Annotated in this window: 49 protein-coding genes (2 of these 49 running past the window's edge); 25 read left to right on the plus strand and 24 right to left on the minus strand. The window is 69.1% G+C overall.

The window, feature by feature from the left end; translation table 11 throughout:
• Nucleotides 1–687: the 3' portion of an LmeA family phospholipid-binding protein gene (locus tag ACYQ5L_RS22600; RefSeq protein WP_459959945.1), read on the plus strand. It extends 9 nt beyond the left edge of the window; 687 of the gene's 696 nt are visible here — the last part of the coding sequence; the start codon falls outside the window, past its left edge; it ends in the stop codon at nt 685–687.
• 24 nt (nt 688–711) lie between these two features.
• On the opposite strand, the gene ACYQ5L_RS22605 is transcribed toward ACYQ5L_RS22600, so the two are convergent.
• The 5 genes from ACYQ5L_RS22605 to hutU form a co-directional block, all read right to left on the minus strand.
• The gene (locus tag ACYQ5L_RS22605) at nt 712–1,584 is read right to left on the minus strand and encodes an alpha/beta fold hydrolase (RefSeq protein WP_459959946.1); all 873 of its coding nucleotides are present in this window, start codon (nt 1,582–1,584) and stop codon (nt 712–714) included.
• A gap of 87 nt (nt 1,585–1,671) precedes the next feature.
• The gene (gene hutG / locus ACYQ5L_RS22610; protein WP_459959947.1) at nt 1,672–2,676 is read right to left on the minus strand and encodes a formimidoylglutamase; all 1,005 of its coding nucleotides are present in this window, start codon (nt 2,674–2,676) and stop codon (nt 1,672–1,674) included.
• Nucleotides 2,673–3,857: an imidazolonepropionase gene (gene hutI, locus ACYQ5L_RS22615; protein ID WP_459959948.1), complete on the minus strand. Its 1,185-nt coding sequence runs from the start codon at nt 3,855–3,857 to the stop codon at nt 2,673–2,675. Before hutI ends, hutG begins: the two co-directional genes overlap by 4 nt.
• A 12-nt stretch (nt 3,858–3,869) precedes the next feature.
• A complete protein-coding gene (locus ACYQ5L_RS22620; RefSeq protein ID WP_459959949.1) occupies nt 3,870–5,300 on the minus strand; it encodes a purine-cytosine permease family protein in 1,431 nt (476 codons plus the stop codon).
• Between the two features lie 35 nt (nt 5,301–5,335).
• Nucleotides 5,336–7,012, minus strand: coding sequence for a urocanate hydratase (hutU, locus tag ACYQ5L_RS22625; RefSeq protein ID WP_459959950.1), 1,677 nt, complete (start codon nt 7,010–7,012; stop codon nt 5,336–5,338).
• 142 nt (nt 7,013–7,154) lie between these two features.
• Here hutU and hutC point away from each other — a divergent pair, with 142 nt between their 5' ends.
• Nucleotides 7,155–7,910, plus strand: a complete 756-nt coding sequence (gene hutC, locus ACYQ5L_RS22630; protein ID WP_459959952.1) for a histidine utilization repressor — start codon at nt 7,155–7,157, stop codon at nt 7,908–7,910.
• Between the two features lie 56 nt (nt 7,911–7,966).
• Entirely contained in the window at nt 7,967–8,431 is a 465-nt protein-coding gene (locus ACYQ5L_RS22635) for a hypothetical protein (RefSeq protein ID WP_459959953.1), read from the plus strand.
• A gap of 3 nt (nt 8,432–8,434) precedes the next feature.
• Here the strand turns inward: ACYQ5L_RS22635 and ACYQ5L_RS22640 are convergent, their stop codons facing one another.
• From ACYQ5L_RS22640 to recC, 5 genes are all read right to left on the minus strand, one after another.
• The gene (locus ACYQ5L_RS22640; protein WP_459959955.1) at nt 8,435–9,934 is read right to left on the minus strand and encodes a flavin-containing monooxygenase; all 1,500 of its coding nucleotides are present in this window, start codon (nt 9,932–9,934) and stop codon (nt 8,435–8,437) included.
• Between the two features lie 102 nt (nt 9,935–10,036).
• Entirely contained in the window at nt 10,037–10,885 is an 849-nt protein-coding gene (locus ACYQ5L_RS22645) for an alpha/beta fold hydrolase (protein ID WP_459959956.1), read from the minus strand.
• A gap of 208 nt (nt 10,886–11,093) precedes the next feature.
• Nucleotides 11,094–12,974 (minus strand): exodeoxyribonuclease V subunit alpha, encoded by a 1,881-nt coding sequence (gene recD / locus ACYQ5L_RS22650; protein WP_459959958.1) that lies wholly within the window; start codon nt 12,972–12,974, stop codon nt 11,094–11,096.
• Between the two features lie 238 nt (nt 12,975–13,212).
• Nucleotides 13,213–17,334, minus strand: coding sequence for a UvrD-helicase domain-containing protein (locus ACYQ5L_RS22655; protein WP_459959960.1), 4,122 nt, complete (start codon nt 17,332–17,334; stop codon nt 13,213–13,215).
• A 28-nt stretch (nt 17,335–17,362) separates the two neighbouring features.
• Nucleotides 17,363–20,671, minus strand: a complete 3,309-nt coding sequence (gene recC / locus ACYQ5L_RS22660) for an exodeoxyribonuclease V subunit gamma (RefSeq protein WP_459959961.1) — start codon at nt 20,669–20,671, stop codon at nt 17,363–17,365.
• A gap of 199 nt (nt 20,672–20,870) precedes the next feature.
• On the opposite strand from recC, the gene ACYQ5L_RS22665 reads away from it, so the two are divergent.
• The 5 genes from ACYQ5L_RS22665 to ACYQ5L_RS22685 all read left to right on the plus strand — a co-directional run bounded on the left by ACYQ5L_RS22665 (nt 20,871) and on the right by ACYQ5L_RS22685 (nt 25,769).
• Nucleotides 20,871–21,056: a hypothetical protein gene (locus ACYQ5L_RS22665; protein WP_379194299.1), complete on the plus strand. Its 186-nt coding sequence runs from the start codon at nt 20,871–20,873 to the stop codon at nt 21,054–21,056.
• A gap of 281 nt (nt 21,057–21,337) precedes the next feature.
• A complete protein-coding gene (locus tag ACYQ5L_RS22670; RefSeq protein ID WP_459959964.1) occupies nt 21,338–22,069 on the plus strand; it encodes a serine hydrolase in 732 nt (243 codons plus the stop codon).
• Between the two features lie 246 nt (nt 22,070–22,315).
• A complete protein-coding gene (locus tag ACYQ5L_RS22675; RefSeq protein WP_459959965.1) occupies nt 22,316–23,764 on the plus strand; it encodes an NAD(P)/FAD-dependent oxidoreductase in 1,449 nt (482 codons plus the stop codon).
• Nucleotides 23,765–23,984: 220 nt separating this feature from the next.
• Nucleotides 23,985–24,812, plus strand: a complete 828-nt coding sequence (locus ACYQ5L_RS22680) for a hypothetical protein (RefSeq protein ID WP_459959967.1) — start codon at nt 23,985–23,987, stop codon at nt 24,810–24,812.
• Nucleotides 24,813–24,995: 183 nt separating this feature from the next.
• On the plus strand, nt 24,996–25,769 hold the full coding sequence (locus ACYQ5L_RS22685; protein WP_459959969.1) for a hypothetical protein: 774 nt from the start codon (nt 24,996–24,998) through the stop codon (nt 25,767–25,769).
• A 243-nt stretch (nt 25,770–26,012) separates the two neighbouring features.
• On the opposite strand, the gene ACYQ5L_RS22690 is transcribed toward ACYQ5L_RS22685, so the two are convergent.
• The 3 genes from ACYQ5L_RS22690 to ACYQ5L_RS22700 form a co-directional block, all read right to left on the minus strand.
• Entirely contained in the window at nt 26,013–26,663 is a 651-nt protein-coding gene (locus ACYQ5L_RS22690) for an urease accessory protein UreD (RefSeq protein WP_459959971.1), read from the minus strand.
• A gap of 38 nt (nt 26,664–26,701) precedes the next feature.
• Nucleotides 26,702–27,415: an urease accessory protein UreG gene (gene ureG / locus ACYQ5L_RS22695; RefSeq protein ID WP_459959972.1), complete on the minus strand. Its 714-nt coding sequence runs from the start codon at nt 27,413–27,415 to the stop codon at nt 26,702–26,704.
• 63 nt (nt 27,416–27,478) lie between these two features.
• Nucleotides 27,479–28,726 (minus strand): pentapeptide repeat-containing protein, encoded by a 1,248-nt coding sequence (locus tag ACYQ5L_RS22700; protein ID WP_459959974.1) that lies wholly within the window; start codon nt 28,724–28,726, stop codon nt 27,479–27,481.
• A gap of 741 nt (nt 28,727–29,467) precedes the next feature.
• Here ACYQ5L_RS22700 and ACYQ5L_RS22705 point away from each other — a divergent pair.
• Together ACYQ5L_RS22705 and ACYQ5L_RS22710 are read left to right on the plus strand one after the other, a co-directional pair.
• Nucleotides 29,468–31,963 carry a hypothetical protein gene (locus ACYQ5L_RS22705; RefSeq protein ID WP_459959976.1) on the plus strand — a complete coding sequence of 832 codons (2,496 nt, stop codon included), beginning with the start codon at nt 29,468–29,470 and terminating at the stop codon, nt 31,961–31,963.
• Nucleotides 31,960–32,910 carry a hypothetical protein gene (locus tag ACYQ5L_RS22710; RefSeq protein ID WP_459959978.1) on the plus strand — a complete coding sequence of 317 codons (951 nt, stop codon included), beginning with the start codon at nt 31,960–31,962 and terminating at the stop codon, nt 32,908–32,910. The genes ACYQ5L_RS22705 and ACYQ5L_RS22710 overlap by 4 nt, the downstream gene beginning before the upstream one ends.
• Before the next feature lie 119 nt (nt 32,911–33,029).
• Here the strand turns inward: ACYQ5L_RS22710 and ACYQ5L_RS22715 are convergent, their stop codons facing one another.
• Together ACYQ5L_RS22715 and ACYQ5L_RS22720 are read right to left on the minus strand one after the other, a co-directional pair.
• Nucleotides 33,030–33,662, minus strand: a complete 633-nt coding sequence (locus ACYQ5L_RS22715; RefSeq protein ID WP_459959979.1) for an urease accessory protein UreF — start codon at nt 33,660–33,662, stop codon at nt 33,030–33,032.
• 225 nt (nt 33,663–33,887) lie between these two features.
• Nucleotides 33,888–34,082 (minus strand): hypothetical protein, encoded by a 195-nt coding sequence (locus ACYQ5L_RS22720; RefSeq protein ID WP_459959980.1) that lies wholly within the window; start codon nt 34,080–34,082, stop codon nt 33,888–33,890.
• A 65-nt stretch (nt 34,083–34,147) separates the two neighbouring features.
• Between ACYQ5L_RS22720 and ACYQ5L_RS22725 the strand changes: the two genes are divergently transcribed.
• Complete coding sequence (locus tag ACYQ5L_RS22725) at nt 34,148–35,128, plus strand: zinc-binding dehydrogenase (protein WP_459959982.1); 981 nt, start codon at nt 34,148–34,150, stop codon at nt 35,126–35,128.
• Between the two features lie 18 nt (nt 35,129–35,146).
• On the opposite strand, the gene ACYQ5L_RS22730 is transcribed toward ACYQ5L_RS22725, so the two are convergent.
• Both ACYQ5L_RS22730 and ACYQ5L_RS22735 read right to left on the minus strand, forming a co-directional pair.
• On the minus strand, nt 35,147–36,046 hold the full coding sequence (locus tag ACYQ5L_RS22730) for an SDR family NAD(P)-dependent oxidoreductase (protein WP_459959984.1): 900 nt from the start codon (nt 36,044–36,046) through the stop codon (nt 35,147–35,149).
• A gap of 27 nt (nt 36,047–36,073) precedes the next feature.
• Complete coding sequence (locus ACYQ5L_RS22735; protein WP_459959986.1) at nt 36,074–37,564, minus strand: MFS transporter; 1,491 nt, start codon at nt 37,562–37,564, stop codon at nt 36,074–36,076.
• A gap of 110 nt (nt 37,565–37,674) precedes the next feature.
• Here ACYQ5L_RS22735 and ACYQ5L_RS22740 point away from each other — a divergent pair, with 110 nt between their 5' ends.
• Complete coding sequence (locus tag ACYQ5L_RS22740; protein ID WP_459959988.1) at nt 37,675–38,343, plus strand: TetR/AcrR family transcriptional regulator; 669 nt, start codon at nt 37,675–37,677, stop codon at nt 38,341–38,343.
• Between the two features lie 122 nt (nt 38,344–38,465).
• Nucleotides 38,466–39,245: a VOC family protein gene (locus ACYQ5L_RS22745; RefSeq protein WP_459959989.1), complete on the plus strand. Its 780-nt coding sequence runs from the start codon at nt 38,466–38,468 to the stop codon at nt 39,243–39,245.
• 3 nt (nt 39,246–39,248) lie between these two features.
• Here the strand turns inward: ACYQ5L_RS22745 and ACYQ5L_RS22750 are convergent, their stop codons facing one another.
• From ACYQ5L_RS22750 to ACYQ5L_RS22780, 7 genes are all read right to left on the minus strand, one after another.
• A complete protein-coding gene (locus ACYQ5L_RS22750) occupies nt 39,249–39,662 on the minus strand; it encodes a YchJ family protein (RefSeq protein WP_459959991.1) in 414 nt (137 codons plus the stop codon).
• A gap of 29 nt (nt 39,663–39,691) precedes the next feature.
• Nucleotides 39,692–40,360, minus strand: a complete 669-nt coding sequence (locus tag ACYQ5L_RS22755; RefSeq protein ID WP_379194317.1) for an O-methyltransferase — start codon at nt 40,358–40,360, stop codon at nt 39,692–39,694.
• A 17-nt stretch (nt 40,361–40,377) separates the two neighbouring features.
• On the minus strand, nt 40,378–42,099 hold the full coding sequence (locus tag ACYQ5L_RS22760) for an urease subunit alpha (protein WP_459959992.1): 1,722 nt from the start codon (nt 42,097–42,099) through the stop codon (nt 40,378–40,380).
• Nucleotides 42,099–42,410 (minus strand): urease subunit beta, encoded by a 312-nt coding sequence (locus ACYQ5L_RS22765; protein WP_379194319.1) that lies wholly within the window; start codon nt 42,408–42,410, stop codon nt 42,099–42,101. The genes ACYQ5L_RS22760 and ACYQ5L_RS22765 overlap by 1 nt, the downstream gene beginning before the upstream one ends.
• A 5-nt stretch (nt 42,411–42,415) precedes the next feature.
• Nucleotides 42,416–42,718 carry an urease subunit gamma gene (locus tag ACYQ5L_RS22770; RefSeq protein WP_459959994.1) on the minus strand — a complete coding sequence of 101 codons (303 nt, stop codon included), beginning with the start codon at nt 42,716–42,718 and terminating at the stop codon, nt 42,416–42,418.
• Between the two features lie 120 nt (nt 42,719–42,838).
• Nucleotides 42,839–43,228 (minus strand): PaaI family thioesterase, encoded by a 390-nt coding sequence (locus ACYQ5L_RS22775; RefSeq protein ID WP_459963507.1) that lies wholly within the window; start codon nt 43,226–43,228, stop codon nt 42,839–42,841.
• A 201-nt stretch (nt 43,229–43,429) separates the two neighbouring features.
• Nucleotides 43,430–44,137, minus strand: coding sequence for a hypothetical protein (locus tag ACYQ5L_RS22780; RefSeq protein ID WP_459959996.1), 708 nt, complete (start codon nt 44,135–44,137; stop codon nt 43,430–43,432).
• A 102-nt stretch (nt 44,138–44,239) separates the two neighbouring features.
• On the opposite strand from ACYQ5L_RS22780, the gene ACYQ5L_RS22785 reads away from it, so the two are divergent.
• The 12 genes from ACYQ5L_RS22785 to ACYQ5L_RS22840 form a co-directional block, all read left to right on the plus strand.
• On the plus strand, nt 44,240–45,277 hold the full coding sequence (locus tag ACYQ5L_RS22785) for a FecCD family ABC transporter permease (RefSeq protein WP_459959997.1): 1,038 nt from the start codon (nt 44,240–44,242) through the stop codon (nt 45,275–45,277).
• Nucleotides 45,274–46,374 carry a FecCD family ABC transporter permease gene (locus tag ACYQ5L_RS22790; RefSeq protein ID WP_459959998.1) on the plus strand — a complete coding sequence of 367 codons (1,101 nt, stop codon included), beginning with the start codon at nt 45,274–45,276 and terminating at the stop codon, nt 46,372–46,374. The genes ACYQ5L_RS22785 and ACYQ5L_RS22790 overlap by 4 nt, the downstream gene beginning before the upstream one ends.
• Nucleotides 46,371–47,219, plus strand: coding sequence for an ABC transporter ATP-binding protein (locus ACYQ5L_RS22795; protein WP_459960000.1), 849 nt, complete (start codon nt 46,371–46,373; stop codon nt 47,217–47,219). The genes ACYQ5L_RS22790 and ACYQ5L_RS22795 overlap by 4 nt, the downstream gene beginning before the upstream one ends.
• 74 nt (nt 47,220–47,293) lie before the next feature.
• Nucleotides 47,294–47,701 (plus strand): BlaI/MecI/CopY family transcriptional regulator, encoded by a 408-nt coding sequence (locus ACYQ5L_RS22800; RefSeq protein ID WP_459960002.1) that lies wholly within the window; start codon nt 47,294–47,296, stop codon nt 47,699–47,701.
• 43 nt (nt 47,702–47,744) lie between these two features.
• Complete coding sequence (locus tag ACYQ5L_RS22805) at nt 47,745–48,689, plus strand: M56 family metallopeptidase (RefSeq protein ID WP_379194325.1); 945 nt, start codon at nt 47,745–47,747, stop codon at nt 48,687–48,689.
• Nucleotides 48,682–50,106, plus strand: coding sequence for a DEAD/DEAH box helicase (locus ACYQ5L_RS22810; protein ID WP_459960004.1), 1,425 nt, complete (start codon nt 48,682–48,684; stop codon nt 50,104–50,106). The genes ACYQ5L_RS22805 and ACYQ5L_RS22810 overlap by 8 nt, the downstream gene beginning before the upstream one ends.
• Nucleotides 50,107–50,625: 519 nt before the next feature.
• A complete protein-coding gene (locus ACYQ5L_RS22815) occupies nt 50,626–52,062 on the plus strand; it encodes a GuaB1 family IMP dehydrogenase-related protein (RefSeq protein WP_459960006.1) in 1,437 nt (478 codons plus the stop codon).
• Between the two features lie 328 nt (nt 52,063–52,390).
• Nucleotides 52,391–53,773, plus strand: coding sequence for a hemolysin family protein (locus ACYQ5L_RS22820; RefSeq protein WP_459960008.1), 1,383 nt, complete (start codon nt 52,391–52,393; stop codon nt 53,771–53,773).
• Nucleotides 53,766–54,830 carry a hemolysin family protein gene (locus tag ACYQ5L_RS22825; protein ID WP_459960010.1) on the plus strand — a complete coding sequence of 355 codons (1,065 nt, stop codon included), beginning with the start codon at nt 53,766–53,768 and terminating at the stop codon, nt 54,828–54,830. Before ACYQ5L_RS22820 ends, ACYQ5L_RS22825 begins: the two co-directional genes overlap by 8 nt.
• Nucleotides 54,827–55,720, plus strand: coding sequence for a 3-methyladenine DNA glycosylase (locus ACYQ5L_RS22830; RefSeq protein ID WP_459960012.1), 894 nt, complete (start codon nt 54,827–54,829; stop codon nt 55,718–55,720). Before ACYQ5L_RS22825 ends, ACYQ5L_RS22830 begins: the two co-directional genes overlap by 4 nt.
• A 6-nt stretch (nt 55,721–55,726) precedes the next feature.
• The gene (locus ACYQ5L_RS22835; RefSeq protein WP_379194332.1) at nt 55,727–55,975 is read left to right on the plus strand and encodes a hypothetical protein; all 249 of its coding nucleotides are present in this window, start codon (nt 55,727–55,729) and stop codon (nt 55,973–55,975) included.
• Nucleotides 55,976–56,203: 228 nt separating this feature from the next.
• Nucleotides 56,204–57,671 carry the 5' portion of an LVIVD repeat-containing protein gene (locus ACYQ5L_RS22840; RefSeq protein WP_459960013.1) on the plus strand. 110 nt of this gene lie beyond the right edge of the window, so the window shows 1,468 of its 1,578 coding nt (coding positions 1–1,468); the start codon lies at nt 56,204–56,206; the stop codon falls past the right edge of the window.

Here is a 57,671-nt window from a genome sequence, read left to right on the forward strand (position 1 = left end):
GTGCTGGGGTTGATCGTGGTGCTGGCGGTTGCGCTGGTTGTTGGGGATCGGGTTGCGGTGGGGATGGCGGAGGGTGAGATCGGGCGGCGGATCGCGGCGGAGTACAGCCTGCCGCGGGAGCCTCGGGTTGATATTCGGGGGTTTCCGTTTTTGACGCAGGCTGTGGACGGGCGGTATGCGGACGTCGGGATTCGGGTTGGGGAGTGGAGCGACGAGAGGATTTCGGTTCGTGACCTCGAAGTGACGTTGAACGATGTGGATGCGCCGCTGGGGGATCTGCTGGAGAAGCGCACTTCGAGCCTTGTTGCGCGGATGGCTACGGCTACGGCAGTGGTTCCTTATGAGACCGTGCAAAGGTTTGCGCCGGAGGGGGTGGAGTCGATTTCCCACGGGGCGGATGGGCTGCGGGTGACGGGGACGTTCTCGGTGCGGGGGATTCCGGTGCCTGCGACGGTGGTGGTCACTGTCGCGCCCACTGGTGAGGGGATCGAGGTCACTCCGGTTTCGGTGCAGCCTTCGTCGGGTGGGCCGACTATTTCGCTGGCGTTGGTGCGGGAATCGCTCACGTTCGTGGTGCCGTTGCAGCGGTTGCCGCTCGGTGCGCAGGTGACGGATATTCGGCCGGCTACCGACGGGCTGCAGGTGACGGCTGTCGCTCACGACGTGCGGTTCTCCGATTTGCCGTGAGCGGCTGCCGGTTTCGGGGGTGAATCAGGTCGCCATTGTGTGTTGGAGGACTGCGGTGGCGTATTCGTGGTGGATGGCGGCGGGGAGGGAGTGGCCCATGCCGGGGATTTCGACGAGCTTCGCGCCGGGGATGAGGGCGGCGAGGTGGCGGCCGTGCGGTGGTGGGTTGATCGGGTCGCGCAGGGCTTGGATGACCAGGGTGGGGGTGGTGATGCCGGGTAGCTCCGGGCCGCGGGTGTCCAGGCCGGTGCGGACTTCGGCGTGGGGGTGCTGGGCTCTGGTGTCGGGGCGGCCCGCGTGCTGTTGTGCGGTCAGTTCCGCCGCACGGAGTTCGGCTTCGTCGAAGAAGTCGCCGGTTATCAGTTGATCGATGTTGGTGGTGGATGCGCTGATTCCGAATGCCAGCTCGACGAACTCCCGATTGGGGGTCGGGAGGCCGTCGGGGGTTGGTTCGCCGGTCAATGCGCGGTCCCAATTGTTGAAGAAGTCGACGCCGAGCGCGAAGCAGTTGCTCAGGGTGAGGGTGCGCAGGCGGGACCGGTGGTCCAGGGCGAGGAGTTGGGCGATGCCGCCGCCCATGCCGAAGCCTGCGACGTGTGCGGTGTCGATCTGCCAGCTGTCCAGCACTGCGACGGTGTCGGCGGCGAGGTCGTCGAATGTGTAGGGGTGGCCGGCGAATTCACGCCAGGTCGACCTGCCGGTGTCGCGGTAGTCGTAGCGGATCACCCGGTGCCCGGCGGCCACGAAACGGTTGACCAGCGGGTCCGGCCAACCGGTCGAGGAGAGGGTGTCGCCGGAGAGGAGCAGCAGGGGCGGATCGGAGGGATCGCCGCGGCTTTCGGTCCACAGCTCGACATCGCCGATTGCGGTCGTCTGTGCGTTCACCTCGATGGTCATTCGATTGCTTCCCCCGATTCGATCACGGAAATGGGCGGCATGAAATCGAAGCTATCCAGAAGGTGAAGCGCTGTGCCAGGGCCAGATTCACCGACCGCCGCTGCTGGATCGCCCTGCCGGCGGTACGTGGCGGGTGACGATGCGGTGGATGAGGCGGGCCGCGGTGCGGGCCGTGCGGGAATCGATATCGAGGGACGGATTGAGTTCGGCGACATCGACCGCCGCCAGCTTGCCGCTCACTGCCGCCTGGTCGCAGATGCGTTGGATGACCTCCAGGGGAACGCCGTACGCGGCGGGCGCGCTGACGCCGGGGGCCACCGCGGCGGGAAGCACGTCCAGGTCGATGGTGAGGTAGAGCAGGTCGATGGCATCGAGCAGATCGGCGACGAAGGCGTCGATGGCATCGAGATCCGTTGGACTGCACTGCTCATCGAGGAGGTAGTGCACGCCCAGGCGGTGGGCGGTGTCGAACAGGGCGGTGGTGTTGCTCGGCTGGCTGATGCCGACGATGTCGTAGCGGCAGGAGGATCCGGCATCACGCTCGATTTCGAGGATCTGCCGGAAGGGCGTTCCTGAGCTCGGGACCGGTTCGTCGCGCAGGTCGAAATGTGCGTCCAGGTTGAGGATTCCGAGGCGCGGGCGGGTGCGGCGCAACCGGGTGGCGGCAACACCGGAGTAGGTGCCGAAGGCGACCTCGTGGCCGCCGCCGAGCACGACGGGCAGTCGGCCGGAGTCGATGGCGGCGGCGACGGCGCGGCCCAGACGAGCTTGGCCGGATTCGAGGTCGGTATCGGTGACGGCAATGGTTCCGGCGTCCTCGACGGCGAGCGCGGACGGCAGCGCCATGGCGGCCAGCGCAGCACGCAGGGCATCGGGACCGGCCGCCGCGCCGGGGCGGCCCTTGTTGCGGCGGACGCCCTCGTCGCTGGCGAAACCGATCAGCACGCAGCCGCTTCCGGCCACACCGGGATCGTATGCCCGGATCGCTTGATGCCAGCGCACATGCTCCGGGGTGTGACCGTCGGTGCGACCGGTCCACGACGCGGGCGGGATATCGACAATGATCTCGGTCGCCGCGGTATCGGTGGTCATGCACCCACCCCGGGGGTGACCAGCACGCCGTCCTTCCAGACCTCACGCACCAGCGCGACCCCCGGGCGGTAGGCCAGGTGCAGGTAGGAAGGCGCGTCGAGCGCGATGGCGTCGGCGCGCGCACCGATGCCGAGGTGACCGATATCGTTGCGGCGCAGCGCTCGCGCACCGCCCGCCGTCGCCCCCCAGACGGCCTCGGCCGGGGTCATGTGCAGCTCGCGGACCGCGAGCGCGATGCAGAACGGCAGGCTGGTGGTGTAGCTGGTGCCGGGATTGCAATCCGCGCCCAAGGCCACCGTCACCCCGGCGTCCAGGAGGGCGCGGGCGTTCGGGTAGGCATTGCGGGTGCAGAAGTCGGCTCCGGGCAGCAGGGTCGCAACCGTCGAACTGCCTGCCAGGGCATCGATATCGGCGCCCGTCACGTAGGTCACGTGATCGACCGAAGCCGCCCCCAGCTCGACCGCCAGCCGCACGCCCGGCCCCTCACCGAGCTGATTGCCGTGCACCCGCGGCACGAGCCCGTGCGCCACACCGGTTTTCAGCACCTCCCGCGACTGCTCCTCGTCGAAGGCCCCGCGTTCACAGAACACGTCGATCCATTTCGCATGCGGCGCACAGGCTTCGATCATCTCGTCGCACACCATGGCCACGTAATCGTCGGCCCGCCCGGCGTATTCGGGCGGCGGCACATGCGCGGCCAGCAGCGTCACATCATCGGTGAACCGCCCCGCGACCTGCGCACTGCGCAATTCGTCACGCGTCGTCTGACCGTACCCGGTCTTGATCTCCACCGTCGTACTGCCCGACCGCAGCGCCTCGTTCAGCAACCGCCGCACAGTGGCTTCGAGCTGCCCCTCATCGGCGGCGCGCGTGGCCTCGATGGTGGTCCGAATACCACCGGCGGTATACGGCGCCCCGGTCATGCGAGCCGCGAATTCCTCGGCCCGATCGCCGGCGAACACCAGATGGGAATGGCTTTCCACGAACCCGGGCAGCAATGCCCGCCCACCCAGATCCACCCCGTGATCCGCGACGGGCGCCTGGGCGCTGTCTCCCACCCAGGTCACCTTCCCGTCAGCGAAGGCAATGGCCGCATCCTTGCGGATACCCAGCACCCCCTCCCCCAGCCCGGGATCATTGGTGACGAGTGTTCCGATATTCGTGACGACGAACGAGCCCACTCTCGATTCCTTTCAGTCCCGGGCCATTTCGGCATCGGCCGGATAGATCATCCGCTCGGGCGGATTCGCGCTGCGCTTGGCGAGCGGGTAGTAGATGGCCGCGGTCACCACAATGCCGACGATCCACGAGATGTCCGCGCCGCCGAGCAGGTCGGTGATCGGCCCGGTGTAGAGCTTGGTCGCCAGGAACGGGATCTGCACGACCACGCCGACGATGTAGCAGCCCAGCGCCGTCGCATTCCAGGCCCCGTAGCGCCCGGAAGGATTGTAGAGCGCCGGAATGTCGATCCGTTCACGCGAAATCAGGTAGTAGTCGATCAAATTGATCGCGCTCCACGGCGTGAACACCATGAGCAACGCCAGCACGAAGTTCTTGAAGTTGTTGAGGAAGTCGGCGCTGGCGGCGAGCGCGATGAGCGTCGACGCGGTGGTGAAGCCCAGAATGTAGAGGGTGCGCGCGGTGGTGGAGATGCGCGATCTGGCGTCGAACGCCGTGACCGTGGTCAGCATGGACATGAATCCGCCGTAGGCATTGAGCACATTGACGGTCAGCTTCCCGAGCACGATCACCAGATAGATGAGAACCGCGATGGCCGCCGGGCCGGCGAGATCGCCGATGAAGCCGACCTGATTCTTCATGAACGCCTTGCCCGCCACCGCCGCGATGAGCGCCCCGAAGGTCATCGACCACTGCGAGCCGATCACCGTGCCCGCGAAGGTGGACCAGAAGGTGGCCCGATCACTGGTCGACCGCGGCAGATACCGCGAGTAATCGGCCACATACGGCCCGAATGTCAACTGCCAGCTCGCGCCCAACGCGACGGCGAACAGGAAGGTGGCCGTCTCGAACCCCTGCACTCCGATGTGCGCGGCCACGTCGTACTCGCCGAACAGCCGTATCGCCAGATACGTGAAGCCGATGATCCCCACCACGGTGGCGATCCGCCCGACAAGGTGGATCAGCTTGTACCCGGTGACCGCGATGAACGCGGTCAGCAATCCGAAGATCACCATCCCCAGCTGCGCGCTGTCGATGTGCAGCACCTTGGCGATCGCCTGCCCCGCCAGCACCGTTCCGGTGGCCGCGAATCCGAGATACATGAGGATCGCCAGCAGCAGCGGCACCACCGCACCCCGCACCCCGAACTGGGCGCGACTGGAGATCATCTGCGGCAGACCCAGTTTCGGCCCCTGCGCGGAGTGCAGCGCCATGACCGCCCCGCCCGCCAGATTGCCGATGAGCAAGCCGATGATGGCCCACAGCGCATCCGCCCCGAAGATCACCGCCAGCGCGCCGTCGACGATGGCGGTGATCTGCATATTCGCCCCGAACCACAGCGTGAACTGACTGCGCGGGCTGCCGTGGCGTTCGGCGTCGGGAATGACATCGATGGTGTGGCGTTCGGGGGTGAGAACTACCTCGGCGGGACCGTCGTGCGTCATGGTCTCGGCCTTCTTTCTACTGGCGACAGGGTGGATCAGTGCTGCTCGGACATGGGGATTCGGACGCCGCGGGTGCGGGCGGTCTCCCGGGCGTGCTCGTAGCCGGCGTCGGCGTGCCGGATGACGCCCATGCCCGGATCATTGGTGAGCACGGCCTCGATCTTGCGGGCCGCCAGCTCGGTGCCATCGGCGATGCACACCTGACCGGCGTGAATGGACCGGCCCATGCCGACCCCGCCGCCGTGGTGAATGGACACCCAGGAGGCGCCGGATGCGGTGTTCACCAGTGCATTCAGCAACGGCCAGTCGGCAATGGCGTCGGAACCGTCCCGCATGGCCTCGGTTTCGCGATACGGCGAGGCCACCGAACCGGAGTCGAGGTGATCGCGGCCGATGGCGACGGGCGCGGAAAGCTCACCGCTGGCGACCATGTCATTGAACTTCAGCCCGGCGCGATGCCGTTCGCCGTAGCCGAGCCAGCAGATGCGCGCGGGCAGCCCCTCGAAGGCGACCTTCTCCCCCGCCATGGTGATCCACCGCTTCAAATGCTCGTTCTCCGGGAACAATTCGAGAATGGCGCGATCGGTGGCGGCGATATCGGCCGGATCACCGGACAGCGCGGCCCAGCGGAACGGCCCCAGCCCTTCCTCGAACAGCGGGCGAATGTAGGCGGGCACGAAGCCGGGGAAGTCGAAGGCGCGGTCGAAACCGCCCTTGCGCGCCTCGTCGCGAATGCTGTTGCCGTAGTCGAAGACTTCCGCGCCGCGATCGAGAAAACCCACCATGGCGGCGACGTGCGCGGCCATGGACCGCTGCGCCTGCTGGGTGAACCACACCGGATCCTGCTCCGCCAGGCTCTTCATCTCCGCGAACTCGACGCCGATCGGCAGGTAGGCGAGCGGGTCGTGCGCGGAGGTCTGATCGGTGACGATATCGATCGGCGCCGCACGCTCGAGCAGCAGCGGAAACACTTCCGCCGCATTGCCTTCCACGCCGATGGACAGCGGCCGCCGCTCGTCCCGCGCCGCGACCGCCAATTCGAGGGCATGCTCGATGCTGTCGGCCTTCACATCCAGATACTTGTGCGCGATCCGCCGATCGATCCGCGTCACATCGCAATCGACACAGAGGGCGACGCCCTCGTTCATGGTGACCGCCAGCGGCTGCGCACCGCCCATGCCGCCGAGACCCGCGGTGAGCGTGATGGTTCCGGCGAGCGTCCCGCCGAATCGCTTGCGCGCCACCGCCCCGAACGTCTCATAGGTGCCCTGCAGAATCCCCTGCGTGCCGATATAGATCCACGACCCGGCCGTCATCTGCCCGTACATGGTCAGCCCGAGCTCCTCGAGCCGCCGGAACTCCTCCCAATTCGCCCAGTCCCCCACCAGATTCGAATTGGCGATGAGCACCCGCGGCGCCCACTCGCTGGTCCGGAAGACGCCGACCGGCTTGCCCGACTGCACCAGCATGGTCTCGTCGTCGCGCAGCGTCTTCAGCGTCGCGACCATGGCGTCGAAGGCCGCCCAGCTGCGCGCCGCCCGCCCGGTGCCGCCGTACACGACCAGGCTGTCCGGATGCTCGGCCACCTCGGGATCGAGGTTGTTCATGAGCATGCGCAGCGCGCCCTCCTGCTGCCAGCCCAGGGTGGTGAGCTCGGCGCCGCGGGGTGCGCGCACGGTACGTGCCGGATGGCCGGGGGACGTGATCTCCATTGCAAGTCCTGACTCGATGTGTGCTGGATCGCATTCCCCCTCAGTTGTATAGTCCTGTCTATACAACTGTCAATAGCCGGTCATCCGGGCCGGTAGGCTGCGGGATCGAGCGTTTCGGACGGACGAGGAGCAGGGGACGAGGATGGCAGCGGTGGACGGCGACACGGAGCTCGCCGCACTTTTCGCACAGGCGGGCGGGAGCTCCGCGCCGGCCTACGAGCGGATCAAGAACCTCGTCGCGGCGCAGATCCGGTCCGGCCGCTGGGAGGAAGGCGATCAACTGCCCTCCGAGCACCAGTTCGTGGCCGCGCTGGGGTTGTCGCGCATGACGATCAATCGCGCGCTGCGGGAGCTGACCGCCGAGGGCGTCATCGTTCGCAAGATGGGCGTCGGCAGTTTCGTCGCCGCCACCAAGAAATCCTCACCGCTGTTCGAGGTGCGCAATATCGCCGATGAGATCCAGCAGCGCGGGCACCGCCACCGCACCGAGGTGGTGCTGGTGCGCGCCGAGACCATCGACTCCACGCACACGTTCCTGCGGGATTCCATCGGCAGCAGGGGTTTTCATTCGATCCTGGTGCATTTCGAGGACGACACCCCCATTCAGGTCGAGGACCGCTATGTGAATCCGGCCGAGGCGCCGGGCTATCTCGACCAGGACTTCACCGCCACCACCCCCAATGACTACCTGAGCCGGGTCGCGCCGCTGGTGCGCGGCGAGCATGTGGTGGAGGCCGTGCTCGGCTCTCCGGAGGAGTGCCGGCTGCTGCGGATCGACCCGGCCGAACCGTGCCTGCTCATCCGCCGCCGCACCTGGTCCGAGCACGGGCTGGTGAGCGTGGCGCGGCTGGTGCATCCCGGGTCGCGCAACCGGCTCGAAGGCGTCTTCGGTCGTTAACCGAACTACAGTTCGCGCGGCGCTTCGCGTTTCCGAAAACGGGAATACCGTGGAGTATGCGTACTTTTGTGCATCTGGCGCTGTTCGCGAGCGCCATTGCCATGGCAGTAGGGGCGTTCGGGCCGCTGGTCGGGGCGGTCGAGGGCAGGAATATCGCATTCGAGGATCTGCGCGACGGCTTCCCGGCCGGGCAGACGCTGGAGCAGGTCGACGGGCAGTCCGGGTCCTTCGTGACCTCGGTGACCGTGGCCTTGCTGATCATCGCGGCCGTGGTGCTGCTGGCGGCGCTGTTCGGGTCGCGGGTGCTGGGCTGGCTGGGCGTGCTGGCCGGCGTGGTCGTGCTCGGCGTGCTGGCCTGGCGGCTGGACGAGAGCTTCGGGCTCTTCGACAACTACCGGGATCTGCTCGGCGATACCTGGGGTCTGTATGCGTTCGGCGGCGGGCTCATTGTCGCGCTGCTGGCGTTGCTGGTGCCCCGGGAGCGGGCCGCCGCCCGCACTCCGCTCCCGGCCCGGTCGTAGCGCTCAGCTCGCGGCCTTCTTGGCGGCCGGTACCCGGGCCGCCCCCTTGGCGCGCTCGAAGACCATCGACGCGTCGGTGACCTTGCCGTAGCGCAGTTTCGGCAGATCGCGCAGGTAATTCATATGCAGCTTCCAGGGTGCGCGATCACCCTGCTTGGGGAGGATGTCGAGCGCGCGCAGCACATAGCCGGGTTCGAAGTTCAGGAACGGCGCGGGACCCACCGAGGGATCGCGGACCGGCGTGGCCTTCGCATAGCCCTTGGCGTCCATGTGGCGCAGCAGCCGGACCACGTACTCGCACACCAGATCCGCCTTCAGGGTCCAGGAGGCGTTGGTGTAGCCGATGATGAAGGCGAAGTTGGGGACATCGGAGAGCATCATCGCCTTGTAGGCCATGGCTTTCGGCAGTTCGATCGCGCGGCCGTCGACGGTGAGGTCGAGACCGCCGAACACGCGCAGGTTCAAACCCGTTGCGGTGATGATGATGTCGGCCTCGAGATCGCGGCCGGAGGACAGACGCAGGCCGGTTTCGGTGAAGGTGTCGATGGTGTCGGTGACCATCTCCAGTTTGCCGTGGCGGATGGCGCGGAAGAAATCACCATTGGGGGCCAGGCACATCCGCTGATCCCACGGCTTGTAGCGCGGGTTGAAATGGGTGTCGATGTCGTAGCCGGCGGGCAGCCAGCGCTGCTGCAAGCCGTGGATCCAGGCTCGCATGCGCTTCGGATAGCGTTGTGAGAGTTGATACATGGCGGTGGCGAGCAGCACGTTCTTGGCGCGCGCCAGACCGTAGGCGGTGCGGGCGGGCAGCAGGCGGCGGACGCGGTCGGCGAAGCCGTCGCGTTCGGGCATGGAGATGATGTAGGAGGGGGATCGCTGCAGCAGGACCACGTGCGCGCCCTGCTCGGTCAGCGCGGGGCCGAGGGTGACCGCGGTGGCGCCGGAGCCGATCATGATCACGCGCTTGCCCGCGACGTCCAGGCCCTGCGCCGGCCAGTGCTGGGGATGCACGATCGGGCCCGGAAAGCGGTCCATACCTGCGAAATCCGGGGTATAGCCTTCGTCGTAGCGGTAGTAGCCCGAGCAGCTGAACAAGAAATTCGCGGTAATGGTCACCGTATCGCCGGCATGGTCGGCGGTCACCGTCCATCGATTGTCCGCGGAGGACCAGTCGGCGCGCAGCACCTTGTGCCGGTAGCGGATGTGCTTGTCGATCCCGTTCTCCACGGCGGTATCGCGCACATAGTCCAGAATCGAGTCCCCGTCGGCAATGGCCTTGTCCCCCAGCCACGGCCGGAACCGGTAGCCGAGGGTGAACATATCCGAATCGGAGCGAATTCCGGGATAGCGGAACAGGTCCCAGGTGCCGCCCAGCGAATCGCGCATCTCCAGCATCGCGTAGGTCCGCCACGGAAAGGCCCGTTGCAGGTGATAGGCGGCGTCCACACCCGATAATCCGGCCCCGACGATGAGCACATCGACGTGCTCGGGCGTGCTGCTCATCGAAACCCCTCGATTCGCATGTTTCCGGCGCTCGCGGCCGGGGTGCCCTGCGCACCCGACCCCAGGGTATCCAGCGCGGCGCCCCGATAGGGGTGAAGAGCGCTACGAACGCGAGAAGAATTCGCCGATGAGACCGGCCACCCGTTCGGGGGCATTCTTGTCGATGCCGAAATGGTCGAGACCCGGAACGGTGGTGCGCTCACAATGCGGGATGACGGCCGCTAAAGCGGTGTGATCGGCGTCGGTTTCCGGGCGGCGGTCCTTGTCGCCGTCCATGAGCAGGACCTCCGCGGTGATCTCCTGATAGTGCGGATAGGTATCGTTCAGGCGCGCGATCTCGCGGTGTTCGCGCAGGTTGGCGCCGAGTTGGGCGATGACCATTTCCTTTTCGGGGGCCTTCATGAACAGCGGCAGCGCGCGGCGGAACATCCAGCGCGGGATCTTGCGCATGCCCTCCGGGCCCATATCGCGGACGAATTCGACGAAGGCGTCGAAGGGTTTGTTCTGATTCAGGTATTTCTCGTACGGATCCATCCAGCCGGTGGGCATGGTCCCGGCGACGGAGACGCCCGGCTCGTAGAGGGCGAGCTTGCGGCAGGACGGATTGGCGCGGGCGAATTCCAGGGCGACCAGACCGCCGTAGCTGTGACCGACCAGGAAGGCCGCGCCGGTTTTGTCCTGTAGCGCCTTCACATCGGCGATGTCGTCGGCAATGGTGTAGTCCGCGCCCTGCGGGCCGCTGTCACCGCGTCCGCGCCGTTCCATGGTGTGCACCGTGAACGCCGTGCCCAGCGCGTGGGCGAACCGCGCGAACCCGGAGGCCAGCGACAGCGCACCGGGCACAATGATCACCGCCGGGCCATGGCCGGTGGTCAGGTACGCGATTCGCGTACCGTCCGCTGAAATGACGCTGTCGGCCACCTGCTCGGCCCGCGGCTCCGATTCCGCCATGACATCCCCTCCGACCATCGGCCGCCGACCTGCTGAAGGGGCCGCGGCTGCAACGGTTTCCGAGCTTTCAGCCTACGCCCGGCCGGTCCGCCGCGGTCGCGGTCGCGGGAATGTCGCGGCGCGCCCGCACCGCATGTCGCCTCACTCCGGGGTCGACTGCCCGCGTGTCCGCGTGGGTGCAACCGCGACCGGGCGCCCTCGCGGGAGGCTAGGCGCGCAGGCCGCTGGCTCGGAGCACGCGGCGGGAGATCGCGGCGCGGATGGAATCCTCCGTGCCCAGGACGCGCACATGCTTTCGGGCGCGCGTGATGGCCGTGTACAGCAATTCGCGGGTGAGCAGCGTGGATTCCGGGCCGGGCAGCACGACCGACACGGTGTCGTACTGGCTGCCCTGGCTGCGGTGAATCGTCATGGCGTAGACCGTGGTCACGCCCGGGAACTGGGTCGGATGCACCAGATACGGTTCGGTGCCGCGCTGCAGGGCGGCGCGCAGGGTGCCGTCGGGGGCGCGCACGATCACGCCGGTATCGCCGTTGTAGATCCTGGCCTCGTGATCATTGGCCGTGACCAGCAGCGGCTGGCCCGGATACCAGTGCCCGGGACCGGGATCGGCGCTGATGCCCGCGGCCGCGGCCCAGCCCGCGGCCATGCGATCCCAGCGCTCGACGCCATAGGGGCCCTGGCGGTGCGCGCACAGCAGGCGATGCGATTCGAGGGCGGTCAGCGCGGCGGTGGCGTCCCCGGCGAGGGCGGCGTCGGTGGCCGCCCGCGACGCCCGCAGCACATCCTCGCGCACCGCGGTGAGGTCCTCCGGCGTGTGCAGCGACAGTTCCGTGCCGCCCGCCGCCAGCAGCTCGAGCGCGGCGTCCGCGTCCCCGGCGCGAACGGCGACGGCGAGATCGGCGATCCGGCCGCCGAACCGCCGCCCGCGCGTGAGGCGCACGATGCCGCCCCGCAGCCGGTCCCGCTCCCGCGCGGACAGTCCGTCGGGATGTGTTGCGGCCCCGCGCAGTTCGCTGCCCAGGATGGTGGCCAGCGCCGGATTGGCTTTGCCCAGTACCGGTCCGGCGACGAGGTCGGCGAGCACCGCGCCCGCATCCACCGAGGCCAGCTGATCCGGGTCGCCGACCAGCACCAGCCGCGCATCGGGTCGCACCGCGGGCAGCAGGCGGCTCATCATGGTCAGCGACACCATGGAGGTTTCGTCGACCACGATCACGTCGTAGGGCAGCCGGTTGAATTCGTTGTGCCGGAAGCGGCTCGCGCCGCCGCGCTGCCAGCCGAGCAAGCGGTGCAACGTGGCGGCGGTGAGTTCGGGCAGGCCGATGCCACCCGCTTGCTCACGCACCGACTCTTGCAGGCGCGCAGCGGCTTTACCGGTGGGAGCGGCGAGCGCGATGCGCAGCGCGGGTGCACCGGGGATCGCCTCCTGATGCGCCACGAGCAATGCCAGGACGCGGGCGATGGTGTGCGTCTTGCCCGTACCCGGCCCACCGGCGATGACGGTCGTCCACTCGGTGGCGGCCAGCGCGGCGGCCAAGCGCTGCCGGTCCAGCGGCTCGCCCGGTGCGGGCTGGTCCGGGAACAGCCGATCCAGTTCGCGCCGAACCAATTCCGCGTCGACCATGGGGTGGGTGCCCGAACGCTCGGTGAGCACGCGCCGAATGGTCTCCTCTTGCCGGTAATACCGGTCCAGGTAAAGCAGCGGCCCCGCCCCGCCGGGCGGATCGATCAACCGCAACGGCCGCAACGGCCCCGCCGGGCTCCCGCACACCAGCGGGCTCACGCGCAGGGCCGCGATCACCGCCTCCACATCCGGCCACGGCAGCGTCGCCGGATCGATCGTGGACTCCTCGGTGCCCTCGGCGTCCACGCCGATCTCGTGCATGCGCCGCACCTCCAGGCACACCGACCCGGACCGCACCGCACGCACCGCCAGCGCCGTGGCGAACAGCACCAGCCCGGACTCCTCCCGCCCGAGCCGCCCCAACCGCAGCGCCACATGCAGATCCGCGGCCGACAACACCCCCGCCTCATTGAAGGTTCGCAACGGCCCGGTTCCCCGCTGCGCCAACTGAATCGCCGTCATCGCCCCGCTCCTCGCGCGGTCCCGGCACCGGGTACGCGGCACCGCACCGCAAACGACCGGGGCGCGTGGTCAGAGGGTCCCCCCGTCATTCCGGGACCTCTGGTTGCTCGCCCGGAGCTCTCGAGCGACCGCCGAATTCCGGCGGCGGCGCGAAGCGCCCTCGACAAGCGGGTGCCAGCCATCGCCCGGGCGGCGCGGCCATGGCCCCCGACGGCGCGAATGTGGCCGATCCTGGGCGTCATCGGATCACCTCGATCTCACCGGCGAGCAGGGCGGACAGTTCCTCGACGAGGGCGGCGGGCGGGTTCCAGTCGAAGACGCCGCAGCCGTCCGGGGTGTCGGGACCGATCATGCCGCGGACGAACAGGTAGCGGATGCCGCCGAGGTGGCGGGCCGGGTCGTAGCCGGGCAGGCGCCAGCGCAGGTAGCGGTGCAGGGCAACGGAATACAGGATGGCCTGCAGGGGGTAGTGGGAGCGCATCATCTCGGCGGCCATGCGGTCGCGGGTGTAGTGGGCGACGGTGAGGTCACCCTGGGCGAGGCGGTTGGTCTTGTAGTCGACGACGTAGAAGCGGGGGCCGTCGGTGCGCAGGACGGCATCGATGCTGCCGGTGAGGTAGCCGCGCAGCGGGGTGTCGTCGAGGTGGGCTATCTGGTCGGCGTAGGGGGCCAGGATGTCGTCGGGTGGCAGGTGGCGCCGCAGCAGGCCGGCGATATCGGGGACGGTGACGCGGGTGGCGGTGGGGTCGTCGCCACCGGTCAGGGGGAGTTCGAAATCCATTTCGCTGAGCCGGTCGCGCGCGGAAATGTCTGCCAGGCAACCGAATCCGATGGGGGTGTGCATGACGGCGAGCAGCGCATCGGCGAGGACCTCCGGGTCGGCGTCGAAGAGCTGTTCGGCGACGGCGTGCTGGCAGCGGGCGCGGAGTTCGGCGGCCAGGTCGGGGGCGTCGGTGTCGATGTATTCCAGGATCTCGTGCACGAGGGTGCCGAATTCCGCGCCGTAGGGCAGCGTGTTCATGAGCGACGGCGCGGCGGCGGGGACGTCGAGTTCGTCGGAGAGCACCGAGGGTGTAGCGGGTTCGTCGTCGACGCCGCCGCCGTCGGGCGCGTCCCCGGCGGGCATGGCGTCGTGCGCGCCCGCGGTGAGCGCCGAATACGAGGTGCGCCGCCAGTTCTGGTCGAGGTGGCGGTCGAAGTGCGCGGCCTCCAGGGTCTCGGCGGCGCCGCCGGTCTCGGCGCGCGGCAGCCGGGCGCGGGTGGCGCGTTCCACCGGCTCGATGGTGATGATGCCGGGTTCGGCCGTCGAGGCCGCCCATTCCGAGAAGCGCTCCAGCACAACCGAGTCCGCGGGCACCGGCGCTTTGTCGGCCACCACGGGGCTGCCCGGTTCGCGGCCGAGGATCATGCGGTGCAGGGGCGCGGTCTGGGTGTCGTAGGCGGGCGCCCACCAGGCCACCACTTGAGCACCCGCGCGGGTGAGCGCGACGTAGAGCAGGCGCAATTCCTCGGCGGCCTCCTCGGCCTCGGCCCGCAGGCGCCGGGAGTTGTAGCCCACCGCGTCCGGGCCGCCGACATCCAGGACGCGGCGGCCCTGATCGTCGTGGAACAGCAGCGTCGACGGGTTGCGCATCTTGGCCGCGTCCCACGCGAACGGCAGGTACACGATGGGGAATTCGAGCCCCTTGCTGGCGTGCACGGTGGCGATCTGCACCGCTGCGGCATCGCGGTCCAGGCGGCGGCTGCGATCGGCGACGCTGCCGGAGGCGGGATCGCGGACGCGGTCGGCCAGCCAGCGGGTGAGCGCGGACAGGCCCAAACCCTCCCGCAGGGCGGCTTCGTCGAGCAGCTGCGCGATCTGGCGGAGGTCGGTGAGCTGCCGCTCGCCGCCTTCCAGGCCGAGCAGGCGCGGCGCGAGTTTCGTTTCGGCGCTCATCTTCTCGAAGACGGCGGCGAATCCGGCACGGGCGAACAGCCGGGCGGACTCGCGCAGTTCGGCGCTGAGCCGGCCCACCAGATCCGCTCCGCCGGCGTCGATGTCGACCGCGCTCAGCCCGAGCAGGGCGGTGCCCGCCGCGAGCCGCACCCGGTCGGCGCGGTGCGGCTGTTCGAGAGCGTGCAGCACCCACAGCCATTCCGCCGCGGCGGTGGTGCCGAAAACGCTTGCCCCACCGGCGAGCACCGAGGCCACGCCCGCGGTCTCGAGCTCCTTGCGCACCAGGTCGAGCTGATTGCGATTGCGCACCAGGACGGCGATATCGCCCGGCCCGACCGGCCGTTCCTTCGGCGTCCCGGCGTCGATGCGGGTGCCGGATTCCAGCAGCCGCACGATATCGGCCGCCACATCGATGGCGATACGCTCGCGCTGCTTGCCGACGGTCGGATACCCGGACCGGTTCAATGCTCCGGCCCCCGTGCGCGGAAAACACCGCAGCCGGAACGGAACCACCGCCTCCGGCTCCCCCGCCAGTCGCGAGAACGGCCGGGTCGCCGAGATCTTGTGCACGGTGATCTCCTTGTGCCCCAGGGCCGCACCGCCGTGCAGGTGTTCCAGCGCCGCCAGCAGCCCCGCATCGCTGCGCCAGTTGGTGGTCAGCTCCTTGCGCGCGTCCGCGTGCGCGACCGCGTCGAGATAGCTGAGCACCTCCGCGCCCCGGAAGGCGTAGATGGCCTGCTTCGGATCGCCGACCAGGACGAGCGTCGCATGCCCGTGGAAGGCGCGCCGCAAGATATCCCACTGCAGCGGGTCGGTGTCCTGGAACTCGTCCACCAGCGCCACCCGGTACCGATCCCGGATCCGCTGACAGGCCCGCGGCCCGTGCTCGCCATCGGCCAGCACCTCGTGCAGCAGCACCAGCAGGTCGTCGAAATCACGCAGCCCCGCAAGCCTTTTCCGCCGCGCCGTCTCCACCCGCGCAGCCTGCGCGAACGCCACCCGTTCCCCCGCCGGATCGTCGTCACCCTCCCCTTCGGGAACCAGCACCGCATGCCCGTCTCCCACCGCCGCCGCGGCCAGTCGCTGCGCATCCGCCGGCCCGAACGGTGCGTTCCCGCGCGCATACCGGCTCAGATACAGGTCATCGGCGACGGTCGACACCACATCCTCGATGCCCTCGACCAACCGGACCCCCGGATCCTGCTCGCCCGCCAATCCCAGCTCATCCAGCATCCGCTGGCAGAAACTGTGCGTGGTGGCAATGGTCCCCGCATCGAAATCCGACAGCGCCGCCAGCAGCCGCTCCCGCCGCGCCGCCACCTCACTGGGCCCCGCCGCCGCCAAATGCTTGACGAGGTCATCCCCCTCGGCCCGCGCCCGCTCCGGATCCGCCAGCGCCGCGGCCACTCCCACGAACCGATCCCGGGTCCGCTCCCGCAACTCCTGCGTCGCGGCCCGGCTGAACGTCACCAGCAGCAGCTCGGAGATATCCACCCCGGCCTCGGCCACGAACCGCACCGCCAGCCCCACGATGGCGTAGGTCTTCCCCGTCCCCGCACTGGCCTCCAGCACAGTGGTCCCCACCGGCAGCGGCCCGGTCAACTCGAACCGATCCCCCGAGTCCCCGTGCACCGCGACCACACTCACTCCTCCCGAAGGCGACTCCGCCCCGGTTCGCACACCCGTGCCCCAAAGCCCTTCCCCCGCACCGATTTCCTCGTCGAGTCCGAGCGCCTCGCCACTTTCGGCAGAATCACCGGCTGCGCCGCCGGGTTCCGGCGCCGCATCCCTCTGCACAGCCGATCGCGGTTCCTCCTCCGCCCGTGCGCCCGCCAACGGTCCGCCAGCGCCCGGAACCGCCTCGACCTCGAACAGCTCACCGCTCATCCCCGCACCGGCCGTGGATGATTCGGCCAGGCTCGCCTCCGAGCGCACCTCTGCGCCGGTCTCCGATTCCGCTTCCGCCGCAATGGTTGCCGACGCCGCCACTGCGGGTGCCGCTGTCGAGCTCATCGGCCCGTCCGCCGCATCCGATGCCGCGGCTCCGGGACTGCCATCCGCACCCTCGATAGCCGCTCCGGCGCGGACTGCACGCCTGACCGGCGCCGCCCCGATCCGCTCCGAATCGCCTGTGCTGTGGGAAAACTCATCAACCACGCGACCGGTCTCCCGATCCGCACCGGCTCCTTCCTTCCCGGCGGCGGGATCTGCCGCACACGCGTCGGCGCGGGCCGAACCATCGCGGCCGGAATCGGTACCGTCCGCGGGCGCGGCGGCGGCCGTCCCGAACAGGTCGTCGGTTTCCCCGGCCGCGGCGGGGCGGCGGCGGGACCGGTCGCCCGCGTTCGGTTCGGCGCCGCGGCGGGCGCGGGTGGGCGCGGGCGCCGGGGCGAGGTCGGCGAGGGAGAAGAGGTCGTCGGTCATCCGTGCCTTCCGTTTTCGGGGCCGGGGGTCATGGCTGGCTCTGATTCTCGTTGGTGAGCAACGGAATCCAGAGGCGACGCGCCAGCTCTCCGAAGCGGGTGGGTTCGATCGCGCCTTCCTGGGACGGGCCGGTCAGCTGGTGGAAACGCGGGGCCGGGCCGAGGATGTGGCGGAGGTAGCGGTCGGTGTTGTCACCGTACTTCCCCGCGAATTCCTCTTCGGCCGACTGCAGGGCGTCCTCCGGAGGCGCGCCGCCGGCGCGGCGTTCGGCGTAGACGGCCGTGGCGGCGGGAGTGATGGGGAGCGGTTCGGTCAGCCCCTCGTCGCGCAGGGCCACCAGATCGCGCAACAGGGCGCGGGCGGTGGCGCAGTCGGGTGCGGTGAGCGTGGATTGCCAGGCGGGGCGGGAGCCCTTGCCGCGGCCGATGGTGATGGCGCGCCAGGATTGGTGCCCGGCGGTGGCGGCGAGGGCGAGCAGGCGGACCCACGCGGCCATGCGGTGCTTGGGGGCCAGGCGGGAGAAGGTGGTGCGCAACAGGGCGTCGTCGTGGACGTCGGGCACGGTCCCGGTGAGGCGGCGGCCGTCGCCGAGGTCGACGGCGATATCGATGGTGCGGGAGGGGATCTCGTGCAGCGGCTGGGCCACGCGCACGAGGCGGTCCACGGTGGATTCGACATCGTCGAGAACGGCGGCGCCCAGGCCGAACGGCGGCAGGGTGCCGCGCCGCCATTCGGCGGCGCGCAGCGCATTGGGGTCGACGCCGGTGAGGCGGGCGGACAGCATGCGTTCGCCCATATTCCATTTGGTGAGGCCGTCGAGTTCGATGGGCAGGCGGTCGGCGATCTCCTCCTCGTCCTCGGGAACGCGAATACCCAAGCGCTGCCACAGGAATGCGCGCACCGGATGTTCGGCGAAGGAGATCACATCGGCCAGTTCCACGTCGCCGCGTTCGGCGCCGGGCAAGGGCGCAGCCAGGAAGGGCGGGCGCGGCGCGGGCGGCCGACCGGCGGCCAGGGCTCCGGCGAGGGCGACGGTGTCGAAGCTGAAGGGCTTGCCGGGCTGGAAGTTACGGCGATCGAAGGGCTGCAGCGGATGCCGGGTCACCACCTCGCCCATGGCGTCGGCGCCGACGTGGGCGCGCACCGTGTCGAGGACTTCCGCCAGCGGTATGGCGGGCGGGCGGTGGGCGCCGCTCACCGGGTCGGATCCGGTGTGCAGCAATACGAGTCGCTCCCCCGCCGCCATGATGGCATCGAGGAGCAGCTGACGGTCCTCGCTGCGCGGGTCGCGGTCACCGGGGCAGCGGTGCCGGGCCAGCACGTCGTCGCCGTCCACGCCGCCGGTGCGCGGGAAGATCTCGTCGTCGAGGCCCAGCAGCACCACCACGCGATGCGGCACCGACCGCATGGGCACCATGGTGCACACCGTCAGCTCGCCGGTGCGGAAGTTGGCGCGCGAGGGCCGCCCGGCCAGCCGCGCCGCCAGCAGCGCGGCAATATCGGTGAGCCGCAAGGGAATCTCGCCCGCGTGCTCGGTCGCCGCGGCCAGCTCGCGCCGCGCCTGCACGCCCATCCAGCCCTGGGTGAGCGGCACATCGGTGAGCAGGTCCAGGGCCCGCCCGAGCACGCTCGCCCATTCGGTGGCCGGCCGCGCGGTCCCGGCCGGTTCGGCCAGCGAGGTGCCGCGCAGATCCCGCAGGCACACCGCGAGCCGGTCGATGAATTCCGCGAAGCGCCCGGCCAGGTCGATGTCATTGGAGTCCACGTCGTCGAGCGGCAGCACGAGATCCAGCCAGTCCTCGGTGGATTCGCCCGCGGCCACGCCCAGCAGGATCCGGTCGACGGCGGCATTGAGCGTGTTCTGCGCGAAATCGCCCAGCCCGAACGCCTGTCGCTGGCGCTGCCCGATCCCCCAGCGCGCACCGGTCTCCGCGGCCCATTCGCGTAGCCGCTCGATATCGTCCTCGTCGAACCCGCAGCGCAGCCGAACCGGTTCCGCCGCAGCCAGATCCAGCACCTCGGTGGCGGTGACCCGGCCGTCGGCGAGCTCCAGCAGAGTGCCGATCACATCGAGCAGCGGGTTCACCGCCCGTTGCGCGCGATCGGCGAGCCGCACCCGCAGCCCGTGCGCGGGATGACCCGGCGCGGCCCCGTCCAGGGACCACTGGCCGAACGCGGCGCGCACCAGCGGCGCGTAGCTCTCGACGTCCGGGCACATGACGATCACGTCGCGCGGCTCCAAGGTCGGGTCGGCGCCGAACAATCCGAGCAGCGCATCCCGCAGCACCTCGACCTGCCGCGCCGGCCCGTGACAGGAGTGCACGCTGATGGTCCCGTCGGCCAGGGCGGCTTCCGGCATGAGCGACCAGCGGTCCTGCCGGATGGCGGCCTGCAGCTCGCTCAGCAGGGTGCGCGGTCCGAGCTGCTCCGGCATCGGATGGTAGGTGTCGATGTGGTCGTAGCCCGACAGCCGCTCCTGCAGCTCGCGCACATCGCGCCCGAGCGCCGCCAGCAGCGGATGCCGCACCCGCACACCGGAATTCGGGATAACCTCGGCATCGGCCAGCTTGGTCCACAGCGCGGGGCTGGGATGCACCAGCCACAGGTGCACCTGCCGCCCGGCCGACAGCGCCGACAACACCTCCAACTGGTCGGTCGTCAATCGCGTCACGCCGAACAGCGACAACCGCTCCGGCAGCCCCACCACGCCCGGTTCGGCCCGCAGTCGCGCACACGCCGCTTCCAGCCGCTCGGCCGGGCTCGGCACGCCCACCGCATCCCGCAGCCGCCGCCACAACCGCGGCTGCCACAACAGATCCGCGGGCAAGGCGTTCCCCGCGCCATCGGTATCCGAGCCGCCCGCCCAGTCCGTGATCAGGGCCGGGCGCTGTGTGCCATAGCTCGCGAACAGTTCCGCGATTCGCGCCGCCGTCGCATACCGCCGCCCCACCCGGTACGCGCCCGGATCCCCGTGTCCCAGATGCCGCGCCGGCACCGCCGCCCACGGCTCGCCCAGCACCGAGTCCAGCACCGGCAGCAGCGTCCACACCAATCGCTCGGGCGCCCAGGGATCTTCCTCCGGAGCCATACCGGTCGCCTCGGCCAGCACGGCCGCCACCAGCCCCGCCGGATCCGCGAAGTCGATATTGGCCGACACCCCGTCGGCCCCCGCACCGCTGCCGAGCACCGCCGACAGCCGCTGATTCAGCCACCGCTCGATCCCCTTGGCCGGAACCGCGACCACTTCGGGGGTGAAGGGATCACCGAGCGGATCGGCGAGCAGCTCGGCCAGCGCGTCGGCGAGCGTGTCCGCACGCTCGGCCCGGTGAATGTGCACGAGCTGTGTTTATACAGTCGGCGAACGACATGCAAACACCAAGCGCCGCGGCTCGCCGGGTGACACCCGACACACGCCGAAGATTAGCTAGGGCGCGTCACGCCGAAATTCGCATGTGGTATGCGACAGTGCCTTTCGGGGAGGTCGGCAAGTCGCTAGGAAAGGCTGGTAGAAGTCGATGTCTGCGTCGGTGATTCCCATGGTCCCGAGACGCGGGTTCACGGTTCGCCGGGTCGGGGACCGCTGGGAGCTGGTCAACTCGCGCTACTACGGCCGCACCGTCGTCCTGCAGTCGTGGCCCAAGGATCGGCACACCGAGGCGTTCGAGCACTGCTATCGCCTCAACGGCCGCACCATCGAGGAACTACGGGCGGCCTTCCGCTGATCGGTCCGGCCGGCGGCACGGCGCGGCGGCGCGCGGCGAAACCCACTGGGACAGCGGCGTTTCAGTAGCACACCCGGCGAACTACCTCAAGACGTGCATAGCGGACGTTGTCATGTCTATTGTGGTGCACCGTGCGTTCTCCGATGGCCCGGCGCTCCCGTGTGGCCGCCTCCGCTTGCGTCCTAGCCGCTGCTCTGCTGCCGGCGGCCCCGGCGTTACTTCCTGTCGCCGGCGCGTCGCCGGTCATGACGCAGGGGTGTCAACCCGGCTTCGACTGCGATATGAGCAATCGCATCGCCAAGGTCGACAGCTACCTGAGCACCCGCCCCGGCGTCACCGGATACGTGGTGCGCGACCGGGTCACCGGCGGCATCTACCGGAATGGCAACGCGGACACCATGTTCTGGACCGCCTCCACCATCAAGCTGGCGATCGCGGAGGATCTGCTGAACCGCGCCCGCATCGGCGCCATCACCCTGGACCCGGGCGATCGCGCGCTGATGGAGTCCATGCTGGCAACCTCCAATGACAATGCCGCCGACATTCTGTGGAACAAGTACGCCGGCATCGACCGCATGGCCTTCCAGAACGCCTTCCGCGCCAATGGCATGAGCGGCCTGGTCCCGCTGCCCCCGGTCACCGCCCCCGAGCAGATCAAACTGTTCCCGGACTGGGGTTTCCAGCAGTGCAGCCCCGCGGACCTGGACCGGTTGATGGACAACATCCTCACCCGCATGCACCCCGACGACCGCGCCTACCTGGTCGATCGCATGCGCCAGGTCGACACCAACCAGCACTGGGGCGTGTGGGGCGCGGGCGCGGCCATGCAGCCCGGCCTGAAGAACGGCTGGTCCGCCGAACAGGGCGGCTGGGTCGTCAACTCGGTCGGCTTCGCCGGCCCGGGCGAGCGCTACACCCTCGCCATCATGAGCGATCAGGGCCCCGGCGGCGGCTACGCCGAGGGCGCGGAGACCACCACGCACGTCGCGCAACTGCTCCTCCAAGGCCGCTGAGCCCGGCTCGGGCGAAGTCGCCGAGCCCGTTCGGGCACAGTCGCCGACCCCGGTTCGAACGAAATGGCGCACCCCTCGGGGTGCGCCATTTCGCCCTGAAAGACCGTCCATATTGTATTTTCGAGGTGGTTCGCTTGGTCGGTTTCGGGTTTTGGTCCTGATTGGTCCTCGCACCTCACGTCCTACTACCCTGGGGCGTGAAGTGTCGTAGTTTCACCGTCTGGCCTAGGAGCAGGGAAGAACTAGATGAACGCCGATAATTCCGTTGAGCAGCGCCACCGCGTGGTGGTGATCGGGTCCGGGTTCGGTGGACTGTTCGCCTGCAAGCATCTGCGCAAGGCCGACGTCGACATCACCCTGATCTCCAAGACCTCCACCCACCTCTTCCAGCCGCTGCTGTACCAGGTCGCGACCGGCATTCTGTCCGTCGGCGAGATCGCCCCCTCCACCCGCATCGTGCTGCGCAAGCAGAAGAACGTGCGCGTGATCATGGGCGATGTGCACGATATCGACGTCGAGGGCGGGACCGTCACCTCGCGGCTGCTGGACGCGGACACCGTCACGCCGTTCGACAGCCTCATCGTGGCCACCGGCGCGCAGCAGTCGTACTTCGGCAACGACCACTTCGCCACCTACGCGCCGGGCATGAAGACCATCGACGACGCGCTCGAGCTGCGCGCCCGCATCCTGGGCTCCTTCGAGGAGGCCGAGCTGGCCAAGTCGCAGGAGGTCCGGGACCGGTTCATGACCTTCGTGGTGGTCGGCGCGGGCCCCACCGGCGTCGAATTGGCCGGGCAGATCGCCGAACTCGCCGACCGCACCCTCGACGGCGCGTTCCGCAATATCGACACCCGCGACGCGCGCGTCATCCTGGTCGAGGGCGCCGGCGCGGTGCTCGCGCCCATGGGTCCCAAGCTGGGCGGCAAGGCGCACAAGCGGCTCGAGAAGATGGGCGTGGAGATCCAGCTCAACGCCATGGTCACCAATGTCGACGCGCGCGGGGTGACCATCAAGGACAAGGACGGCTCCGAGCGCCGCATCGAATCCGCGTGCAAGGTGTGGTCGGCCGGCGTGCAGGCCAGCGAGCTGGGCAAGCTGCTCGCGGAACGGTCCAAGGGCACCGAGGTGGACCGGGCCGGGCGCGTGGTGGTCGAACCGGACCTGACCATCAAGGGATACCCGAACGTCTTCGTGGTCGGCGACCTCATGTCCGTGCCGGGCGTGCCCGGACAGGCGCAGGGCGCCATCCAGGGCGGCACCTATGCGGCGCGCACCATCAAGGCGGAGCTGGACGGGGCGCACAAGCCCGAGGACCGCAAGCCGTTCAAATACTTCGACAAGGGCTCCATGGCCACCGTGTCGCGGTTCAACGCGGTCTGCCAGGTCGGCAAGCTGGAGTTCAGCGGGTTCATCGCCTGGCTGGCGTGGCTGGCGCTGCACCTGTGGTACCTGGTCGGCTTCCGCAGCCGGTTCGTCACCGTGCTCGAATGGTTCGTATCCTTCCTGGGCCGGCACCGCGGGCAGATGGCCGCCACCGAGCAGTGGGTGTTCGCGCGCCTCGCCCTGGAAGCGCTCGACGATCCACAGGAAGCGCTCGAGCTCCACAAGCAGATCGGCGGCGAAACCCCTACGGGGAACGGCAAACCCGTGGCGAATACACCGACCGGTCCTCAAGCTGGACCCCGTACCGCCTGATCCCACCGTCATAGGGCGCTTGACCCGACCAATCCGGCACACCGGCCGGATCCGAATGTTCCGCATCCATGAACATTCGTTAGAAAGGTCACCCATGGGCAAACGCCAACCGGTTGATCAGGTTTCACCCCGTCGCCGGCGAATGGGCTCACTCGCCATCGCGGGGGCATTGCCACTGGCAGCCGTATTATCCACCGCCGGAACGGCATCCGCGGAACCGGTGGTCACCGAGGGTGCGCAACCCGCCGTCGTCCTCGACTCGCCGATGGGGCCGCTGACGGTTCCGGTGCCGCCGGCCGTGGCGGAAGGGGTGCGGACCTATCTCGACACCGTGCCCGTCGCGGCGTATACCGAAGCCGCCGTGGACGCCGAGCCCGCAGCGCTCGGCGAGGCCCCGGCCGCCGAGGTGGCGCCCGTCGTGCGGGTGGATCGCAACTCCTCGACCGGAGTGCGCGATATTCCGAACGGCCCCCTCGCGCCGGTGGACGTGCAGGAACTGCGCATGCCGGATCCGGCCGACGCGCGGGTCGTCGCGCCCATCGCCGCGCCGGAGGGCAAGCTGCGCTTCGGCGACACCCAGGTCGATATCCCGCCGTGGCTCACCCCTGAGCAGGCCGCTCAGGTCAATGCCCTCGCCGCCGGGACCGAGGCCGAGCTGGCGAGCACCCTCGACGCGGCCGGATTCGAGCCGAGCCGCTCGGATCGGATCGCGGCGCAGACCGTCGGCACGGCCGCGGTCGGCGCGGCCGTGGGCGTGGGCGTGGCCGCGCCCGTGGAGGCCTTCGCGGTCGTCATGGGCGGGTTCGTGGGCGCCATGGCGGGCACGCCGTTCGCACCGGCCGGCTGGGTCTTCGGACCGGCGGTGGGCGCGACCGCGGCCTTCACCCTGGTCGCGGTGCCGGCGGCGACCGTGGGCGCCGGCATCGGCGCGGCGGTCGGCGCGGCGAATGGATTCCTGGCTCCGGCAACCGAACCGGCGCCCGTCGCCGATGCGGTAACCGAGGTTGACGCGGTCCTCGAGACCGTCGAGGCAGCAACGATCGAGTGATTGCCGATTTGTCGGGGCCGGAATCCTCCAACTGGGGTTCCGGCCCCGTTTCCATGTTCGGCCGTCCGAAGAGCTAATTCTGGGCTATGCCAATGTTTTCCGATAGTCCGATTCGCCACCAATCCACCTGACCGACGGGTCCGAATGTCGGGCGTCGATGTTCCCCGGACAGAAAGGTCGTGCATGGCCGCAGGTAAACACCGAGCCCTCAACCCGCATCGCAACAAGGTCGGCAACGTGGTGGCGGCGGGCGCGGTTCCGCTAGTCATGGCGATCGTCGGAACCGGCGCCGCCAACGCTGCACCCGCGCAGCCGAATCCGGTGACCGCGCACGACGACGCGCCCCAGTGGCCCGCCGCCGACGCACCCAATGTGATGCCGTACGAGGGCCTCAATATTCCGGACGAAACGCGCAGCTCCATCCAGTGGTCGCGTCCGGCTCCGGACAAGCGTTACCTGGCGCCGGTCGGTGTGCTGCATCCGCCCGTCCCGGTCCCCGCGGTCCCGCCCATCGCCCCGCCGCCCGGCATGTTCCGCTTCGGCGATGTGCAGGTCCCCGCACCCGACTGGATGGACAAGGAGCAGTCCATCCAGATCAATGACAATGCCGCCATGGTCGAGGCGAATCTCGCCACCTTCCTCGATTCCATCGGCATGGAGCGCAGCCGCTCCGACCGCATCGCCGGACAGACTGTCGGCACCGCGGCCGTGGGCGCCCTGGCCGGAGCCGCCACCGCGGCCCCGTTCGCGCTCACCTCCGCCACCGTCGGCGGGGCCCTCGGCCTCGTGGTCGGTGCGGGCTTCTTCCCGGTCGGCCTCGTCGCCGGTCCCGCCCTGGGGGCCGCCGCCGGTGCCGCCGTCATCACCGTGCCCGCGGCTGTGGCCGGTGCCGCAGTGGGCGCGGCCGTCGGTGCGGTGAACGCGTTCAACGCACCACCGCGCGTCGTCGGCGACTGATTGCCGTTCGGCGACAAGCTATTTGCCGCAGATACGTGATTCGGCGGGAACCGGGGGGTGAGAGTCCGGTTCCCGCCGCGTCGCGAAAGTTCCTGCCACACAGTCGATTGGAGTGCCTCGCATGTTCCGGTTCCCCGGCCACCGCATCACCGCCGACTGGCTGTTCGCGCTGCTGAACCTGAATTCCCTGGCCAGTGGGCTGCACCCCTGACGCCGGCGAACCGGCGCCGGTAGAACGCTCCGCTAGACGGTCAGCCGGGATGCCGTGCGGGTGAACAGGGTTCCGCCCACCGCCAGCGGCAGCAGGGCCGCATCCATGCCGCCGGTTTCCACCGTGCGGGAATCCGGATAGGTGAGCACGCTCTCCAAAGCCCGCGGCCCCGACAGCGAATCATCGGTGACCGCATCCGCGCCGAGTTCCAGGCGATGCCGCAGCAGCGGCAGCCGACCGACATCCGCGCTCAGCTCACCGCTCCAATACCCGTGCTCCTCCCCCGTGCGCCCGATCTGCACGCGCTCCCGAAGCCGCAGCCGCGCACCCTCTTCCAGCGCGACCGTGGTCACCGTCTCGTGCTCGGCCCCGCCGGCCACCACCGTCGGCTCCGGATCGAACTCCAGCTCCCCGCCCGCCGCGACCTCGAACCGCCAGTGCGCCACCGACGTCCGCGTCACCCGTCCCGGCAGCGCGATCGTGGCCGCCACGGACCGCACCGTCAACCGCGCCCCGGCCTCCACCACGACCGCGATATCCAGCACATCCCCGCCCAGCGGCGTCGCCGCCGTCCCGATCATGTGCACCGTGTCGGGCCCGGTGCGCCGCGCCGCGAGCCCGCCCACCGCGTGAATCCGCGGCAGCGTTCCGGCGGCGGCGACGATCCGCAGTTCAGTGCGCACGCGTCACCACCGCACCGGCCCCGCCACGCCCCGGCGCGTCAGTGCGAATGCGCGACACCCGCCGCCGCATCCTGCTCCGCCGCCACCCGCAACTGCTCCCGCACCCACTCCAGCACCGGAGTAGCCGCCGGATCCTCGGTCAGCGAGGTGAACACGAACGGCCGCCCCTCCCGCACCTTCGTCGAATCCCGGTCCATCACACCCAGATCCGCCCCCACCATCGGCGCCAGGTCGGTCTTGTTGATCACCAGCAGATCCGACCAGGTAACGCCCGGCCCGCCCTTGCGCGGCACCTTGTCGCCACCGGCGACATCCACCACGAAGATCTGCACATCGATCAGCCCCGACGAGAACGTGGCGGTGAGGTTGTCCCCACCGGACTCCACCAGAATCAGATCCAGCGGCGGATTCGCCTCGATCAGGTCATCGATGGCGTCGAGGTTCGCCGTAATGTCATCCCGAATAGCCGTATGCGGGCACCCGCCCGTCTGCACCGCGGTAATCCGCTCATCCGGCAACACCGCATGCCGCCGCAAGAAATCCGCGTCCTCGGTCGTATAGATGTCATTCGTCAACACGGCCAGCGACAGCTCATCCCGCAGCTCCCGGCACAACGCCGCAACCAGCGCCGTCTTCCCGGACCCAACCGGCCCACCGATCCCAACCCGCAACGGCTCCCCCGCCGTCCGCTCCCGCTTGGGCCGGTCATGGCTGTGATCGTGCGGTTCTCCATCGATGAAATGAGGTGGCATGAGTGATGTACTCCTTTCCGCCTCTCATCCTGGCCGATCCACGTAAACCCAGTGTTACCGGGCTCAGCGTGTGGGAACCGGCGAGATCCACGACGGGACGAAACCGTCCGGCCATTTCGTCTCACTGTCGTAGATGGCCAACGGGCCGGGGAACGTTGAGCACCGATCTACTCGTTCACCGGTGGCATACCCTGTTGGCGGATCACAGCCCTGGATGTCGCCGCCGAAGTAGGCGCCTGTCAGAACGACGCCAGTAAGGTCCGCTCCCCGCAGATCCGCACCACTGAGGTCGGCATTCGTGAGGTCTGCTCCGTCCATCCATGCATTGCGGAGCTTGGCGTAACGCAGCTCCGTGTCTCGCATGTTCGCCCTGAGCATCATCACGTTGGTCAGGTCCGCCCCTGCCAGGTCCGCCGCGAACAGATCGGCCACCGACGCGTGTGCACCGGTAAGACGAGCCCCGACCAACCCGGCACCACTGAGTTTCGCCTGGGCGAGGTAAGCGCCTGTCAGATCGGCACCATCGAGTCGAGCACGCGTCAGGTCGGCGCCGTTGAGCTGAGCATCCGTCAGATCCACACCGGGATACCGTGCCCCGGCGATTTCGAACCTCACATCTGTGCCGGTGCCGTTGGCGTGCCATCCTGCGCCGCCTCCTGCTCCAGTTCCCCGCACCCCGAGGTCGGCCTCGAACAACTTGGCGTCCGACAGCTGCGCCGCCCTGAGGTTCGCGCCGCTCAATCTCGCGCGCGTCAGATCGGCACCGTCCAGCAACGCACCGGGCAGTGCGGCCTTCCGTAAATCGGTGCCCGCCAAACAACTACGGGCCAGGTCAACTTCGATTTCCGGTGAGGGCGTGGCCCGCCGCCCGATGATGGTCAGTGCGGTCTGCACCTCGACCGGCGCGCGCGGAACCTCGTAGGGAGGTCCGCCAGCAATGGCCTCCGAACATGCCGGGCTCATCGAAGCCTTCTCCCGCACAAAGGCTCCGATTACTTCGAATACCACCCCGCGCTGACGCTCCAAGCCGCGAGCGAATTCCTCGAGCAGATACAGCCCGCCCATCCGCACGTGCACGTTGTCGTGCCCGAGCTGTTCCACCGCCTTGGTGAACCGCTCCGCAATCTGCCCCTCCTCGGCCAGCCTCTGCTGCTCACTACTAACCCGCACCGACGAACTGGTCAGCACGAGCGCCCCGATTGCCGCCACGGCCGTTGCCAGCGCACCCAATTTCGTCCAGCCATCCCACGTGGACAGCCGGTGTACGAACCGAACCACCAAGCGCCGCTTGGAAATCGGTTGCGGACGCACTCGTAGGTGCGATATTCGGCGTGGTGCGCGGCTAGACGGACGGCGACGCGCACGTGCAGGATCAACCCCCGGACTCATATCGCGATGATTTCATCGAGAACCACTCCGGCGGAAGTCGATTCGCGTTCGCGAGTGCGATATTCGGATGTGCACCCGAGCTCGGTTTCGATACGGTGTGGCCGTCGATCGGGAGGTGACGAGCATGACGCTCACTCGTAAGGGGTCACGGCGGATCACGGTGGATGGGGTTGTCTATCGGTGGAGGGTGCGTGGGAGGCCGACGTATGACCAAGGGAATTGCTGGTCGCCGTGTACGTATGCGGTTGAGCTCGCCGAGGGTGGCGGGGCCGTGCTGGTTGTGAAGACTGATCGGCCGCATCCAAGTAATTGGGCGGGGCGGGCAGCAGAGCCGGTATTGCCGGGGGAAGTTGCCGAGACCATCCGGGTTGCGTTGGAACGTGGGTGGGTACCCAGTGGGAAGGGGACGGGCTTTCGGCTCGACATGTCGCGGGGGTTCGAGGCTGGGTTCGGCGCGTAAGTAGCTGGGGAATATCGCGATCCGGCTGTGGTGGGTGGCCGGCGTCGCTACGATCAGGTCAGATACCTGGGCTTACGGTGTGATGCCGGTGGCCGAAGGGGCTGGTTGAGATGGCCGAGCCAAGTTCAGCGGTTGTGTGGCCCGTTCGCTGGGACACTGTGGTGGCGCGGGCCAGGGCCAGGGATCGTGAGATCGACGAGATCGTGAATTCTCCACTGTTCGCGGCGCATCGCGTGCTCGACCGGCTGGCGGCGATAGCGTTCGACGCGGAGGACGGGGTTTTCGGGGCGGGTGAGGCATTCGTCGAGGCGCTGGCGGAACTGTGGCGGGCCGTTCCGGATCTGGCGTCGGGGACGTCCGGGGAGTCATTGCGGCCCAGGGCGGGTTCGCTGCGCGTCACGGTCACTGTCGATGAGGAGACCATCGCTGCGGGGGCCGGTGATTACCCGGTAGAGGCGGAGCACGCCGGGGACGGCCGGGCCGGGGCCGAGGAGCCCGCATCGACGGGGTTGATCGATGCGGAGGGCGTGCGGGCGCTCGCGGCAACCGCATTGCGGCTGGCTGGGGTTCCGGGGGCGGCCGTAATCCGGCAACTGTCGAATGTCGCCACGATCGCCGAGCGGAGGTTGGACGGATATCCGTGGGATCCGGGGTATCAGGCCGATCTCTCGGTGCTGGCCGACACGCCCGTTGAGGAGTACACGGGTGACGCGGCGGGCGAGCAGTCGCGGTGGTGGCCGTCGCTGGATCGGACCGATATCGCGGCGCTCGTCCGGACATCGCCGACTGTTTGTCAGCTGTCATATCTGCGGTTGCTGGACGACGATCTGGTGGCGCATCCGCCGCCGCCGGGTGATCCGTTGTCCACCACGGGGATCGAGCGGGTCGAGGTGAGTGACGCGTGCGGTTCCGCACCCACCATGACAATCCGCGGGCACGGGTTCGGGGCCGCGCCCGCGGCGGGCGTCGGAGTCATTGCGGCGACCTGGGACAGCGTCACCTCGCGGGTGGTGTATCGCAAGATGGCGGTGTCGAGCTGGTCGGACACCGTGATCGTGGTGTCGCTGCCCGGCAATGCGATCTCCGGTACGGCGGCGTTCGCGGATCTGAACTTCATCGCGCAGTACAACGCGTGGGCGAAGCTGCGGAATCGGCGGCTCAACGATGCCATGCACGCGCGCGGTTGCCCGGGCAACTGGGATGCCGAGGTGCCCTACGAGGACAGTCCGGCGCCCGTGGCGGCCGCGCAGTACAGCGCCGGTAAACCGCGGGTGCTCGCCGATGTGGCGCCGACGACCGGGCCGGTCGAGCAGTGGAATGCCGGGACGCTGCATCTGCGGACCGGGCAGGCGTTCCGGGTGGCCTGGCAGGGATTCGGGGGTGACAGCGTCACCCTGCGGGGATTGGATGCCGGGGCGACGTCCATCCTGTCCGCTTCCGGATATCCCAGTGCGGTAACCGGTTTGAGCGCGTCGAGCGGGAAGCTGGTGCTCACGGCGACGTCCTCGCCGGTGCGCGCGACCTTCGCCGTCGACGCCATCAATACGTGTGGCGCCACACGCGCCACGCTCTCGCTGATCGCGACCGGCCCTGCGCTGCAAGCGGCGTCGGTAGCTGTCTTCCAGGGTGTCGCCGGTGGCGATGTCGAGGTACAGGCTGCGGGCGGCGGTGAAGTCCTGAATCCCTCAGCCGGGCAGACGATTCCGCTGGTGGCCGATAAGCGCAGCGTGGCGGTCGTCGACTGGTGGGCCGCGGTGCCGCAAATGCCGCCGGGCGAAACCCTCACCGCGTCGGCCACTCTCGAGGTGCACGGCCCGCTGATCGGGCACTCGGGCGCGACATTACGGCCGAGTCACTCGACGGCCGATGCGGCGCCACCAGCCTCGGACGTGGAACTGCCGTCCGGGCCCGGATTCGCCTCCCTGGCCGCCTATCAGCAGTGGCTGGCGCAGGGCAACAGTCCGCGCACGTTCAATGTCGTACTGCCGCCGGAGATCTGTCAGGGCGGCCCGATCGGGTCGACCGGTGTACCGGGCTGGCTGGTGCTCGAGGCCACCGTGCGGGTGCGCAGCCTGGACGGCCCGAGCTGGACGCTGGAGGCGGGCAACAATGTCACCTTCCATCCCCGCCGCCGCGTCCGCATTCGCTACCGCGCGTGGGGGCGCACCACCAATCTGTCGCCGGGCGAACAACCGCGGCCCGCTCCCTCCGATCAGGCGTGCCGGGAGGCACTGCGCGCGGCCGCCAGCCTGCTGCCGATTCCGGATCCGCAGATCATCACCCTGACCAATTCCCCGGTCGAGCAGAACGGCCACCTGATCGAGGACCTGATCGCCGAGCGGGGCGGCACCGCCACACCATCCTGGCGGGACGAGATCTGGCTGGTCGTCGGCCCGGTCGGAGTGGGCGGCTACGCACCCGGACCATGGGTGGGCGCCACCGACGCGACCGGATTGACCACCGCGCACGAGATCTGCCATCTGTTCGCGCAGAATCACCTGGCGCTGTGCGGGATAGCCGGCGACCCGCCCGCCTCCTTCCCGAACGGCGGGGACGTGGTGGTCCCGGGATACGACATGTGGGGCAATGCGTTCGTGCGCAATGCCCGCGATGTCATGGTCCGCACCTACTGCCCCGAACCCACCTGGCCCAGCCCGGAACGCTGGCGCCGGGTCTTCCTCCAGGTAGGCCGGCCATGAGCATCGTGCACATCACCGGAACCATCGACCACGGCGGCCATTTCACTCCCGGCTGGTGGGGCAGCGCCCCGGACGACGCGCGGCCGCCTCCCGGCCCGGTATCCGGCTGGACAGTCCTCGCCACCGACGAGTCCGGCCGAGTGCTCGCCCTCGCCCCGGCGGCCATCGAACAGCTCGTGGACTGCCCCGGCAGCGGCGCACCCCTCACCCGCCTCGACGCATTCCTGCCGCTGGCAAGAGAATCCGCGTACCTCGTGGTGCGGCACGACGAGGTGGAGACCTACCGGCGCCCGGTCCCCGCACCGGCTGCCGTCAGCCTCGACCTCACGGCAGTGGAAGGTGCACGGTTGACGCGCGACCGGACCGTACGAATACCCGTCCGCATCGACGGCCCGCGACCACCGTCCGGCGCGCACCTCGTCGCCCGTTGGGAGACAACGGGTTCCGGCGATCCGGCAGTGCCGCTGGGCCTCATCGACGTCGGCGGCGGCGATCCCGCGGTGGTACCACTCCCCCTCGCCGAGCTCCCCGCCGCCGGCCAGTGCCGCCTGACGGTGAGCTACAGCGACGGCGCCCGCACCGTCACCGTGTCGAGCCCCGTTCTGGATGTCGAACGGCGCCCGGCTTACCCGCGGATCACCCCACCAGAGCCGAATGCGGCACGCTACGACGACGGGCTGCTGGTGTTGGAAGGGCAACTCGACGGCGACGGCGATCCCGCCGCACTGCACTGGCGCGTCGATGGCGAGCCGGCCGGAACCGGCCCTCGTGCCGTCGTTTCCCGGCCGTCCGCCGGCACGCACACCGTGTCCCTGGAGTACGGCCCGCAGCGCGATCAGATCGAAGTATCGGTGTCCCCCACTCCGGCAGCCGAGCGGCAGTCATCACTCTGGACTCCGCCTTGGCGTACCGGGCCGGTCCGATCGATCGGCGCCCCTCTCGAGTAAACCGGCGGCCTCGAGCAATCCCGCGGCGCTGTTCCCGAGTAATCCGCGGGGAGCATTCCCGGGTAACCCACTATTCCGCATGTGTAGTAAACCCGCTGTGCCCCAGCAGGATTCCCGTCCTACGACGCAAAAAGCGGCATATCCCGCAGCAGGTGTCGCTCGGCCAGGACATCCTGGAGCGGATCGGACAATGCCGCCAAGCCCTTGGTCGCCTGGCGTGCTGTCTGATCGCAGATCCCGGCGAGGCGAATCGTGCAAGCTGCGACTGCCGCAGGATCCAGCGCGAGCAGCCGCTGGGCCGCGGTGGCCGCGCCGGTCATGGTCGTGTACACCACGACCCCGGCGATCTCCTCGGGTGAGGCCCCGGATTCCGCACCGACGACACCGAAAACCGTCGACAGATGCGGCCGCGTTCCCAGCCCCGACCACGGGGCTTGCGGCCAGACCTGTTTCGCGAGACGAAGCAAGCCGCGACCCTGGGCACGGGAGGCGGTGCGGGCCGAGGGGGACGGCGTGCGCGCGTCCGCTTCGAGCTCGGCGCGGGCCGGGGTGAGAGTCTCCGCGCAGACGGCGGCGGCCAGCGAGGCGGCGACCAGGCCCGAGGTGCGGATGCGGCGGCGCAGGTAGAGCTCGACGGTGGGGACGTCGCGGAGCAGCCCGGAAGTGATCGCTTCTTCGACGCCGCCGGAGTGGACGTGGCCGCCGATCGGGAAGCGAGAGTCGGCGAGGGTGAGCAACGTGGCCAAACTCATCGGCGGGTCTCCGGATAGCGCATCGTTCGATAGTAAGCGGTGTGGTCAGAGGCGTTCGGCCCGAGCCGTAGCCAGCGCCATGCGCGGTCGAGCCCACGCCGACCTCGGCGTGTGCGGTCGAGTCGTGTCGACCTCGGCTGTGCGGTTGAGCCCTCACCGATCCTCGGTGTGCTAGGTCGAGCCACGCCGACCCCCGGCACCTGCGGGTCGGGGCCACATCACCCCTCAGCGGGCGCGGTCGGTCGGACAGACCTCGGCGTGTGCGGTCAGGCTCCCGCCGTCCTCAGCGTGCGCGGCCGGACCACCGCCGGCCTCGGCGCGTGCGGCGAGCCCGTACCGACCTTCGGCGGGCGCGGTCGGGCACGTGCCGACTTCGGTATACGTCAGGTCCGAGCGGTCACCGCGCCGTCTGGTCCGCACTTGACCTGAACCTTGGTTCGGGTTGCAGGCTGGGCGTGCGATCAGTCGAGGAACTAGGAGTTGCCGTGCGTGCCATCCGTCTTCATGCGTTCGGACCTGCCGAGAATCTGCGTTACGACGCCGTCGATGATCTGGAACCGGGGGTGGGGCAGGTGCGGATCGCGGTGCAGGCGGCGGGAGTGCATTTCATCGACACCTCGCTGCGGCGGGGAGATGTGGCGGGGCCCATTCCGTTGCCCGAACTTCCGACCATTCCAGGGCGGGAGGTGGCGGGGACGGTCGACCGGGTCGGGGACGGGGTGGATCGGAGCTGGGTCGGGCGGGCGGTGGTCGCGTATCTGGGGCCGGTGCCGGGCGGGTATGCCGAGCAGGCGGTCACCGATGCTGAACGGCTGCATGCGATTCCGGCGGGACTGACCCCGGCGGAGGCGGTCGCCATGGTCGGGACCGGGCGGACAGTCATGGGAATTCTGCAGTTCGCGCCGACGATCGACACGGACACGGTGGCCATGGTGACCTCCGCGGCGGGTGGAATCGGCACACTCCTGGTGCAGTATCTGAAAAACGCCGGGGCGCAGGTCATCGGGCTGGCGGGCGGGGCCGAGAAGGTGGCGATGGTGCGGAGCAATGGCGCGGACCTGGCGGTGGATTACCGGCGAGCCGGGTGGGTGGATCGCGTGCGCGACGTTTACGGCGAGCGTCCGGTGACCCTGCTTTTCGACGGCGTGGGCGGCGAGATCGCCCGCGCGGCAATCGATCTGCTCGATAAGGGTGGGCAGCGCCTGAATTTCGGAGCGGCATCCGGACCGGCCGATTTCACCGAGGAAGAGCTCACGTCGCGCGGAGTGACCTCACAGAATGTGCTGGGCCAGCGCATGTTCGAGCAGGCGGGCGGTATCCGCAATCTCGAACTGCGGGCGCTCGCCGAGGCCGCCGCCGGACGCTTGCGGCCTGCCGTGCACCTGTTTCCGTTGACGGAAGCGGCTGCCGCGCATCGCGCGCTGGAGACGCGGGGGACGACCGGCAAGGTCGTGCTCGTCCCCTGAAATGCGAAGTCCGCGAGCTCATCCCTTCAGCGTGCGGAAGCTGCGCTCCATGAACCGCTGCGCCGCCCCGCGTCGCAGATCCGTCCACGCTTGCACCGGCCCGGTCCACCACGGTGAGATCTCCAGGGGTTTGGCGGTGACCGCATGGCAGATGAGGTCGGCGGCCTCCTCCGCGGTGAGCCCGGGCACGCCGGAGAAGTCGGTGGGTGCGCTCATGCGGGTGTGCACCAGCGGCATGTAGACCGAGGTGGTGGTCACGCCGTCGGCGGCGATTTCCGTTGCCACGGTGCGCAACCAGACGTCGAAGGCGGCCTTCGAGGCGCCGTAGGCGGACCAGCGCGGGGCGGGCGGCATGCGCAGGCCCCAGGTGGACACGTTCACGATGTGGCCCTGGCCGCGCTCGCGCATATTCGGCAGCAGGGTGAGCAGCAGCCGCACCGGGCCGAGGTAGTTGACGTCGATGGTGCGGGTGAAGTCGTGGAAGCGGTCGTAGGATTTCGCGAGCGACCGGCGGATCGACTTGCCCGCATTGTTGATCATCACGTCCACGTGGTCGTGCTCGTCGAGAATGGTGCGGCCCAGTTGCTCGACGGCCTCCATATCGGTGATGTCGGCCTGGTAGACGTGCGCCGTCCCGCCCGCCGCGCCGATTTCCGCCGCCACCTGGTCGAGGTCCTCGCGGGTGCGCGCCACCAGCAGCACGATCGCCCCCGCGGCCGCGAGTTTCTTCGCCGTCACCTTGCCGATGCCGTGCGAGGCGCCGGTCACCAGGATCACGCGCCCGGAGACCGCGTCCCGCAGCGATTTCTCGCGCGGGCGCGAGGTCGGATAGAACAGTCTGGTGGCCACCCGCTCGGCGAGCGGCCGCCCAGTGGTCCCGTTGCGATTCTCCGGATTCGGCGCGGAATTCTCACCCACGCCTCGACTCTAGGACGCCGGACGGGATTACGACCCGGAGTGCGCGGAATTGGCGCGCACCGGCGCCGGCTTGGCCACCAGCGCGATGACCGCCATGACGGCCAGCAGAATCGCGCCCGCGGTGGTCGCGAAATGCATGCCGTGCACGAAAGACGAACGCGCGGAATCGATCAGCGTGGTGTCGTTCCCCGCGCGGGCGATGGTCTCCCCCAGCGTCGGCGCGAAATCGCCGCCGGACCGGAACACCAGCGCCGCCAGCGAACCCAGCAGCGCCAGGCCCAGGCCGTTGCCGAGCTCGAAACTGGTCTCCGAGATGCCCACCGCGGATCCGGCCCGCTCCGGCGGCACCGAGGACACCGACACCTCCGACACCAGCGTGAAGGCAATGCCGAAGCCCGCGCCCGCGATCACCGATCCCGCGATGTACCAGCCGATTCCGCCGTCCACGCCGAGGCCCAGCAACATCAGGTTGCCGACCGCCGCCATGCCCAGCGACAGCACGAAGCTGGTCTTGGTGCCGAGCAGATGCCCGATCCGCGAACCGCTCATCGAGCACGCGAACACCACAATGGCCATGGGGATGCCCAGCAGCGCCGCCTGCAAGGCGTCACGCCCGGTCACCGACTGCAGGTAGGTGCTGGTCAGGAAGCTCATCCCGGCCAGCGCCAGCATGCCCACGGTGCTGGAGCCGATGGCCACCGAGAACAGCCCGCGCCGGAACAGGCTCAGATCCACCAGCGGTTCCGTCAGTGTCCGCTGCCGCCGGATGAACAGGGTCAGCAGCAGCACGCCGACCAGGCCGATGCCCACCGACGGTGCGGTGAACCCGTGCGCCGCGAACTCCTTGATCGCGTACACGACCGGCAGGATGCCGCCGATCGACAGCGCCACGCTCGGCAGATCCAGGGGCGCGAGGCCCGCCGCGCGATGCTCCGGCAGCAGCAGCGGCCCGAAGACCAGCAGCACCAGCAGCACCGGCGTATTGATCAGGAACACCGAACCCCACCAGAAGTGGTGCAGCAGCACGCCGCCGATGATCGGGCCCACCGCCGACCCGCCCGCGAAGAACGCCGTCCACACGCCGATGGCGGTATTGCGCGCCCGCTGATCGGGGAACAGCGTCGAGATCAAGGCCAGGCTCGACGGCAGCAGCGTCGCGCCGCCCACGCCCATGAGCGCCCGCGCCGCGATCAGCACCGGCGCGCTCGGCGCGAAAGCCGCCAGCACCGAGGCGATTCCGAAGATGGTCGCGCCCGCGAGCAGAATATTGCGCCGCCCGATGCGATCACCCAGATTGCCCATGGTGATCAGCAGCCCGGCGATGAGGAAGCCGTAGATGTCCAGAATCCACAACTGTTCCGTCGCAGAGGGATCCAGGTGCGCGGTGAGCGTCGGCATGGCGAGATACAGCACCGACATATCCATCGACACGAGCAGCACCGGCAGCAGCAATACCGCCAGTCCGGCCCAGGCGCGTCGGGGAGTCTTCGCGGCGGAATGCGCGAGCGTGCTGGTCATCACCTATCCTTCGGGTCGATCCGGGCTTCGAACTGAGGAGCGCGTACGACGTACGCGCGGCCGGAGTACAGTGTACGCACAACGGCGCGGGGAAGGGAAGAATTCGTCCGATGACCGAGGCCAAGCTCACCAGGGCCGCCATCGTCGACACCGCCATCGCCCTGGCCGACGAGTCCGGGCTCGAGGCCCTGTCCATGCGCCGCATCGCCGAGCGGATGGGCGCGGGGGCCATGTCGCTGTACCGGCACGTGCCCAATAAGGACACGCTGCTCGCGGAGATGACCGACGAGGTCTCCCGGCGCAATCCCTACCCCTCGCCCGAGGGCCGGGGCTGGACCTGGCGGGACCGGGTGCGCATCGCCGCCGAGGTGGATTGGCGGCTGTACCAGGAACATCCGTGGGTGCTGTTCACCTTCGCGGTACCGCGCTACAACTTCGGCGAGAACAGCCTCATCGTGCTGAGCTGGCTGGTCGAGGGCTTCCGCGAACTCGGCGTCGACACCCGCGAGGCCACCCGGATGTCACTGTCGGTGTGGAGCTATATCGCCGGCGTCGCGCTGCAGCAGGTGAGCGCGCGGCTGCTGTCGTCCCGTGACAGCGAGGCCGATGAGCGTTCCGGTCTCGAGGCCCTGCTCGACGGCACGCCCTGCTGGCCGCCCACTCCCGCACTCGCCGATCTGGAGGGCACCGGCCGCGCCGATCTGCTCGACCCGGTGGCCATGCTCGATTCCGGCCTCACCGCACTCTGCGACGGCTTCGAGGCCCGCGCCGCGCGCTAGTCACCCGTCGCGTATCGGTGGCGGCGATGAATCCGGCTGCCGGGCATCGTCTGTACGAATGCACACGGTGCGGTCCTGCCCGCACTGCGCGCACCAACCGTCTCCGACGACGAGGAGAAACCATGCCTCCCGCTTTCATTCCCGGCACACCCCGCTGGTTCGACGTCAGCGCCCCCGACATCCCCGCCACCGCCGCCTTCTACTGCGACCTGTTCGGCTGGACCGCCGAGGACACCGGTCCCGAGGCCGGTCACTACACGATCCTGCGCCAGGACGACGCTCAAGTCGCCGGGGTCGTCTCGGCCGCCAATCCGGACGGCACCGTGAAACCGGCCGTCTGGCTCCCCTACTTCGCGGTCGCCGATCTCGAGGCCACCACCACCGCCGCGGTCGGCGCGGGCGCGGGCGTTTTCGTCGCGCCCGCCGACGTCTTCGGCCGCCTGAAATTCGCCATCCTCACCGATCCGGACGGCGCGCCCTACGGCCTCGCCCAGCCCATCACCGATCCCGGCACCGAACGCTGGATGGCGCCGAACAACCCCTGCTGGGTCGAGTACGCCGCGACCCGCGCCCCCGCCGACGCCCTCGCCCACTATGCGAAGGCCCTCGGCTGGACCTACGCCAACGCCGCCTGGGAAACCGCCACCGAGAACCCCTACCAGGCCATCTCCGCCCCGGGCACCGGCGAATTCGGCGGCGCGCACCGGGCCGCCCCCGGCGAACCGGCCCCCTTCTGGTCCATGACGATCCACGTCCCCGACGTCGACGCCACCGTCGCCCGCGCGGTCCAACTCGGCGGCAAGATCATCGACGAGCCGAAGGACCTGCCCGGCCCCTCCCGCGTCGGCGTCCTGGCCGATCCGGCGGGCGCCGCCTTCGCCGTCATGGCCTTCCCGCACTGACGATTACGAATCCTCGATCACGCCGTCGAGGTAGACCCACGCACCGTTGTCGCGGCGGAACCGGCTGTTCTCGTGCAGCACGCCCGCCGCGCCGTGCGACCGGTAATGGGCCCGGAACTCCACCGTCCCCTCGGTGTGGAAGGGCCCGCCGCCGGTCGAGCCGATGATCTCCAGCTCCTCCCAGCGCAGCCCCGGGTCGAAATCCACCTCGGCCGGCCTGGTCGAGGGATCCCAGCTGCGCAGCAGGTACCCCTCGTCCCGGACGGCGAAGGCGCTGAACCGCGAGCGCATCAACTGCTCGGCGCTGCTCGCCGCGGCCTCGCCCCGGTGCAGCCGTCCACAGCAATCGGCGTAGTTCGCGGGCAGCCCGCACGGACAGGACTGCGGGACCGGAGTGGAGTTGCGGCGCTTGGACACGCACCCCATTCTCCAATCCGGCCCGATCCCTACTCCTCGGGGTCGACGACGACGGCGTAGGCGAAGCCGTCCCAGCCCTTGCTGCCGACGGTTTGCAGCACGGTGGCGTCCAATCGTGGTTCGGCGGCGAACAATTCGATGACATCGCGGCTGGCCTGGGCGGCGGCGTCGGGATCGGCGTCGACGATGGCGCCGTGGCGGACCACATTGTCGACGATGATGACCGAGCCGGGGCGGGTGAGTTTCAGCGCCCAGTTCACATAGTTGGAGTTGTTGATCTTGTCCGCGTCGATGAAGACCAGGTCGAAGGGTTCCGGTTTGCGCTGGGCGATAAGGGGCAGGGTTTCCAGGGCGGCCCCGGGTAGCACGTCCACGCGATCCCCGACCCCGGCCCGGTCCAGATTGGCGCGGGCCACCTCGGCGTGATGAGGATCGAATTCGAGAGTGACGACGCGGCCTTCCTTACCGACGGCGCGCGCCAGCCAGGTGGTGCTGTAGCCGCCGAGGGTGCCGATCTCCAGGACTCGTTCCGCGCGCATGGATTTGGCGAGCAGGTAGAGCCACTTGCCCTGCGGCGGCGAGACGTCGATCGCGGGCAAGCCGGCGGCCGCGTTCGCCTCGAGGGTCGCCGAATCCTGGTCTCCCACGACCGTATCCGCGAGGTAGCGGTCCACTTCTGCCCAGTCCGAGTTGCTCATACTGGGCAGTCTGCCACTCAGAACAGAAAATACCTCTGCGCCATGGGCAGTTCGGTGGCGGGCTCCTCCGCCCACACCTCGCCGTCGATGCGCACGGTGAAGGTGTCGGGATCCACCTCGATGCGCGGCATGGCGTCATTGCGGACCATATCGGCCTTGGTGCGCTTGCGAACATTGGCCACCGGCACCAGTTTCCGGTTCACCCGCAGCCGCTCGGCCAGACCGTCCTCGATGGCCTGTTCGGAGACGAAGTGCAGCGAGGCCCCCGCCGCCACGACGGGCGAGGCGCCGAACATGGGACGCGGCAGCACCGGTTGCGGGGTCGGAATGGAGGCATTGGCGTCGCCCATGGCAGCCCAGGCGATCACGCCGCCCTTGAGCACCGCGTGCGGGCGCACCCCGAAGAACGCGGGCTCCCACAGCACCAGATCCGCCAGCTTGCCGACCTCGATGGACCCGATCTCGGCATCCAGGCCGTGCGCCACGGCCGGGCAGATCGTGTACTTGGCGACATAGCGCTGCACCCGGTTGTTGTCGGCCGCGCCGTCGCCCGCCAGCGCGCCGCGGCGGCGCTTCATGACGTGCGCGGTCTGCCAGGTGCGCATGATCACCTCGCCGATGCGGCCCATGGCCTGGGCGTCGCTGCCGATCATGGAGATGGCGCCCATATCGTGCAGCAGATCCTCGGCGGCAATGGTGGAGGGCCGGATGCGGCTCTCCGCGAAGGCCAGATCCTCGGGAATGGACGGGCTCAGGTGATGGCACACCATGAGCATGTCCAGATGCTCGTCGAGGGTGTTCACGGTGTGCGGCCGCGTCGGATTGGTGGAACTGGGGACCACATTGAGATGTGAAGCGACGGTGATGATGTCGGGCGCGTGCCCGCCGCCCGCGCCCTCGGTGTGATACGAGTGGATGGCCCGGCCGCGAATCGCGGCCAGGGTGTCCTCCACGAATCCGGCCTCGTTCAAGGTGTCCGAGTGCAGCGCCACCTGCACGCCCGAGGCGTCGGCCACGGTGAGGCAGGCGTCGATGGCCGCGGGCGTGGTGCCCCAGTCCTCGTGCAGCTTGAAAGCCGCGGCGCCGCCGCGCAATTGCTCCCACAGCGCATCCTGGCTGACGGTATTGCCCTTGCCCAGCAGCACGATGTTCACCGGCCACGAGTCGGTGGCCTCCAGCATGCGGCCCAGATGCCACGCGCCCGGCGTGACGGTGGTGGCCTTGGATCCCTCGGCCGGTCCGGTGCCGCCGCCGATCAGGGTGGTGATGCCGGAACCGATTGCCTCGTCGAGGATCTGGGGGCAGATGAAGTGCACATGGCAGTCGATCGCGCCCGCGGTGACGATGCGGCCGTTACCGGCGATGATCTCGGTGGACGGGCCGACGACCAGGTCCGGGTGCACCCCGCTCATGGTGTCGGGATTACCGGCCTTGCCGATGGCGCAGATCCGCCCGTCGCGAATGCCGATATCCGCCTTGATGATTCCCCAGTGATCGACGATCACCACACCGGTGATGACGGTGTCCGGGGTGCCCTGCGCCCGGGTGGCGCGCGCCTGGCCCATGGATTCGCGCAGCACCTTGCCGCCGCCGAAGACGGCCTCGTCACCGGCGAGACCCGGTCCGCCGCTGCGGTCCTCGGTGATCTCGATGAGCAGATCGGTGTCCGCCAGCCGGATTCGGTCGCCGACGGTCGGCCCGAACAGTTCGGCGTAGCGGGCGCGGGAGAGTTCGGCCATCAGGCATCCAGCTTTCCGGGTGGGGTGAGGCTGATTCCGTGCACTTCGCGGGTCCCGCCCAGGGGAACCAGCGAAACCCGCTGGCCCAGACCGGGTTCGAACCGCACCGCGGTGCCCGCGGGAATATCGAGGCGGCGGCCGTGCGCGGCCTCGCGATCGAAGCGCAGCGCCGCATTGGCCTGCGGGAAGTGCACGTGCGACCCGACCTGGACCGGCCGGTCACCGGTGTTCACCACATCCAGTTCGATGCGGTCGGCCCCGGGATTGAGTTCGATAGTGCCTTCGGCACACAGGTATTCGCCAGGAATCACGCGCGTCATCCGATCGGGTGGTGAACGGTGACGAGCTTGGTGCCGTCGGGGAAAGTGGCCTCCACCTGAACGTCGTGGATCATCTCCGGCACGCCGTCCATCACGTCGGCGCGGGTGAGCACGGCGCGCCCGGAGGCCATGAGCTCGGCCACGGTCCGCCCGTCGCGCGCCCCCTCCAGGACGTGATCGGTAATGAGCGCGATCGCCTCGGGGTGATTGAGCTTCAACCCCCGGGCCTGCCGCCGCCGAGCCAATTCGGCCGCGTAACTCAGCAGCAGGCGTTCCTGCTCGTGCGGCGACAAACGCATTCGGGCTCCTCACCGAGGTCGCGGGGCGGGTCGTCGGTCATTCTGGCACGCCCCGCGTTACCTGCATGTTTCGGCGATGTTGCACTGCGCGTCGGCGGAAATCCGCCGCGCGGTCGCGAATCAGTTCTGCGCGTACATGTTCTGCAGCCGCACCTGGCCGCGCGCCACGGTGCGCTCCTGCTCATCGGTGATCACCACGACCCACAGCTGCTGCGACCGCCCGCGATGAATCGGCGTCGCCACCCCGCGCAGGGTGCCTTCGCGCGCCGAGCGCAGGAAGTCGGTGTTGTTGTTCACGCCCACCACGGTGCCGCGCTCCCCCAGCCAGACGCTGGCCGCGAAACTGGCGAGAGATTCGATGACCGTGCAGTACACGCCGCCGTTCACAATGCCGAAGGGCTGGAACTGCTGCGGGGTGACCACCCATTCCGCCACCACCCGATCCGGGCCCGTCTCGGTGAACTTCAAACCGATGAGGTCGGTGAAGGTGCCCTCGCTCAGCTTGTTCATGAGCTCGGGCGTCACATCGGCCATGGAGCGGATCGACGAGAAGTCTGGCTGCGTCATGGGATCCACCCTGGCACAGGCCGGGAAATACGAAGCGGCGGGCTCCCCCCGGAAGGGGAACCCGCCGCGGCAGTGGATCGGGGGTCACCGCAGCCCTCGGGACTCTCGCTCGATCCTAACGCCGGTTCTTAGTGTAGGTCAGGCTTACCTAACAAAGCAAGCCCTTCGCACCGGCAATCCACGATCCTCCAAGGCCGCGAGCATGGCCTGCCCGCGGCGCGCACCCTCGGAGGAATTGGTGCCGGCCAGCGCCGGAACATAGGTCGCCGCACCGACAATGGATTCGGCGACGAGGGACCAGAAGCGGCGGGCGCTCAAGCCGGAGCAGCGGGCCATGGCCTGCTGGATGAGGATCAGCGCCGGTTCGCTGCGGGCGGCCAGCCAGACGTAGAGGGCGGGCTCGCAGGGCAGGGTCACCACGCCCGGTTCGCCGTCGAGGCGGTCGCCCTCGACCACGCGGATCGTGGTGTCGGCCAGTCCGGCCCAGTCGATGCCGCCGTCATTGTCGGTGTGGATCCAGAGGTTCTCCAGGCCGGGATCCCAGGCCCGGCCCTCGGAGACGAGCAGGGCCATGACGCGGCCGACGACCGCGTGAATGAGGGCGGTGGCCACCACCTCGGCGGCGATTCCGGCATCGGTCATCTCGGCGGCGTGACGCCGGTACATGAGCTCGATGCGGCCTTCACGAACCCCGTCGGCCAATCGCCACCACCGGCGTTTGCCCTGATCAGCCATGGCGGCAACGGCATACACACGCGGATGCTCCGGTTGCAGCGCACGCAGCCGGGCGCACGCGCGGCTGAAGGACAGCCTCATATCGCGAGGGGGGCACACGGTCACGGGTTCGAGCATTCGAACCTCCTCATCACTCGACGTTTGCGGGCCGGAACGGAAGATAGGTTAGGGTTACCATACTTAGATCAGCAATGAACTCGTCAGGAGTAGTTCGTCACCGTGCCCGCCGTAGTCACCACCAGACGGCGACGTCTGTCCGGACTTCTGCTGCTGTCCGCGCTATTGCTGTGCGCAGTGGCCGCCAGCATCGCCCTCGGATCGCGCACTCTGCCGCTGAATACGGTGTGGGAGGCGCTGACCTGCCCGGGCGGGCTGCCCCTGACGTGCCCGTCGCAGGACGCCGCCGAGCAGATCGTGCGCGAATTGCGGCTGCCGCGAACCGGACTGGCGCTCATCACCGGCCTGGCGCTGGGGATGGCGGGCGCGCTGATTCAGGGATACACCCGAAACCCGCTGGCAGACGCCGGATTACTCGGACTCAACGCGGGCGCGGCCTTCCTCGCGGCGCTGAGCATCCACCTGTTCGCGCTCACGACTCCGGCGCAATACATCTGGTTCGCCTTCGCGGGCGCGCTCATCGCCGGACTCGTCGTCTTCGGCGTTTCCTCGATCGGCGGCGGTAAAGCCAGCCCGCTGAGCCTGGTGCTCGCGGGCGCCGCGGTGACGGCGTTCCTGCAGGCCATGACCAATGTCGTTGTCCTCATGGACGAGACGGCCCTCAATACCTACCGCTACTGGGTGGTCGGCGATGTCGCCGGGCACGACGCCTCGGTCTTCCGGCAGGTGCTGCCCTTCCTGATCCTCGGCATGGTCCTGGCCCTGATCTCCGCCCCCGGCCTGAACCTGCTCGGCCTCGGCGACGATATCGCCCGCGGCCTGGGCGTCAACCTCACCCGCAGCCGCATGCTCGGCCTGGCCTCGGTCGTCCTGCTCGCCGGCGCCGCCACCGCCGCCGTCGGCCCGATCGCCTTCCTCGGCCTGATCGTCCCGCACCTGGCCCGCGCCCTCACCGGCCCGGATTACCGCTGGCTGCTGCCCTATTCGGGCCTGATCGGCGCACTCACCCTGCTCCTCGCGGACACCGTCGGCCGCCTCATCGCGCGTCCGGGCGAACTCCAGGCCGGAGTCACCCTGGCAGCGATCGGCGCACCCTTCTTCATCCTCATGGTGCGCCGCCGAAAGCTGGTGAGCCTGTGAGCGCTTCCACGTCGGAGTCGCCGACCGTGCGCGCCGTTCGCCCCGCAGTGCGGATCGGCGGATTCTCCGCGGTCCTGCGCATCGGCGCGCTGCTGACCATCGCGGCGCTGATGGCCGTACTACTGGTGCTGTTCGCCATGGATATCGCCATCGGCGAGTATCGGCTTCCGCTCGGCAAGGTGCTGGATGTGCTCGGCGGCGGCGGAACCCGGGCGCAGCGGTTCCTCATTCTGGATTCGCGGCTGCCCCGCGCGCTGACGGCCGTCGTGGTCGGCGCGGCGCTGGGCATGGCGGGCGCGATCACGCAGTCGATCCTGCACAACCCCTTGGCCAGTCCGGACATCCTCGGTATCACCGCCGGTGCGAGCGTCGGCGCGGTGCTGGTGATCTCGGGAACGGGCTTCGCGACCACCGGAGTGATTGTCACGCTGGGCGTTCCGCTCGCGGCGCTGGCCGCGGGCCTGCTCACCGGCGTGGCCATCTACCTGCTGGCGTGGGGGCGCAATGCGTCCGGCGACAGCGGGGTGATGGGATTCCGTTTGGTGCTCATCGGCATCGGCGCGAATGCGGCACTGCTGGCGATCGTGAGCTGGTTGCTCACCCGCGCCACGCTCATGGATGCGTCGCGGTCCCAGCATTGGCTGACCGGTTCGCTGAACAAGGCCGGCTGGTCCACCCTGTGGCCGGCCGCCATCGGTCTGGCCGTGACTCTCACCGTGGCCGCGGCCTCCGCGCGCACGCTGGCCGCGCTGCGGTTCGGCAGCGACACCACCCGGGTGCTCGGCGTCCGGATCCAAACCCAGCAGGCCGTTCTCATCGGCTCCGCCGTCGCCGCTTCCGCCCTGGCGACCGCCGCGGTCGGCCCGCTCGGCTTCATCGGCCTGGCCGCGCCGCAGATCGCCCGCCGCCTGCTGCGCACCCCGGGGGAGCCGATCATCGCCTCCGCGCTGATCGGGGCCATTCTGGTGCTGGGCTCGGACCTGGCCTCCCGCACGCTCTTTCCCGTCGACCTGCCGGTCGGCGTGGTCACCGCCGCCTTCGGTGGGCCATTCTTGATCTATCTGCTCGTACGCGCGAACCGGAAGGCGACGTTGTGACCGCCGTCGAAAACCATCACCTCGGCGCCGAGGACATCACCCTCGGCTACGGTGACCGCATCATCGTCGACGGGCTCCGCCTCGATATCGAACCCGGGCTGATCACCACCGTCATCGGGCCGAACGGCTGCGGTAAATCGACGCTGCTGCGCTCGCTGGGCCGCCTGCTGCGCCCCAAGGCGGGCCGGGTCGTCTTGGACGGCAAGGCGATCTCAACCATGAAGACCAAGGACATCGCCCGCATTGTCGGCATGCTCCCGCAGACTCCGGTCGCCCCGGAGGGTCTCACCGTCGCGGATCTGGTCGCGCGCGGCCGCCATCCGCATCAGTCCTGGCTGCGCCAGTGGTCCGCCGACGACGAAACCGAGGTGACCACCGCGCTCGAGCAGACCGGCATCGCCGATCTCGCCGACCGCACCCTCGACGAACTCTCCGGCGGCCAGCGCCAGCGCGCCTGGATCTCCATGGCTCTGGCCCAGGGCACCGACATCCTGCTGCTCGACGAGCCCACCACCTATCTGGATCTGGCCCACTCCCTCGAGGTGCTCGATCTGGTCGATCGCCTGCACGACGACTACGGCCGCACGGTCGTCATGGTCCTGCACGATCTCAATCTCGCCATCCGCTACAGCGACCGCCTGGTGGTCATGCACGCCGGCCGCATCGTCGCCCAGGGCCGCCCGGCGGAGATCGTCACCGCCGAGCTGTTGCAGGAAGTTTTCGGCCTGCGCGCCGAGGTCCTCGAGGATCCGGTGTCCGGGCGACCGATGATCGTGCCCATCGGCACCCGGCATGTGCACGGATCCGCGGGCTGCGAAAAAGTTCCGGCCCGCCGCTATGACTAATCCCACACCAGCAACTACCCGGTTACGACGACTTGTAGTACGCATTCGTGTCGTTGTCTCCGTAAACTTGTGGGATGGCAGGTCTTGGTGAACTCGAGAAAGCGGTCATGGACCAGTTGTGGTCGGCCGATGAACCCCAGACGGTGCGGCAGGTCCACGAGGCTCTCGCCGAGCGCCGCGAGCTCGCGTACACCACGGTGATGACTGTGCTGCAGCGTCTGGCGAAGAAGAATCTGGTGGTCCAGCAGCGCGACGATCGCGCGCATCGCTACGCCCCCGTGCACACTCGCGACGAACTCGTCGCCTCCCTCATGGTGGACGCGCTCCAGCAAGCCGATGAAGTCGGCAGCCGCCGGGCGGCGCTGGTGCACTTCGTCGAACAAGTCGGAGCCGATGAGGCTGCCGCATTGCGCGATGCACTCGCTAAGCTCGAAGCAACCGAGGCGGCGCGCAAGCAGTCGGGAGAGGGCAAGCAGCCTTAAACGACAACCTCGGCCAGACCCCCACAACGTAGTGAGCTGAGGAATGGACGTAACAGCGGCGGTATTCGCCGGTCTCGCATTGTTTCTGGCGGGACCGGCCCCGGCGCTGCTCAGCCGAGCCCAATGGCCCTATCGCAGTCCCCGTGCGGCACTGGTGCTCTGGCAGGCGATCGCGCTCGCGGCCGTGCTGTCGGCATTCAGCTCCGGCCTGGCCATCGCCAGCCGGCTGCTCGTGCCCGGACCCGATGGACGGCCCACCACCACCCCGAGCCAGGAGATCGACGCGCTCGGCCTGCCGCTGTGGCTGGCCTATGTCACCGTCTTCGCGCTCACCCTGCTCATCGGCGCGCGGCTCATCTTCTCGGTGATCCGCGTCGGCGTGCACACCCGGCGGCGCCGGGCCCGGCACCGCATGCTGGTCGACCTGCTCGATCAGAGCGGGGTGGAGCGCAAGTCCGCCGATATCCGGGTGCTGGCCGCCGCCGAACCCATTGCCTACTGCCTGCCCGGCATCCGCCAGCGCGTGGTGCTCAGCCAGGGCACCGTGACCAATCTTTCCGATGAGGAGTTGACCGCGATCGTCAGCCACGAACGGTCGCATCTGCGCGCCCGCCACGACCTGGTGCTGGAGGCGTTCACCGCCGCGCACGAGGCCTTCCCGCGGGTGGTGCGCTCCAAGTCCGCGCTGGATTCGGTGAAGCTGCTCATCGAACTGCTCGCCGATGATTCGGCGGTCAAGGTGACCGGACCCACTCCCCTGGCCCGCGCCCTGGTGGCCTGCTCCAATTCCCCTGCCCCGCAGGGCGCCATGGCCGTGGGCGGGCCGACCACGCTGATCCGCATTCAGCGGCTGGCCGGGCCCATGGGCGATCTGAAGATCGCGGCGGCCGCCTATCTGGCCGCGGCCGCCATTCTGGTGGTGCCGACCCTCGCCGTGGCCATTCCGTGGCTGCAGGAGCTGAGCCGGCTGCTGGTGACGCGTGCCTGAGACCTTTGCGGAGCTGGGTCTTCCGCCGGTGCTGGTGCATGCCCTGCGCCGGGACGGCCTCGACAAGCCCTTCCCCATTCAAGCCGCCGTCATTCCCGACATCCTCGCCGGTCACGACGTACTCGGCCGCGCCGCAACGGGTTCGGGCAAAACCCTGGCCTTCGGCCTGCCCATGCTGGTCCGCCTCTTCGGCGCGCCCTCGGCGCCGGGCCGGCCGCGCGGCCTGATCCTCGCCCCGACGCGCGAGCTGGCCATTCAGATCGAATCCGCGCTCGACGAGCCCGCGCTGTCCCTCGGCCTGCGCATGACCACGGCCGTCGGCGGCCTGCCGATCAAGAATCAGGAAGAGCGCCTGCGCCGCGGCGTCGACCTGCTCATCGCCACCCCCGGCCGCCTCACCGACCTCATCGGCCGCAAGGCCGCCGACCTGTCCGCGGTTGTGGTGGTGACGGTCGACGAGGCCGACCACATGTCCGAACTCGGCTTCCTGCCGCAGCTCACCGCGGTCCTCAACCGCGTCCCGGAACAGGCTCAGCACCTGCTGTTCTCGGCCACCCTGGACGAGACCGTCGACACGCTCATCGAGCGCTACCTCGACGCCCCGGTCCGGCATGCGGTGTCGGAGCAACCGGGAACACCGAAAGCCGATGCGGGAGAAGGGGATCCCGCCACCGGAGATGCCGCGCCGGCGCGTGCGCCCGGCAGCGAGCCGGGTGCGGACGCGGCCGCCGCCACCACATCGGGCACGTCCGCGCCCGACATCGCGCACTACGCCTTGCACGTGCGCCGCAATGACAAGCGCACCGTCGTCAACGAGATCGCCGCGCGCGCCGGCCGCACGCTGCTGTTCGTCCGCACCCAGTACGGCGCCGACAAATTGGCCCGCCGCCTGCGCGAATCCGGGATTCCGGCCGCGGCGCTGCACGGCGGAAAATCGCAGAACCACCGCAATCGCACCCTGGCCGCCTTCGCCGACGGCACCGCGCCCGTCCTGGTCGCCACCGATGTGGCCGCGCGCGGCATCCACGTCGACGACATCTCCCTCGTCGTGCACGTCGATCCGCCGGAGGATCCGAAGGACTACCTGCATCGCACCGGCCGCACCGCCCGCGCGGGGGCGAGCGGCACCGTGGTCACCGTCGTCACCCCGGACGAGCGCGCGGAGGCCGCCGAGATGGCCCGCCGCGCCAGCGTCACCCTCACCGATGTGGAGGTGCGCCCCGGCGATCGCCGCCTGGCCGAGATCACCGGCGCCCGTCGCCCCTCCGGACGCCCGGTCCCCGATCCGGCCGTTCCCGTTGCCGCCGAGCCCGATTCACCGCGACCGTCCTTCCGGCCGCGCGTCGATCCGCGCACCGGCAGCCGCCAGCACAATAAGAAACGCAAACCGGGCGCGGCGCGGCGCTCCGGTCGCTGAGATCAGGGGTCCGGCGACACTCCGGCATCACCCTGGACACGCCGAGGGCTTCACCGCGCCGGACCACGACGGCTATTGCTGAGCTACCCGCTCAGGTGAGGTCGGCATCCCCATCGATCACCTCGAGGCGGTATTCGAAGCGATCGATCCGGTGTCGCCGATGGCGATGCGGTCGGCGAGCTCGGATGTGCCTGTCACAGCGCGAAATCACGGCCACCCCGGCGGGCGCGCAACCGGATGCGACCGGCTCGCCGCTCCGCACACTTCCAGCGTCCGGCCGTCCGGAACAACCTTTCGGAATGACAACGTGTTCGACAGCACAGCGTTGCAATGGGCACTGCGTACCAACTGTGGCCGAGGTGGCCGACTACACTGGTGCGTTGCATGCGTGACACCAGGTAGCGCGCGAAGGGCAATCCGGCCCAGTGGATGACCTTCGGGTGAATTCGTGCCATATACCTGCTATCGGAGCATGGAGAACACGAAAACCCCACGTCAACCTATGGAGCGGCAACAACCGTGCAGTTTCTTCCCGGGCAGAATCCGCCCTACGACTTGACCTACGACGATGTCTTCCTCGTCCCCAGCCGGACGGATGTGACCTCGCGTTTCGATGTCGACCTGTCCTCGAGCGACGGCACCGGCACCACCATTCCGCTGGTCGTCGCCAATATGACCGCCGTCGCCGGCCGCCGCATGGCCGAGACGGTGGCCCGCCGCGGCGGCATCGTGGTGCTGCCGCAGGATCTGCCGATCCCAGCGGCCGCGGACACCATCGCCTTCGTGAAGAGCCGCTCGCTCACCGCCGACACCCCCGTCACCCTGGATCCGGATCAGTCGGTGTCCGATGCGCTGGCGCTCATCCACAAGCGCGCGCACGGCGCCGTCATCGTGGTCGAGGACGGCAAGCCGGTCGGCGTCGTCACCGAGGCCGCCTGCGCGGATGTCGACCGCTTCGCCCGGCTGAGCACCGTGGCCGAGACCGATTTCGTCTCCGCCCCGGCCGACGCCTCGCCGCGTGAGGTCTTCGACCTGCTGCACGCCCGCCATCGCGATCTGGCCGTGCTGGTCAATGCCGACGGCACCCTGGCCGGCGTCATGACCCGCACCGGCACCATTCGCGCCGGCATCTACCAGCCCGCCGTGGACGCCCAGGGCCAGTTGCGCATCGCCGCCGCGGTCGGCATCAACGGCGACGTCCCGGCCAAGGCCAAGGCCCTCGTCGACGCCGGCGCGGACGTGCTGGTCATGGACACCGCGCACGGTCACCAGATCAAGATGCTGGAGGCGCTGCGCTCGGTGGCCGCCCTGGATCTGGGCGTGCCGCTGGTGGCGGGCAATGTGGTCTCCGCCGCGGGCACCCGCGATCTCATCGAGGCCGGCGCGGACATCATCAAGGTCGGCGTGGGCCCCGGCGCCATGTGCACCACCCGCATGATGACCGGCGTGGGCCGGCCGCAGTTCTCGGCCGTGGCCGAATGCGCCGCCGCCGCCAAGGAATTCGGCAAGCACGTGTGGGCCGACGGCGGCGTCCGCCACCCGCGCGATGTGGCGCTGGCCCTGGCGGCGGGCGCGTCGAACGTCATGATCGGCTCCTGGTTCGCGGGCACCTACGAGTCGCCCGGCGATATGCGCATCGACCGCGACGGCAATCGCTACAAGGAGTCCTTCGGCATGGCGTCCAAGCGCGCCGTGGCCGCCCGCACCGCCTCCGATTCCGCCTTCGACCGCGCCCGCAAGGCGCTGTTCGAGGAGGGCATCTCCAGCTCGCGCATGCGCCTGGATCCCGAGCGCCCGGGCGTGGAGGACCTGATCGACCACATCACCTCCGGCGTGCGCAGCTCCTGCACCTACGCCGGCGCCCGCACCCTCGCGGAATTCCACGAGCGGGCCACACTGGGCGTGCAGTCGGCGGCCGGTTTCGCCGAGGGCCGTCCGCTGCCGTCGGGCTGGTGACCATCCTGTAGCACCGCACAGTCGAGCCCGGCGAGTCGCACCGACTCGCCGGGTTCGAGGTGTCCGGGCCGGTCATATCTGTGTCTGAGCCGGTCATACCGGAGGCCGTGCGCCCGAACAATAGCCATCGCGTTTCACCCGGTACCATGTGCGATACCGGACCCGTTCGGCACCACCGAGCGATTGCCGCACCACTACCGTCCTTCGAAAGGAACCAGTTGTCACCCGCGTCCAAGGGCGCCGCTCAGGAGGGCTCCTCTACCGAGCCGGGTGACAAACCCGGCGTTCCCGTTCTCCCAGCACTACACGCGACCGGGCGGTGCTGATCGTGTCGGTCGTGTTCACCGTTCTCAGCCTGCTCGGCTTCATCGCTCTCACCGCCGGAACCGCGCTCTTCGTCGCGGCGGAATTCTCGCTCACAGCCCTGGAACGCAGCACCGTCGAGGCTCACGCCCGCGAGGGCGATCGCCGCGCCCGGCAGGTGCGCCAGGCGCATCGCACGCTCTCCTTCCAGCTCTCCGGCGCACAGCTGGGCATCACCATCACCACGCTGATCACCGGCTATATCGCCGAGCCGGTGCTGGCCCGGCTGCTGGAGCCGGTCTTCACCGCCCTCGGCGTGGGTAGCGCTGCCGCACACGGCATTTCGCTGGCCCTGGCGCTGATCCTGGCCACCTCGCTGTCCATGATCTACGGCGAGCTGGTGCCCAAGAACATCGCCATCGCCGCGCCGCTGTCCACCGCGCGCACCACCGCGGGGCCGATGATCTGGTTCTCCACCGTCTTCCGCTGGATGATCAATTTCCTCAATGGCACCGCCAACTGGGCCGTGCGCCGGATGGGCATCGAACCGGCCGAGGAACTGCGCTCCGCGCGCTCGCCGCAGGAATTGGGTTCGCTGGTGCGGACTTCCGCGCTGCACGGCGCGCTCGATCAGCGCACCGCGCAGGTGGTGGACCGGTCGCTGCAGTTCGGTGACCGCAGCGCCGAGGAGCTCATGACGCCGCGGGTGAAGATCGAATCCCTGGACAAGGACGACACTCTCGCCGATCTCATCGAGGCCGCGGGCCGCACCGGGTACTCCCGGTTCCCGGTCATCGACGGCGATCTCGACAACACCCTCGGCGTGGTGCACATCAAGCAGACCTTCCTGCACCCGGTGCGGACGCGCCGCACGGTGAAGCTGTCGTCCATCGCGCAGCCGGTGCCGATCGTGCCCGCCAGCCTGGACGGCGACGAGGTGCTGGAGCGCGTGCGCGCCGACGGCATGCAGGTGGCGCTGGTGGTCGACGAATACGGCGGCACCGCCGGCCTGGTCACCATGGAGGACATCATCGAGGAGATCCTCGGCGATGTCCGCGACGAGCACGACGAGGAGGAACTCGATGTGCGCCGCACGCCCGCGGGCTGGGACTGCTCCGGTCTGCTGCGCATCGACGAGGTCTCCCGCACCACCGGATACGACGCGCCCGAGGGCGAATACGAAACCCTCGGCGGCCTGGTGCTGACCCGGCTGGGCCGCATCCCCGAGACCGGCGACGAGGTGCTGCTGCCGCATCCGGGCAGCGGTCACCACAATGGTTTCGAACCGCACACCGACGGCGGCTGGATCGCGAAGGTGGAACGCATGGACGGCCGCCGCATCGACCGGGTGCTGTTGCGCCCGGTGACCGCCGAGGTCCTGGCGAGCTGGGAGCACGACCATGGGTGATCTGTGGGCCATCGGCCTCACCGTGCTGCTGCTGCTCGGCAACGCCTTCTTCGTTGCCGCCGAGTTCGCGCTCATCTCCGCCCGCCGCGACCGGCTGGAAGCCCTTGCCGCACAAGGCAAGCGCTCGGCCACCACGGTCATCCAGGCCGGGCAGAACCTGTCCATGATGCTGGCCGCCGCGCAGCTGGGCATCACCATCTGCTCCATCCTGCTGGGCCGCGTCGGCGAACCGGCGGTGGCGCATCTGCTGGAGACGCCCTTCGATCTGCTCGGCGTGCCCGATCAACTGCTGCACCCGATCTCGTTCGCGCTGGCCCTGACCATCGTGGTGGTGCTGCACATCCTGCTCGGCGAGATGATTCCGAAGAACATCGCCCTGGCCGGTCCGGAACGGGCCGCGCTGCTGCTGGTTCCGGCGCATCTGATGTTCCTGCGGCTGGCCCGGCCGCTGATCGCGGTCTACAACCTGGCGGCGAATCTGACGCTGCGGGCGCTGCGCATCGAGCCCAAGGACGAGCTGGACGCCACGGTCTCCTCGGTGGAGCTGGCCGAGATGTTCGGCGAATCCCATTCCGAGGGCCTGCTCGACGAGGAGGAGCATCGTCGCCTCACCCAGGCGCTGGGTTCCAGTGACCGCATAGTCGCCGATGTCATGGTGCCGCTGGCCAAGACCCGCTCGGTGCCGCTGCGCGGTGACGGCACCACCCTCGGCGATATCGAAACCGCGGTCGCCGAAACGGGATTCTCCCGCTACCCGGTGCGCGCGGCCGACGGCTCCCTGGTCGGCTATCTGCACGTCAAGGATGTGCTCGACCTGGTGGCCGACGACGAGGCGGGTCCGGCGACCCCGATCCCCCGCACCGATATCCGCCCGCTGCCGACGGTGAGCATGGGCACCACCCTCTTCGAGGCCCTGGCCCGCCTGCGCCGCACCAACTCCCATCTCGGCCGCGCGGTCGACAGCCGCGGCAATACCGTCGGCATCGTCGCCCTCGAGGATCTGGTGGAGGAGTTCGTCGGCACCGTCCGCGACGCCACCCACCGCATCGCCGAATGATCGTGAACACGCCGCGATCGCTGCCGGAACCCGAATGGCGCGCGCGGGCCGCGGCCCATCGCGCCAAGGTGGACGACCTGGTCGGCCCGTACCTGCGGGCACGGGCCGACGGGGCCGAACATCCGGTGATCGACTTCCTGTTCACCTATTACGGCCACAAGCCGGCGCAGCTGAAGAAGTGGCATCCCGGCTGGGGCGTGGCCCTGGCCGGGGCCGCCGAGTACGCCGAAGCCCGCGGCTACCACCGGGTTCCGGGCGACGCCCCGGCCTGGACGGCGGATCCGGCATTCCTGGCCAAGCGTCGCGGCACGCTCGAATTCGTGACCGAGTTGCTGTCGGCCACCGCCTCCCGGCCCACCCAGCTGTCCTGTTTCGGACTGCACGAATGGGCCATGGTCTACCGCAGCGACGAGGTGCGCCATCAGCAGGTCCCGCTGCGCCTGGGCCATGCGGGCACCGATGCGGTGGTCGAGTCGATGCAATTGCGCTGCACCCATTTCGACGCCTTCCGCTTCTTCACGCCCGAAGCCGTCCCGCTCAATATCGAGCCGCTCACCCGCGCGGACCAGATCCATCGCGAACAGCCCGGCTGCCTGCACGCGAACATGGACATCTACAAGTGGGGCTTCAAACTCACCCCGCTCATCGATTCCGATCTGCTCTTCGACTGTTTCGAGCTGGCCTGCGCGGCCCGCGAACTCGATATGAGGGCCAGCCCTTACGATCTCGCCGCCTACGGCTACGACCCGATCCGCATCGAAACGCCCTCGGGCCGCGCCGAATACGTCCGCGCCCAATCCGATATCGCCGCCCGCGCCACGGCCCTGCGCACCCGACTCGCCGAGGCGTGCCGGGAACTCCTGGCCGTGGCGGCCACGCCCGGTCCATGATTGGACATGTCGGAAACCAATAAGCACAACCTGGTCTACTTCGAGAATCCGTCCATGCGCGGGCTCTACGAATGCATGGAGGAGTGGCAGGTGCTCAACAAGCGGCGCCTGCTCTCCATCAGCGTGCAGCAGGATCGCGACAACTACTGCTGCATCGCCCTGACCAACCCGACCGAGGTCGTGATCACCAGCGCCGACGGCGCATTCCACGCGCAGGTCAGCCGGTTCGGCATGCTCGCCGTCGACGCGCAGTAGCACCCGGCCGACCCGCGTGGCTCAGCGGAAGGCGTCGGCGCGCCGTGGCCCGGTCCCGGAAGGTGCTCGCAGGCACGGCGGCATTGCCGGATTCGGACGAGATCCCCACCAACCCTACCGAGCGGTCAGTTTTTCGGTTACTGTCCCAGACGTCGCCGGGGACACAGTGCGCACCGTGCTGTGCCGCCGGTCACGGATGTAGTGGCTCGTGGAAACGGGGGTGCCGCAATGTGGCGGTTCGCGAATGCGCGGCGGTCGAAGCCGGGGATCGTGGCGATCAGTGCGCTGCTGGCGGCGGCCATGCTGCCGATGGGCGGGGCGGCGGCGGATTTCCGATCCGAGTTCGCCGAGGACGTGCAGCAGTTCTTCGACGTCGGCCGCACGGCGGTGCCGCGGGCGGAGTGCGGGGCGGACGCGCTGCCGGAAACCGGTCTGCAAGGCGATGTTCCGGCCGCCGACCGCAATAGCGGGCGCAGTACACAGGGGTATCGGTGCAATCTGTCCTTCGTCGGCGGGTATGTAGGCAAGGGCGCGGGGATCACCTCCGCCAGCTTCGAGCACTGCTCCTACACCGGGTCGCTGTTCCCCGGGAATCTGCTCGGGCCCGCGCAGGGTGTGCAGGTGCTCGATGTCTCCGATCCGGCGAATCCGGTGCTGACGGCGACGCTGACCGAGCCGGCCATGCTGGCGGGGACGTGGGAATCGCTGAAGGTCAATGCCGAGCGAAAGCTGCTGGTGGGCACCGGCGTTCCGATCGGCGAGGGCGCCGGGTACCTGTCGGTCTACGACATCTCCGATTGCGCGCATCCGCGGCTGCTGAATCCGGGGCCCGGATCGAATCTGCTCATGCCGCTGCCGATCACGACCCATGAGGGCGGATTCTCCCCGGATGGGCGGACCTATTGGGCCTCCGGTATCGCACCGGGCTTCGTGAGCGCGGTCGATCTCACCGATCCGGCGAATCCGCACGTGATCTGGCAGGGGCTCACCGGGATCGAGGCGCACGGGTTCGGGATCAGCCCGGACGGCAACCGGATGTATCTGTCCGCGCTGGGCGGATTCACCGTGCTCGATATCAGCGCGGTGCAGCGTCGGGATCCGAATCCGCAAGTGCCGCACCTGGGCCGGGTGTTCTGGACCGACGGCTGGGCGACCCAGCACAGTATTCCGGTCACCTATGCCGGGCGGCCGTACCTGTTCACCGCGGATGAGGGCGGCGCGGGCGGGGTGAAGCTCGTCGATGTCTCCGAGGACGGCAATCCGCGGGTGACTGCCAAGATCAAGCTGGAGATCAACCTCGTCGAGAACCAGGACGCGGCGCTCGCCTCGGCCATGGGCGGCTCGATCTTCTCCTACGACGCACACTACTGCGCCGCGGACCGCCCGGACAATCCCACCGCCCTGGCCTGCGCCTGGCAGGAATCCGGTATTCGCGTCTTCGACGTGCGCGACCCCGCCGCCATTCGCGAGGTCGCCTACTTCAATCCGCCCGCCCGCACCGGCCGCAATCTCGAACTCTGGAATTCCCCGCACGCCCTGGCCTCTATCATCGGCGTGCCCGGTATGGGGTTCCCCGCGGTCGCGCGCGCCATTCTGGAGGGCAAATTCGATCCGGCCCAGGCGCTTTCGGCGCGCAGCGGCATGATCGCCTTCGGCGACCTGTCCACCGACTGGTGCTTCTCGGCCCCGGAATGGC

This window comes from Nocardia sp. IFM 10818 (genome assembly GCF_054655275.1).

Bases quoted from the DNA above. Each gene is read 5' to 3' on its own strand.
- ACYQ5L_RS22605 (WP_459959946.1), bottom strand. From the start codon at position 1,584: ATGACCATCGAGGTGAACGCACAGACGACCGCAATCGGCGATGTCGAG.
- ACYQ5L_RS22835 (WP_379194332.1), top strand. From the start codon at position 55,727: ATGTCGGAAACCAATAAGCACAACCTGGTCTACTTCGAGAATCCGTCC.
- ACYQ5L_RS22770 (WP_459959994.1), bottom strand. From the start codon at position 42,718: ATGCGTTTGTCGCCGCACGAGCAGGAACGCCTGCTGCTGAGTTACGCG.
- ACYQ5L_RS22745 (WP_459959989.1), top strand. From the start codon at position 38,466: ATGCCTCCCGCTTTCATTCCCGGCACACCCCGCTGGTTCGACGTCAGC.
- ACYQ5L_RS22775 (WP_459963507.1), bottom strand. From the start codon at position 43,228: ATGAACAAGCTGAGCGAGGGCACCTTCACCGACCTCATCGGTTTGAAG.
- hutG (WP_459959947.1), bottom strand. From the start codon at position 2,676: ATGACCACCGATACCGCGGCGACCGAGATCATTGTCGATATCCCGCCC.
- ACYQ5L_RS22620 (WP_459959949.1), bottom strand. From the start codon at position 5,300: ATGACGCACGACGGTCCCGCCGAGGTAGTTCTCACCCCCGAACGCCAC.
- ACYQ5L_RS22740 (WP_459959988.1), top strand. From the start codon at position 37,675: ATGACCGAGGCCAAGCTCACCAGGGCCGCCATCGTCGACACCGCCATC.
- ACYQ5L_RS22655 (WP_459959960.1), bottom strand. From the start codon at position 17,334: ATGACCGACGACCTCTTCTCCCTCGCCGACCTCGCCCCGGCGCCCGCG.
- ACYQ5L_RS22675 (WP_459959965.1), top strand. From the start codon at position 22,316: ATGAACGCCGATAATTCCGTTGAGCAGCGCCACCGCGTGGTGGTGATC.
- ACYQ5L_RS22825 (WP_459960010.1), top strand. From the start codon at position 53,766: ATGGGTGATCTGTGGGCCATCGGCCTCACCGTGCTGCTGCTGCTCGGC.
- ACYQ5L_RS22635 (WP_459959953.1), top strand. From the start codon at position 7,967: ATGCGTACTTTTGTGCATCTGGCGCTGTTCGCGAGCGCCATTGCCATG.
- ACYQ5L_RS22640 (WP_459959955.1), bottom strand. From the start codon at position 9,934: ATGAGCAGCACGCCCGAGCACGTCGATGTGCTCATCGTCGGGGCCGGA.
- ACYQ5L_RS22735 (WP_459959986.1), bottom strand. From the start codon at position 37,564: ATGACCAGCACGCTCGCGCATTCCGCCGCGAAGACTCCCCGACGCGCC.
- hutC (WP_459959952.1), top strand. From the start codon at position 7,155: ATGGCAGCGGTGGACGGCGACACGGAGCTCGCCGCACTTTTCGCACAG.
- ACYQ5L_RS22685 (WP_459959969.1), top strand. From the start codon at position 24,996: ATGGCCGCAGGTAAACACCGAGCCCTCAACCCGCATCGCAACAAGGTC.
- ACYQ5L_RS22710 (WP_459959978.1), top strand. From the start codon at position 31,960: ATGAGCATCGTGCACATCACCGGAACCATCGACCACGGCGGCCATTTC.
- ACYQ5L_RS22780 (WP_459959996.1), bottom strand. From the start codon at position 44,137: ATGCTCGAACCCGTGACCGTGTGCCCCCCTCGCGATATGAGGCTGTCC.
- ACYQ5L_RS22805 (WP_379194325.1), top strand. From the start codon at position 47,745: ATGGACGTAACAGCGGCGGTATTCGCCGGTCTCGCATTGTTTCTGGCG.
- ACYQ5L_RS22645 (WP_459959956.1), bottom strand. From the start codon at position 10,885: ATGGCGGAATCGGAGCCGCGGGCCGAGCAGGTGGCCGACAGCGTCATT.
- recD (WP_459959958.1), bottom strand. From the start codon at position 12,974: ATGACGGCGATTCAGTTGGCGCAGCGGGGAACCGGGCCGTTGCGAACC.
- ACYQ5L_RS22760 (WP_459959992.1), bottom strand. From the start codon at position 42,099: ATGGCCGAACTCTCCCGCGCCCGCTACGCCGAACTGTTCGGGCCGACC.
- ACYQ5L_RS22755 (WP_379194317.1), bottom strand. From the start codon at position 40,360: ATGAGCAACTCGGACTGGGCAGAAGTGGACCGCTACCTCGCGGATACG.
- ACYQ5L_RS22800 (WP_459960002.1), top strand. From the start codon at position 47,294: ATGGCAGGTCTTGGTGAACTCGAGAAAGCGGTCATGGACCAGTTGTGG.
- ACYQ5L_RS22715 (WP_459959979.1), bottom strand. From the start codon at position 33,662: ATGAGTTTGGCCACGTTGCTCACCCTCGCCGACTCTCGCTTCCCGATC.
- ACYQ5L_RS22670 (WP_459959964.1), top strand. From the start codon at position 21,338: ATGAGCAATCGCATCGCCAAGGTCGACAGCTACCTGAGCACCCGCCCC.
- ureG (WP_459959972.1), bottom strand. From the start codon at position 27,415: ATGCCACCTCATTTCATCGATGGAGAACCGCACGATCACAGCCATGAC.
- ACYQ5L_RS22665 (WP_379194299.1), top strand. From the start codon at position 20,871: ATGGTCCCGAGACGCGGGTTCACGGTTCGCCGGGTCGGGGACCGCTGG.
- ACYQ5L_RS22830 (WP_459960012.1), top strand. From the start codon at position 54,827: ATGATCGTGAACACGCCGCGATCGCTGCCGGAACCCGAATGGCGCGCG.
- hutU (WP_459959950.1), bottom strand. From the start codon at position 7,012: ATGGAGATCACGTCCCCCGGCCATCCGGCACGTACCGTGCGCGCACCC.